The 54719-nt window shown below is 67.2% G+C and carries 68 protein-coding genes (1 of these 68 running past the window's edge); 8 read left to right on the top strand and 60 right to left on the bottom strand.

The window, feature by feature from the left end; genetic code table 11:
- From guaA to guaB, 7 genes are all read right to left on the bottom strand, one after another.
- Positions 1-958 carry the 5' portion of a glutamine-hydrolyzing GMP synthase gene (gene guaA, locus C5B96_RS02305; RefSeq protein WP_104242585.1) on the bottom strand. 644 nt of this gene lie to the left of the window's left edge, so 958 of the gene's 1602 nt are visible here — the first part of the coding sequence; its start codon is at positions 956-958; its stop codon lies off the left edge, out of view.
- A complete protein-coding gene (locus C5B96_RS02300; RefSeq protein ID WP_104242567.1) occupies positions 954-1430 on the bottom strand; it encodes a DUF3817 domain-containing protein in 477 nt (158 codons plus the stop codon). The genes guaA and C5B96_RS02300 overlap by 5 nt, the downstream gene beginning before the upstream one ends.
- The gene (locus tag C5B96_RS02295) at positions 1420-2268 is read right to left on the bottom strand and encodes an SURF1 family cytochrome oxidase biogenesis protein (RefSeq protein WP_104242565.1); all 849 of its coding nucleotides are present in this window, start codon (positions 2266-2268) and stop codon (positions 1420-1422) included. Before C5B96_RS02295 ends, C5B96_RS02300 begins: the two co-directional genes overlap by 11 nt.
- The gene (locus tag C5B96_RS02290) at positions 2265-3695 is read right to left on the bottom strand and encodes a cation:proton antiporter (protein WP_104242563.1); all 1431 of its coding nucleotides are present in this window, start codon (positions 3693-3695) and stop codon (positions 2265-2267) included. Before C5B96_RS02290 ends, C5B96_RS02295 begins: the two co-directional genes overlap by 4 nt.
- 3 nt (positions 3696-3698) lie before the next feature.
- On the bottom strand, positions 3699-4229 hold the full coding sequence (locus C5B96_RS02285) for a cation:proton antiporter regulatory subunit (RefSeq protein WP_104242561.1): 531 nt from the start codon (positions 4227-4229) through the stop codon (positions 3699-3701).
- A gap of 128 nt (positions 4230-4357) precedes the next feature.
- Positions 4358-5476, bottom strand: coding sequence for a GuaB3 family IMP dehydrogenase-related protein (locus C5B96_RS02280; RefSeq protein WP_104242559.1), 1119 nt, complete (start codon positions 5474-5476; stop codon positions 4358-4360).
- Positions 5477-5504: 28 nt separating this feature from the next.
- Positions 5505-7007 (bottom strand): IMP dehydrogenase, encoded by a 1503-nt coding sequence (gene guaB / locus C5B96_RS02275; RefSeq protein WP_104242557.1) that lies wholly within the window; start codon positions 7005-7007, stop codon positions 5505-5507.
- A gap of 249 nt (positions 7008-7256) precedes the next feature.
- Here guaB and C5B96_RS02270 point away from each other — a divergent pair, with 249 nt between their 5' ends.
- The 4 genes from C5B96_RS02270 to C5B96_RS02255 are packed head-to-tail and all read left to right on the top strand — an operon-like array spanning position 7257 to position 11349.
- A complete protein-coding gene (locus C5B96_RS02270; RefSeq protein WP_104242583.1) occupies positions 7257-8582 on the top strand; it encodes a branched-chain amino acid ABC transporter permease in 1326 nt (441 codons plus the stop codon).
- Between the two features lie 13 nt (positions 8583-8595).
- Complete coding sequence (locus tag C5B96_RS02265) at positions 8596-9585, top strand: branched-chain amino acid ABC transporter permease (protein ID WP_104242555.1); 990 nt, start codon at positions 8596-8598, stop codon at positions 9583-9585.
- A complete protein-coding gene (locus tag C5B96_RS02260; protein ID WP_104242553.1) occupies positions 9575-10564 on the top strand; it encodes an ABC transporter ATP-binding protein in 990 nt (329 codons plus the stop codon). Before C5B96_RS02265 ends, C5B96_RS02260 begins: the two co-directional genes overlap by 11 nt.
- A 2-nt stretch (positions 10565-10566) precedes the next feature.
- Positions 10567-11349, top strand: coding sequence for an ABC transporter ATP-binding protein (locus C5B96_RS02255; protein ID WP_104242551.1), 783 nt, complete (start codon positions 10567-10569; stop codon positions 11347-11349).
- Positions 11350-11468: 119 nt separating this feature from the next.
- Here the strand turns inward: C5B96_RS02255 and C5B96_RS17025 are convergent, their stop codons facing one another.
- From C5B96_RS17025 to groES, 4 genes are all read right to left on the bottom strand, one after another.
- A complete protein-coding gene (locus C5B96_RS17025) occupies positions 11469-11909 on the bottom strand; it encodes a hypothetical protein (RefSeq protein WP_146078063.1) in 441 nt (146 codons plus the stop codon).
- A 141-nt stretch (positions 11910-12050) separates the two neighbouring features.
- Positions 12051-13382, bottom strand: a complete 1332-nt coding sequence (locus C5B96_RS02250) for an ABC transporter substrate-binding protein (protein WP_104242549.1) — start codon at positions 13380-13382, stop codon at positions 12051-12053.
- A gap of 86 nt (positions 13383-13468) precedes the next feature.
- Complete coding sequence (gene rarD / locus C5B96_RS02245; protein WP_104242547.1) at positions 13469-14458, bottom strand: EamA family transporter RarD; 990 nt, start codon at positions 14456-14458, stop codon at positions 13469-13471.
- The gene (gene groES / locus C5B96_RS02240; protein ID WP_104242545.1) at positions 14458-14754 is read right to left on the bottom strand and encodes a co-chaperone GroES; all 297 of its coding nucleotides are present in this window, start codon (positions 14752-14754) and stop codon (positions 14458-14460) included. The genes rarD and groES overlap by 1 nt, the downstream gene beginning before the upstream one ends.
- A gap of 141 nt (positions 14755-14895) precedes the next feature.
- Here groES and C5B96_RS02235 point away from each other — a divergent pair, with 141 nt between their 5' ends.
- Entirely contained in the window at positions 14896-16086 is a 1191-nt protein-coding gene (locus C5B96_RS02235; protein WP_104242543.1) for a class I SAM-dependent methyltransferase, read from the top strand.
- Between the two features lie 153 nt (positions 16087-16239).
- Here C5B96_RS02235 and C5B96_RS02230 read toward each other — a convergent pair whose 3' ends face one another.
- The 9 genes from C5B96_RS02230 to glmS form a co-directional block, all read right to left on the bottom strand.
- On the bottom strand, positions 16240-16833 hold the full coding sequence (locus C5B96_RS02230; RefSeq protein WP_104242541.1) for a DUF4190 domain-containing protein: 594 nt from the start codon (positions 16831-16833) through the stop codon (positions 16240-16242).
- Positions 16834-16926: 93 nt separating this feature from the next.
- Positions 16927-17205 (bottom strand): DUF4190 domain-containing protein, encoded by a 279-nt coding sequence (locus C5B96_RS02225; RefSeq protein ID WP_104242539.1) that lies wholly within the window; start codon positions 17203-17205, stop codon positions 16927-16929.
- Between the two features lie 72 nt (positions 17206-17277).
- On the bottom strand, positions 17278-18315 hold the full coding sequence (gene tsaD, locus C5B96_RS02220; RefSeq protein WP_233188947.1) for a tRNA (adenosine(37)-N6)-threonylcarbamoyltransferase complex transferase subunit TsaD: 1038 nt from the start codon (positions 18313-18315) through the stop codon (positions 17278-17280).
- Positions 18316-18431: 116 nt separating this feature from the next.
- Entirely contained in the window at positions 18432-18983 is a 552-nt protein-coding gene (locus C5B96_RS02215) for a GNAT family N-acetyltransferase (RefSeq protein ID WP_233188943.1), read from the bottom strand.
- 44 nt (positions 18984-19027) lie between these two features.
- Complete coding sequence (gene tsaB / locus C5B96_RS02210) at positions 19028-19744, bottom strand: tRNA (adenosine(37)-N6)-threonylcarbamoyltransferase complex dimerization subunit type 1 TsaB (RefSeq protein ID WP_104242535.1); 717 nt, start codon at positions 19742-19744, stop codon at positions 19028-19030.
- Positions 19741-21585, bottom strand: coding sequence for an alanine racemase (gene alr, locus C5B96_RS02205; protein WP_233188942.1), 1845 nt, complete (start codon positions 21583-21585; stop codon positions 19741-19743). Before alr (C5B96_RS02205) ends, tsaB begins: the two co-directional genes overlap by 4 nt.
- Positions 21582-22742 (bottom strand): alanine racemase, encoded by a 1161-nt coding sequence (alr, locus tag C5B96_RS02200; protein WP_233188941.1) that lies wholly within the window; start codon positions 22740-22742, stop codon positions 21582-21584. Before alr (C5B96_RS02200) ends, alr (C5B96_RS02205) begins: the two co-directional genes overlap by 4 nt.
- Positions 22739-23098, bottom strand: coding sequence for a holo-ACP synthase (locus C5B96_RS02195; RefSeq protein WP_104242533.1), 360 nt, complete (start codon positions 23096-23098; stop codon positions 22739-22741). Before C5B96_RS02195 ends, alr (C5B96_RS02200) begins: the two co-directional genes overlap by 4 nt.
- Positions 23099-23117: 19 nt before the next feature.
- A complete protein-coding gene (glmS, locus tag C5B96_RS02190; RefSeq protein ID WP_104242531.1) occupies positions 23118-24965 on the bottom strand; it encodes a glutamine--fructose-6-phosphate transaminase (isomerizing) in 1848 nt (615 codons plus the stop codon).
- 50 nt (positions 24966-25015) lie between these two features.
- Between glmS and coaA the strand changes: the two genes are divergently transcribed.
- On the top strand, positions 25016-25969 hold the full coding sequence (coaA, locus tag C5B96_RS02185; protein WP_104242529.1) for a type I pantothenate kinase: 954 nt from the start codon (positions 25016-25018) through the stop codon (positions 25967-25969).
- A 62-nt stretch (positions 25970-26031) separates the two neighbouring features.
- On the opposite strand, the gene glmM is transcribed toward coaA, so the two are convergent.
- From glmM to C5B96_RS02100, 17 genes are all read right to left on the bottom strand, one after another.
- The gene (gene glmM, locus C5B96_RS02180; protein ID WP_104242527.1) at positions 26032-27378 is read right to left on the bottom strand and encodes a phosphoglucosamine mutase; all 1347 of its coding nucleotides are present in this window, start codon (positions 27376-27378) and stop codon (positions 26032-26034) included.
- A gap of 26 nt (positions 27379-27404) precedes the next feature.
- Complete coding sequence (rpsI, locus tag C5B96_RS02175) at positions 27405-27890, bottom strand: 30S ribosomal protein S9 (RefSeq protein WP_104242525.1); 486 nt, start codon at positions 27888-27890, stop codon at positions 27405-27407.
- Positions 27891-27935: 45 nt separating this feature from the next.
- Positions 27936-28382 (bottom strand): 50S ribosomal protein L13, encoded by a 447-nt coding sequence (gene rplM, locus C5B96_RS02170; RefSeq protein ID WP_104242523.1) that lies wholly within the window; start codon positions 28380-28382, stop codon positions 27936-27938.
- A 163-nt stretch (positions 28383-28545) separates the two neighbouring features.
- Complete coding sequence (gene truA, locus C5B96_RS02165) at positions 28546-29421, bottom strand: tRNA pseudouridine(38-40) synthase TruA (RefSeq protein ID WP_233188940.1); 876 nt, start codon at positions 29419-29421, stop codon at positions 28546-28548.
- Between the two features lie 12 nt (positions 29422-29433).
- Positions 29434-29994, bottom strand: a complete 561-nt coding sequence (locus C5B96_RS02160; RefSeq protein ID WP_104242521.1) for an Lrp/AsnC family transcriptional regulator — start codon at positions 29992-29994, stop codon at positions 29434-29436.
- A 117-nt stretch (positions 29995-30111) separates the two neighbouring features.
- Positions 30112-30696, bottom strand: coding sequence for a 50S ribosomal protein L17 (gene rplQ / locus C5B96_RS02155; RefSeq protein WP_104242519.1), 585 nt, complete (start codon positions 30694-30696; stop codon positions 30112-30114).
- Between the two features lie 66 nt (positions 30697-30762).
- On the bottom strand, positions 30763-31752 hold the full coding sequence (locus C5B96_RS02150) for a DNA-directed RNA polymerase subunit alpha (RefSeq protein WP_104242517.1): 990 nt from the start codon (positions 31750-31752) through the stop codon (positions 30763-30765).
- Between the two features lie 185 nt (positions 31753-31937).
- Positions 31938-32336, bottom strand: coding sequence for a 30S ribosomal protein S11 (gene rpsK, locus C5B96_RS02145; RefSeq protein WP_104242515.1), 399 nt, complete (start codon positions 32334-32336; stop codon positions 31938-31940).
- A gap of 62 nt (positions 32337-32398) precedes the next feature.
- Positions 32399-32773 (bottom strand): 30S ribosomal protein S13, encoded by a 375-nt coding sequence (rpsM, locus tag C5B96_RS02140; RefSeq protein WP_104242513.1) that lies wholly within the window; start codon positions 32771-32773, stop codon positions 32399-32401.
- A 131-nt stretch (positions 32774-32904) separates the two neighbouring features.
- A complete protein-coding gene (rpmJ, locus tag C5B96_RS02135; RefSeq protein WP_104242511.1) occupies positions 32905-33021 on the bottom strand; it encodes a 50S ribosomal protein L36 in 117 nt (38 codons plus the stop codon).
- A gap of 76 nt (positions 33022-33097) precedes the next feature.
- The gene (gene infA / locus C5B96_RS02130; protein WP_022883252.1) at positions 33098-33319 is read right to left on the bottom strand and encodes a translation initiation factor IF-1; all 222 of its coding nucleotides are present in this window, start codon (positions 33317-33319) and stop codon (positions 33098-33100) included.
- Between the two features lie 86 nt (positions 33320-33405).
- On the bottom strand, positions 33406-34554 hold the full coding sequence (locus C5B96_RS02125; protein WP_104242509.1) for a mannitol-1-phosphate 5-dehydrogenase: 1149 nt from the start codon (positions 34552-34554) through the stop codon (positions 33406-33408).
- The gene (locus C5B96_RS02120; protein WP_104242507.1) at positions 34554-34991 is read right to left on the bottom strand and encodes a PTS sugar transporter subunit IIA; all 438 of its coding nucleotides are present in this window, start codon (positions 34989-34991) and stop codon (positions 34554-34556) included. The genes C5B96_RS02125 and C5B96_RS02120 overlap by 1 nt, the downstream gene beginning before the upstream one ends.
- Before the next feature lie 42 nt (positions 34992-35033).
- On the bottom strand, positions 35034-36650 hold the full coding sequence (locus tag C5B96_RS02115) for a PTS mannitol transporter subunit IICB (protein ID WP_104242505.1): 1617 nt from the start codon (positions 36648-36650) through the stop codon (positions 35034-35036).
- Complete coding sequence (ptsP, locus tag C5B96_RS02110) at positions 36647-38338, bottom strand: phosphoenolpyruvate--protein phosphotransferase (RefSeq protein ID WP_233188946.1); 1692 nt, start codon at positions 38336-38338, stop codon at positions 36647-36649. Before ptsP ends, C5B96_RS02115 begins: the two co-directional genes overlap by 4 nt.
- Positions 38339-38435: 97 nt before the next feature.
- A complete protein-coding gene (locus tag C5B96_RS02105) occupies positions 38436-38705 on the bottom strand; it encodes an HPr family phosphocarrier protein (RefSeq protein WP_104242502.1) in 270 nt (89 codons plus the stop codon).
- Positions 38702-39076, bottom strand: coding sequence for a PTS sugar transporter subunit IIB (locus tag C5B96_RS02100; protein ID WP_104242500.1), 375 nt, complete (start codon positions 39074-39076; stop codon positions 38702-38704). The genes C5B96_RS02105 and C5B96_RS02100 overlap by 4 nt, the downstream gene beginning before the upstream one ends.
- A 207-nt stretch (positions 39077-39283) precedes the next feature.
- Here C5B96_RS02100 and C5B96_RS02095 point away from each other — a divergent pair, with 207 nt between their 5' ends.
- Positions 39284-41191 (top strand): transcription antiterminator, encoded by a 1908-nt coding sequence (locus C5B96_RS02095; RefSeq protein ID WP_199176522.1) that lies wholly within the window; start codon positions 39284-39286, stop codon positions 41189-41191.
- 73 nt (positions 41192-41264) lie between these two features.
- Here the strand turns inward: C5B96_RS02095 and map are convergent, their stop codons facing one another.
- The 23 genes from map to rpsJ form a co-directional block, all read right to left on the bottom strand.
- On the bottom strand, positions 41265-42095 hold the full coding sequence (gene map, locus C5B96_RS02090; protein ID WP_104242496.1) for a type I methionyl aminopeptidase: 831 nt from the start codon (positions 42093-42095) through the stop codon (positions 41265-41267).
- 17 nt (positions 42096-42112) lie between these two features.
- Positions 42113-42703: an adenylate kinase gene (locus C5B96_RS02085; RefSeq protein ID WP_104242494.1), complete on the bottom strand. Its 591-nt coding sequence runs from the start codon at positions 42701-42703 to the stop codon at positions 42113-42115.
- Entirely contained in the window at positions 42700-44022 is a 1323-nt protein-coding gene (gene secY, locus C5B96_RS02080; protein WP_104242492.1) for a preprotein translocase subunit SecY, read from the bottom strand. Before secY ends, C5B96_RS02085 begins: the two co-directional genes overlap by 4 nt.
- 159 nt (positions 44023-44181) lie before the next feature.
- Positions 44182-44766 (bottom strand): 50S ribosomal protein L15, encoded by a 585-nt coding sequence (rplO, locus tag C5B96_RS02075; protein ID WP_104242490.1) that lies wholly within the window; start codon positions 44764-44766, stop codon positions 44182-44184.
- Positions 44766-44951 (bottom strand): 50S ribosomal protein L30, encoded by a 186-nt coding sequence (gene rpmD, locus C5B96_RS02070; protein ID WP_104242488.1) that lies wholly within the window; start codon positions 44949-44951, stop codon positions 44766-44768. Before rpmD ends, rplO begins: the two co-directional genes overlap by 1 nt.
- A complete protein-coding gene (gene rpsE / locus C5B96_RS02065) occupies positions 44951-45640 on the bottom strand; it encodes a 30S ribosomal protein S5 (protein ID WP_104242486.1) in 690 nt (229 codons plus the stop codon). The genes rpmD and rpsE overlap by 1 nt, the downstream gene beginning before the upstream one ends.
- A gap of 26 nt (positions 45641-45666) precedes the next feature.
- A complete protein-coding gene (rplR, locus tag C5B96_RS02060) occupies positions 45667-46038 on the bottom strand; it encodes a 50S ribosomal protein L18 (protein WP_104242484.1) in 372 nt (123 codons plus the stop codon).
- Between the two features lie 2 nt (positions 46039-46040).
- The gene (rplF, locus tag C5B96_RS02055) at positions 46041-46577 is read right to left on the bottom strand and encodes a 50S ribosomal protein L6 (protein WP_104242482.1); all 537 of its coding nucleotides are present in this window, start codon (positions 46575-46577) and stop codon (positions 46041-46043) included.
- 6 nt (positions 46578-46583) lie between these two features.
- Positions 46584-46982 (bottom strand): 30S ribosomal protein S8, encoded by a 399-nt coding sequence (gene rpsH / locus C5B96_RS02050; RefSeq protein ID WP_104242480.1) that lies wholly within the window; start codon positions 46980-46982, stop codon positions 46584-46586.
- Between the two features lie 135 nt (positions 46983-47117).
- Positions 47118-47708 carry a 50S ribosomal protein L5 gene (gene rplE / locus C5B96_RS02045; protein WP_104242478.1) on the bottom strand — a complete coding sequence of 197 codons (591 nt, stop codon included), beginning with the start codon at positions 47706-47708 and terminating at the stop codon, positions 47118-47120.
- Entirely contained in the window at positions 47708-48067 is a 360-nt protein-coding gene (gene rplX / locus C5B96_RS02040; protein ID WP_104242476.1) for a 50S ribosomal protein L24, read from the bottom strand. Before rplX ends, rplE begins: the two co-directional genes overlap by 1 nt.
- A gap of 2 nt (positions 48068-48069) precedes the next feature.
- Positions 48070-48441, bottom strand: coding sequence for a 50S ribosomal protein L14 (gene rplN, locus C5B96_RS02035; protein ID WP_104242474.1), 372 nt, complete (start codon positions 48439-48441; stop codon positions 48070-48072).
- 32 nt (positions 48442-48473) lie between these two features.
- Positions 48474-48785 carry a 30S ribosomal protein S17 gene (gene rpsQ, locus C5B96_RS02030; protein WP_104242472.1) on the bottom strand — a complete coding sequence of 104 codons (312 nt, stop codon included), beginning with the start codon at positions 48783-48785 and terminating at the stop codon, positions 48474-48476.
- On the bottom strand, positions 48785-49123 hold the full coding sequence (gene rpmC, locus C5B96_RS02025; RefSeq protein ID WP_104242470.1) for a 50S ribosomal protein L29: 339 nt from the start codon (positions 49121-49123) through the stop codon (positions 48785-48787). The genes rpsQ and rpmC overlap by 1 nt, the downstream gene beginning before the upstream one ends.
- Positions 49123-49542 carry a 50S ribosomal protein L16 gene (gene rplP / locus C5B96_RS02020; protein WP_104242468.1) on the bottom strand — a complete coding sequence of 140 codons (420 nt, stop codon included), beginning with the start codon at positions 49540-49542 and terminating at the stop codon, positions 49123-49125. The genes rpmC and rplP overlap by 1 nt, the downstream gene beginning before the upstream one ends.
- Before the next feature lie 2 nt (positions 49543-49544).
- Complete coding sequence (gene rpsC / locus C5B96_RS02015; RefSeq protein ID WP_104242466.1) at positions 49545-50351, bottom strand: 30S ribosomal protein S3; 807 nt, start codon at positions 50349-50351, stop codon at positions 49545-49547.
- Complete coding sequence (rplV, locus tag C5B96_RS02010) at positions 50351-50749, bottom strand: 50S ribosomal protein L22 (RefSeq protein WP_104242464.1); 399 nt, start codon at positions 50747-50749, stop codon at positions 50351-50353. Before rplV ends, rpsC begins: the two co-directional genes overlap by 1 nt.
- 24 nt (positions 50750-50773) lie before the next feature.
- Positions 50774-51055 carry a 30S ribosomal protein S19 gene (gene rpsS / locus C5B96_RS02005; protein WP_104242462.1) on the bottom strand — a complete coding sequence of 94 codons (282 nt, stop codon included), beginning with the start codon at positions 51053-51055 and terminating at the stop codon, positions 50774-50776.
- 11 nt (positions 51056-51066) lie between these two features.
- Positions 51067-51906, bottom strand: a complete 840-nt coding sequence (rplB, locus tag C5B96_RS02000) for a 50S ribosomal protein L2 (protein ID WP_104242460.1) — start codon at positions 51904-51906, stop codon at positions 51067-51069.
- A gap of 23 nt (positions 51907-51929) precedes the next feature.
- The gene (gene rplW / locus C5B96_RS01995) at positions 51930-52229 is read right to left on the bottom strand and encodes a 50S ribosomal protein L23 (protein WP_104242458.1); all 300 of its coding nucleotides are present in this window, start codon (positions 52227-52229) and stop codon (positions 51930-51932) included.
- Complete coding sequence (rplD, locus tag C5B96_RS01990) at positions 52226-52900, bottom strand: 50S ribosomal protein L4 (RefSeq protein WP_104242456.1); 675 nt, start codon at positions 52898-52900, stop codon at positions 52226-52228. The genes rplW and rplD overlap by 4 nt, the downstream gene beginning before the upstream one ends.
- A gap of 3 nt (positions 52901-52903) precedes the next feature.
- On the bottom strand, positions 52904-53560 hold the full coding sequence (gene rplC, locus C5B96_RS01985) for a 50S ribosomal protein L3 (protein WP_104242454.1): 657 nt from the start codon (positions 53558-53560) through the stop codon (positions 52904-52906).
- Between the two features lie 10 nt (positions 53561-53570).
- Positions 53571-53879, bottom strand: a complete 309-nt coding sequence (gene rpsJ, locus C5B96_RS01980; protein WP_104242452.1) for a 30S ribosomal protein S10 — start codon at positions 53877-53879, stop codon at positions 53571-53573.
- Positions 53880-54247: 368 nt separating this feature from the next.
- On the opposite strand from rpsJ, the gene C5B96_RS01975 reads away from it, so the two are divergent.
- Positions 54248-54697 (top strand): helix-turn-helix domain-containing protein, encoded by a 450-nt coding sequence (locus tag C5B96_RS01975; protein WP_104242450.1) that lies wholly within the window; start codon positions 54248-54250, stop codon positions 54695-54697.
- The last annotated feature ends 22 nt before the right edge of the window (positions 54698-54719 follow it).

Below are 54719 nucleotides of genomic sequence, written 5' to 3'. Positions count from 1 at the left end.
CCTCGAAGCTCCGGATGAACTCCCGCCCGATGATCTTGCGCTTCTGCTCGGGGTCGGTGACCCCGGCGAGAGCGTCGAGGAACTGCTGCCGGGCATCCACCGTCACGAGGCGCACGCCGGTCGACGCCACATAGTCGACCTCGACCTGGCGGCGCTCGTCGGCGCGCAGCAGGCCGTGGTCGACGAAGACGCAGGTGAGCTGGTCGCCCACCGCTTCGTGCACCAGAGCTGCAGCAACGGCAGAGTCGACCCCGCCCGAGAGCCCGCAGATGACCTTGCCGCTCCCGACCTGCTCACGGATGATCGCGACCTGGTCGGCGATCACGTTGCCGCTGTTCCAGTCGGCCGGAATGCCCGCTGCATCGTGCAGGAAGTTCTCGAGAACATCCTGCCCGTACTGCGTGTGCTTCACCTCGGGGTGCCACTGCACCCCGTAGAGCCGGGAGTCGTCGTTCGCGAAGGCAGCGACGGGGGTGGATGCACTGCTCGCCACGACCGTGAAACCCTCCGGTGCCTTCGAGACCTGGTCTCCGTGGCTCATCCAGACGGTCTGGTCTTCGGGCTGGCCCTCGAGGAGCACGCCGCCGTCACCGGTGACCTGCATGTCGGTCGCGCCGTACTCGCGCAGGCCGCTGTGCGCGACCTCGCCCCCGAGCGCCTGCGCCATGACCTGGAAGCCGTAGCAGATGCCGAGAACCGGCACACCGAGGTCGAAGATGGCCGGGTCGAGCCCGGGCGCACCTTCTTCGTAGACGCTCGACGGCCCGCCGCTCAGCACGATGCCGACCGGGGACTTCGCAGCGACCTCTGCAGCGGTGATGTTGTGCGGCACGATCTCGGAGTACACGCTCGCCTCGCGCACCCTGCGCGCGATCAGCTGCGCGTACTGCGCGCCGAAGTCGACGACGAGAACGGGCCGGGAACGGCTGGCCTCAGCGGCCTCGACGGGGGTGCTAATGGGATGCCTCCACAGGTGGTTGGGTCGAAGCAGGGGGTGGGGTCGATGTCGGCGCACCGGCGGCCTCGCGGCCCGCCAGGTAGGCGAGAACCTCGCGGGCGATGCGGCCCTCGAGGAAGAAGGAGAGGAGCGGGATGATGCCACCGAGCGCGAGCACGACGAAGCGGCTGAACCCCCAGCGCATACGACTCCACAGCTGGAAGCAGGAGAAGAGGTACACGACATAGAACCAGCCGTGCACGATCAGGATGCCGGTGGAGATGTTCACGGCCTTCACCGTGCCCTCGGGCACGAACGCGAGAAAGCCGTGCGACCCGCCCAGTTCGAGCTCGACCGCCAGCGGCGTGTACTTCAGCAGCATCTCGGCGCAGAGCAGCAGCAGGAACGTTCCCGTGATCACGGAGCAGACCCGGTAGAAGGTCAGCGCCGAACGGATGCGCCCGAAGTCGGCGCGTTTGGGCTCAAGTGGCATGAGTCGATTCTACTTCTGCCTCTTCGGTCTCCCGCTCCCAGGCGTCGCGCACCAAGCGGTACCAGAAGAAGATCGCGAACCCGGCGAAGATGACCCATTCGACGGCGTAGAAGATGTTCAGCCAGTTGAGTTCGGTGGTGCGCTGTGGGATGGGAGAGTCGATCGCGGCGAGCCCGGCGGTGGGGGTGGATGCCACGACGTATCCGCCGTAGACCGTGGCCGTGTCGGGAAAATCCGTCCACTCGTTGATGAGCGACGCGATCGACATCGTCGACATCACGCGCTCGCTGGCCGGCTTGCCCTCGGAGTCCTTGATCTCCGGACCGTCGGAACCCACGTACCGCCCGAGTATCTGCTCGGTGGGGAAGACCGCGGTCTGGTTCAGCTGCCGTGCGGCGGCCTCGGCCTGCGAGCGGTCGGCCGACCATCCCAGGGCCACGGCCACCGAGGTCGACGTCCCTCCGGCCTGCGCCTCGGCCAGATCGAAGCGGCCGACGACCCAGTAGCCGAGCGTTCCGCCGTTCAGCCGGTCGGAGACGATGGTGAAGTCGGGTGCGACGAGGGTTCCCGTCGCCGTCACCATCTGCCCGTCCTGCGCCTCGAAGACGGCCGCGTTGGCCGTCGCCGCCTGCTCGAGGGGCTTCGCGATCTCGGTGGTCGCGTTCGGGTTGGGGCCGTTGGAGGTGACTGCTCGGCTCAGCTGCCACTGGCCGAGAGCTGCGAAGATGCCGGCGACGACGAGCGCGAGAACGAGGGACCACACCCACCGGGGTCGCCGCATGACGGTGAAGACCGTGGGCGGCGCCTCAGCGACGGGAGTCTCGCTCGTGCGGGTCAATACTCGCTGTCTCTCTCGGTGTCGGCGTTCGTCTGGCCGAAGCCCTGCGCGTCGGTCTGGCTCGATGCCTGCTCGGCAACCAGATCACCATACTCCGCGGCAGCTGGGTTCTCGCCGGGCGCCGTCGCAGCCTCGACCAGCGCGATGGTCTCCGCGATCATCGGGTCCCGCTCCCGCTTGCGCGCGGCTGCAGCGGCGGCGGCGACCGCGGCCTTGCGCCGGTTCGACGACCGCAGCAGCCGCCCGCCGATCTTCTCCGAGTTCGCCGCCAGGATGGGGCCCGCCACCGCCATCACCAGCACGTAGAGGCCTGCGAAGGCCTGCAGCCGATCATCCAGACCCGCAGCCAGCGCCAGCGTCGCGAGAATGAGCGCGAACTCGCCCCTGTTCTGCAGGATGACCGTGGTGTTGATGCCCGCCTGCACACCGAGCCCGTTCAGCCGTGCGACGAGCTGCCCGGCGACGATGTTCAGCAGCATCGTCATCACCACGGCGCCGAGCACCGGCCAGATCACCTCCGGGAACTGGGCGGGATCGAGCCCCAGCCCGAAGTTCAGGAAGAAGAAGGCACCGAACACATCGCGGAGCGGGATCGCGATCTGCTCGATCTTGTTGCGGTATCGGGTCGCGCCGAGCACGAGCCCGATCAGGAAGGCGCCGATCGCATCGGTCACGCCGAGCAGTTCGCCGATTCCGCCGAAGCCGATCGCCAGCCCGAAGAACAGGATCGTGAACAGTTCGTCGTCTTTCGTGCGGAACAGTTTCGACACCCAGCGCCCCCCGAAGCGGGCGATGGTGAACATCACGACCAGGAACAGGAACGAGATGCCGAGCTTCGCGATCACCGGCCAGACGGCCGTCTCGCCGCTCAGCACCACGGAGACGATGGCGAGGTAGATGGCGATGAAGATGTCCTCGACGACCGTGACGCCGAGGATCATCGGGGTCTCGGGGTTCGCCAGCCGGTTCAGTTCGATGAGCAGCTTCGTGACGATGGCGCTGGAGGATGTCGCGGTGATACCCGCGATGACCAGCGCCTCCCGCGTGCCCCAGCCGACCAGGAAGCCGAACGCGAAGCCCGCGACCATGTTGATCGCGATGTACGACCCGCCCGAGATGATGAGCTTGCCCGCATTGCCGAAGAACTCGTCCTGGTCGAACTCGAGACCGAGGTTGAACAGCAGCAGCACCAGGCCGAACACTGCGATCAGCGCGATGTAGTCGTGGTTGACGAAGTCGAGGGGGAAGAGGTGGAAGTTCGGGCTCGCCAGAAGCCCGACCACCATGTAGATCGGGATGGCCGGGAGGCCGATCGACTTGCCGAGCCGACCGAGGGCGTAGGCGATGACGAAGAGGATGCCGAGCACGAGCAGGTCGCCGCCGAGGTGCGTCGTGTCGCCCTCGGTGGCTGCGAGAACGAGCTGCATGCCCTAGCCTCCGGGCGGCGCGTCGACGGCGCTCTTGGCCCTGTACTGGCCGCTGCGGAAGAAGTTGAAGACCTTGGCCACCTTCTCGGGCGTGCCGGCCACCACCAGGGTGTCGCCGGGGAAGACCTTGAAGTCGCTGGCCGGCGCCGGGTTCGCCGATCCGTTCCGAACGACGGCGACGACCGTGACGCCCACGACGCCGCGGTCGGCCGGATCGCCGAGCTCCTGGCCGGCGATGTGGTCTTCGTAGTCGACGGTGAACCAGTCGATCGAGAGGCCGGGAATTTGGTCGAGTTGCGTCAGCGACTCGGTGATCTGTGTGCCGCCGAGCAGCTCGGCGAGGGTGTGCGCCTCGTCTTCACTGAGGCGCAGCGAGACCTTGTTCGACTCTGCGCCGTCTTCTTCGTCGGCGAAGGTGATGAGGTCGCTGTGGCCCGAACGGTGCGCGATGACGCCGACCTTGCCGCCGTCGTCGGTGATGAAGGTGTGCAGCACGCCCACCCCCGGGAGTTTGACCCGTCGTACGTCGACCATGGCTGATCTCCCTCGTGTGCCGTGCTGGTTTGCGAGCTTCCAGTCTACCCGCGGGCCGTCGGCCGACCGCCGCTCAGCGGGCGGCCGGGCCGCTCAGCGGGCGGCCGCCCCGGTCACGCAGCAGCCGCTCAACGCGCAGCGTAGGGTGCGACGACGACCTCGATGCGCTGGAACTCCTTCAGGTCGGAGTACCCCGTCGTCGCCATCGACCGGCGGAGCGCCCCTATCAGGTTCGCGGTGCCGTCGGCGACCGGAGACGGGCCGAAGAGAATCTGTTCGAGCGGCGCGACCGCCCCCACGTGCACGCGGTTGCCCCGCGGCAGCTGGGCGTGGTGCGCCTCGGCGCCCCAGTGGTAGCCGCCGCCCGGAGCATCCGTCGCCCGCGCCAGGGCGGTGCCGAGCATCACGGCGTCGGCCCCGACGGAGATCGCCTTGACGATGTCGCCCGAGGTGCCGAGGCCGCCGTCGGCGATGACGTGCACGTAGCGGCCGCCCGACTCGTCGAGGTAGTCGCGGCGGGCGCCGGCCACATCTGCCACCGCCGTCGCCATCGGCGCGTGGATGCCGAGGGTCGCCCGGGTGGTCGACGCGGCTCCCCCGCCGAACCCGACGAGCACGCCGGCAGCTCCGGTGCGCATGAGATGCAGGGCGGCCGTGTAGGTCGCGGCGCCGCCCACGATGACCGGAACGTCGAGCTCGTAGATGAACTTCTTGAGGTTGAGGGGTTCGACGGTCTTCGAGACGTGCTCGGCAGAGACGGTCGTTCCCCTGATGAAGAAGAGGTCGACGCCGGCCGCGACGACCGTCTCGTAGAGCTCCTGGGTGCGCTGCGGCGAGAGGCTGCCGGCGACGGTGACCTCGGATGCCCGGATCTCCGCCAGGCGGGCCGTCACCAGCTCAGGCTTGACGGGCTCCGCGTAGATCTCCTGCATGCGCACGGTGGAGGCGCCGACCGGCAGCTCCCGGATCTCGGCGAGCAGCGGCTCGGGGTCTTCGTACCTCGTCCACAGGCCCTCGAGATCGAGCACGCCGAGGCCACCGAGGCGGCCGATCGCGATGGCGGTCGCCGGTGAGACCACCGAGTCCATCGGGGCAGCGAGCACGGGGATGTCGAACTGGTACGCGTCGATGCTCCACGTCGTCGAGACGTCGTGCGGGTCGCGGGTGCGCCGCGAGGGAACGACCGCGATGTCATCGAATGCGTAGACCCTGCGGCCGCGCTTGGACCGGCCGATTTCTCTTTCCATACTCACCCGGCAAGCCTACCGGGCAGAGTCAGCGCCTGTAGTTCGGCGCCTCGACCACCATCTGGATGTCGTGCGGGTGGGACTCCTTCAGCCCGGCGGCCGTGATGCGCACGAACTTGCCGCGGGCCTTCAGTTCCTCGACCGACCGCGCACCGACGTAGAACATCGACTGGCGGAGGCCGCCGAGCAGCTGGTACGCCACGTTCGAGAGCGCACCGCGGTAGGGCACCTGGCCCTCGATGCCCTCGGGGATCAGCTTGTCGTCGGTCGGCACATCCGCCTGGAAGTAGCGGTCCTTCGAGTACGACGTCTTCTCGCCGCGCGTCTGCAGGGCGCCGAGCGAACCCATGCCCCGGTAGCTCTTGAACTGCTTGCCATTGACGAAGACGAGGTCGCCCGGGCTCTCGTCGCAGCCGGCCAGCAGAGAACCGAGCATCACGGTGTCGGCGCCGGCCACCAGCGCCTTCGCGATGTCGCCCGAGTACTGCAGCCCGCCGTCGGCGATCACCGGCACACCGGTCTCACGCGCCGCGAGAGACGCCTCGTAGACCGCGGTCACCTGGGGCACGCCCACACCGGCGACGACCCGCGTGGTGCAGATGGAGCCGGGCCCGACTCCGACCTTGATCGCGTCGACACCCGCGTCGATGAGGGCCTGCGCACCCGAGCGGGTGGCGACGTTACCGCCGATGATGTCGACTCCGGATGCCGCGGGGTCGCTCTTCAGGCGCTTCACGATCTCGAGCACGCCGGCGCTGTCGCCGTTGGCGGTGTCGACCACCAGAACGTCGACCCCGGCATCCACCAGCGTCATCGCACGCTCCCACGCGTCACCGAAGAAGCCGATCGCGGCGCCGACCCGCAGCCGGCCCGAGTCGTCTTTCGTGGCGTTCGGGTACTTCTCGCTCTTGTCGAAGTCCTTCACCGTGATGAGCCCGCGCAGGTGCCCCGCCGCATCCACGAGCGGCAGCTTCTCGATCTTGTGCTGGGCGAAGATGGCGATCGCGCCGTCGGGGTCGATGCCCTCGGGGGCGGTGACGAGCGGCGCCTTCGTCATGACGTCGCGCACGAGCGTCGTGCTCTTCTCCCAGGCGGAGACGAAACGCATGTCGCGGTTGGTGATGATGCCGACGAGGATTCCCGCGGCATCCACCACCGGAAGACCGGAGACCCGGAACTGGCCGCAGATCAGGTCGGCCTCGGCGACGGTCGCGTCGGGAGAGGTCGTGACGGGGTTGGTGATCATGCCCGACTCGCTGCGCTTCACCTGGTCGACGTTCGAGGCCTGATCGGCGATCGAGAGGTTGCGGTGGATGACGCCGAACCCGCCCTGGCGCGCCATCGCGATGGCCATGCGGGACTCGGTGACCGTGTCCATCGCAGACGAGAGAAGGGGAGCCGCGAGGGAGATGCGCTTGGTGAGGCGCGACGTGGTGTCGGCCTCGCTCGGGATCACGTCGGTGTGGCCGGGCAGCAGCATCACGTCGTCGTAGGTCAGGCCGATGAATCCGAACGGATCGTTCTGTTCCATAACTGCATTTCTCCCACGACTCGATACATCTCTACTGTTGTGCCAATTCTAACGAAGCGATAACCGCTGCTATTCCGTGCCCAGCCGAAACACGCATGACACAAACGCGCTATAACGTAAGCTCACTTGCAACTCACCCGCAGCGTCCAACGATGCGCGCTCTCTCGGAGGAATAAAAACTTGACGACACTGACCGTGCCGCAAAGGCCCGAGGGCCGCGTGAGAGTCTGGCGACTCATCGCGACGATCATGCTGATTCTCACCGGGGTGATCCTGGCGCTGAGTCTCGGCGCCTCCCCCGCCCAGGCCGCCACCGCGCCGCCGCTGACGGCCGCCCCGTGCGCCACCGACGACGCGACCGGCTGCCTGCAGGGAACGATCAAGCTCCCCAACGGCGACCCGGCCGTCGGCATCGAACTGGCCATCACAGGCGCCGACCTCGACACCGTCGCTGTCACGGGCGACGACGGCAAGTGGAGCCAGGCGATCACCGTCGCCGGCCCGTACACGATCGAGCTCGACACCTCGACGATCCCCGACGGAGCCGTTCTCGACTCGAACGCCAAGAACCCGGCCACCGTCACCGGTGCCCTGAACAAGAACACCGGATACATCTTCAAGATCGTGGGCGGAACCACCGCCGACGACGGCACCACCACGCAGACGCCGACGGCGGCCGCTGGCACGGGCATCACGTTCGACCGCTTCCTGCAGCAGCTGGTGTCGGGCATCCGCCTCGGCCTGCTGCTCGCCCTCGCGGCCGTCGGCCTCTCGCTGATCTTCGGAACCACGGGGCTGTCGAACTTCGCGCACGGCGAGCAGGTCACCCTCGGTGGTCTGCTGGCCTACCTCTTCGCGAACGTGCTGGGGCTGAACCTGATCCTCGCTGCGATCATCTCCGTCGTGATCTGTGCGGCGACCGGCTACTTCCAGGATGCGCTGATCTGGAAGCCCCTCCGGCGCCGGGGGCTGGGCACGACCCAGCTCATGATCGTGACCATCGGGCTCTCGATCGCGCTGCAGTACGCGTTCCAGTACTTCCTGGGGGCATCCACGGTGCGTATCGACCAGGCGAACCCGGTGACGGTGGCGCTCGGGCCGGTCACGCTCTCTGCACAGTCGCTCATCTCGATGGGTATCGCCGTGGTCATCATCGCGCTGGTCGGCTTCGTGCTGGTCAAGACGCGCATCGGCCGGGCCACCCGCGCCGTTTCAGACAACCCGTCGCTGGCGGCGGCATCCGGCATCGACGTCGACCGCATCATCCGCTTGGTGTGGACGTCGGCGGCAGCCCTCGCCGGCCTCTCGGGCGTGCTGCTCGGCCTCGTGCTGAACGGCGTCAACTGGCAGACCGGCCTGCAGCTGCTGCTGCTGATGTTCGCCGCGATCACCCTCGGCGGGCTCGGTACCGCCTTCGGCGCCCTCGCCGGCGCTATGATCATCGGCCTCGTCGTGGAGCTCACGAACCTCGTTCTGCCGGGCGACTTCAAGTACGCCACGGCACTCGTCATCTTGATCCTCGTGCTGCTCGTCAGGCCGCAGGGCATCTTCGGGCGCCGAGAGCGCATCGGTTAGAAGGGCTGTACTCATGGATCAATTTCTCACCACTCTGACCTCGATTCTCAACTCGGCGATCTCGCCGCAGACGGCAGCCCTCGCTATTGCGGCGATAGGCCTCAACATCCACTTCGGCTACACCGGCCTGCTGAACTTCGGCCAGGCCGGGTTCATGCTGATCGGCGCCTACGCGTTCGCCATCTCGATCATCGGCGGGCTGCCGATCGTCCTGGCCGTGCTGATCGCGCTCGTCGCAGCGACGATCTTCGCGCTCATCCTCGGCATTCCCACGCTGAAGCTGCGGGGCGACTACCTGGCGATCGTCACGCTGTCGGCGGCGGAGATCGTGCGGATGGTCGGCCGCTCCTCGCTGCTGACCAACGTCACCGGCGGCTCGAACGGCATCACAGGCAACGAGTACCGCGGCCCGTTCACCGACCTGTCATTCTTCGGTGACGGCCACATCGACTTCGGCCCGTGGAGCTACGACGCGACGGGCTCGAACGGCTGGTGGTTCATCGCCACCGCCTGGCTCGTCGTCGCGCTGCTCTGCCTCTTCGTCTGGGCGATCATGCGGAGCCCCTGGGGCCGCGTGCTCCGCGGCATCCGCGAAGACGAGGATGCCGTGCGCGCGCTCGGCAAGAACGTCTACAGCTACAAGATGCAGGCCCTCATCCTCGGTGGCGTGATCGGTGCGATCGCCGGAATCGTCTACATCCTGCCGGCGTCGCTCCAGGCCGACAGCATGGGCCGCTCGATGACCTACTTCATCTTCACCGCCCTACTGCTGGGTGGCGCTGCGACGGTGTTCGGCCCGGTGCTCGGGGCGATCGTCTTCTTCGCGATCCGCCTCTTCGTGCAGGGTGTCGCCGGCCAGTTCGTGCCCTCGAACATCATGAACGGCCAGCAGACCGAGCAGTTCGCCTGGATCGTCATCGGCATCACGCTGATGCTGGTCGTCATCTTCAGACCGCAGGGAATCCTCGGCAACAAGAAGGAGCTGAGCTTCGATGTCAAGTGACGTACCCACCACCACCAGCACCATCACCGCGGCGGGAGCGGCCGCCAAGGCGAGCGTCGCCGGCGTCTCCCCCACCCCCGGGGTGGCCAAGCCCGACCCGATCCTGACCGTCGACCATGTCACCCGCCGCTTCGGCGGCATGACGGCCGTCGACGTGCAGCACCTCGAGGTGCAGCGCGGCATCATCACGGCCCTCATCGGCCCGAACGGTGCCGGCAAGACCACGTTCTTCAACCTCATCACCGGCTTCGACAAGCCGAGCTCGGCGCCGAAGCTGATCGGCGGGCCGAAGGCGGGCGAGGCGGCCAAGTCGTCGTTCAACGGCAACGAGGTGGGCAACATCGGGGCGACCAAGGTCGCCAAGAAGGGCATGGTGCGCACCTTCCAGCTGACGAAGGCGCTCTCGAAGCTCACCGTTCTCGAGAACATGCGCCTCGGCGCGAAGGACCAGCCCGGCGAGAACCTGCTCGTCGCCATCGTCAAGCCGCTCTGGGCCAAGCGCGAGGCGGAGATCACGGCCAAGGCCGAGGAGCTGCTGGCACGCTTCAAACTGCTCGAGAAGAAGGACGACATGGCCGGCAGCCTGTCGGGCGGCCAGAAGAAGCTGCTCGAGATGGCCCGCGCCCTGATGAGCGACCCCGTGATGATCATGCTCGACGAGCCGATGGCCGGGGTGAACCCCGCGCTGACGCAGTCCCTGCTCGGCCACATCCAGGCGCTGAGAGACGACGGGATGACCGTGCTCTTCGTCGAGCACGACATGCACATGGTGCGCCACATCTCCGACTGGGTCGTGGTCATGGCCGAGGGCAAGGTCGTCGCGGAGGGCCCGTCGGGCACCGTGATGGACGACCCGGCCGTCATCGACGCCTACCTCGGAGCGCACCACAACACCGATCTCGGTGACGACTCGCTGCTCACCGACGAGGTCGCCGAAGAACTTGCCGCCGAAGTCACTGCAGAAGAGGGTAAAGCCTAGACATGGCCGATTCGACCGAGACCCGCGTTCCCGTGATGCAGGCGACCGACCTGGTCGCCGGCTACCTTCCGGGCATCAACATCCTGAACGGCTGCAACCTCGACGTCTACCCGGGCGAGCTGATCGGCATCATCGGCCCGAACGGCGCCGGCAAGTCGACCCTGCTGAAGGCGCTCTTCGGCCTCGTCAACGTGCGCTCGGGCTCCGTCACGCTGAAGGGCGAGGACATCACCGGCTACAAGGCCAACAAGCTCGTGCAGGCCGGCGTCGGCTTCGTGCCGCAGAACAACAACGTCTTCCCGTCGCTGACGATCGAGGAGAACCTTCAGATGGGGCTGTTCCTGCGACCCAAGCTGCTGAAGGAGCGCCTCGAGGCCATCTTCGACCTGTTCCCGGTGCTGGCCGATCGCCGGCAGCAGCGCGCAGGGTCGCTCTCCGGTGGTGAGCGCCAGTCGGTCGCGATGGCCCGTGCACTGATGATGGACCCGTCTGTGCTGCTGCTCGACGAGCCCTCCGCAGGCCTCTCCCCCGTGCGCCAGGATGAGACGTTCATCCGCACCCGCCGCATCAACAAGACGGGCGTGTCGATCATCATGGTGGAGCAGAACGCCCGCCGCTGCCTGCAGATCTGCGACCGCGGCTACGTGCTCGACCAGGGCCGGAACGCCTACACCGGCACCGGCCGAGAGCTCGCCGACGACCCGAAGGTGATCGAGCTCTACCTCGGCACCCTCGCGAAAGACGTCGAGGGCGAGACGGGCGCGAACGCCCCCGGCGTCATCTAGAACCACGCTGCCCGCTCTGCGCTGCGCCTCCGCACCCCGAAAGGCCCCGGCCCCGGTCATCCGGCGGCGGGGCCTTTCTGTGGTCGCCGTTCGACGTCGCCCCCGGCCAGGGTTGCGCGTCAGTGCGCGGACTTGCGAAGCTCGGCGTCGTATTGGGCGGCCGTGAAGTGAATCTCGGGCAACAGTGCGAACTCACCGCCGCCGCCCGGCGGAACAGGTTCGCAGTCGGTCTCCCAAGTGAAGTCCGACCAGACTATCTCGTCGCCACGCCTCGTGACCCGAACTGCGAATGCTCCACACCCGATATCCAGACACTCTGGGCAGCGGTAGAGCACAGCACGCCCAGAGGGCAACTCAGCACTGCTTCGGCGTCGCAACACTTCGACCATACGCTGTGCTAGAGGCTCGTAGTCCGGCAGGCCTACGATGTCCCACACATTCGTACGGCCGGTTCGGTTGTCGATCCAGGTGCGGAGCGACACCCCGTCGACTTGCCAGTCTTTGAAGTGAATCCCGCCTCGTCGTCGAATGTCGGAAACAACCGAAAATTCACTGAGCATATCTCGAGTATATAACACCGTCGTCTTGTGCATCCTCCCATCCGTCTGCCGAGAGCAGCAGACTCACGGGCGGCCGGGCGCACGAAGAAGCCCCCGACCGGCGAACCGGGCGGGGGCTTCTCGGTGTGAGAGTGCTACTCCTTAGTAGGAGGTCTGCCCCTCGATGGCCGACTGGAACGTGTACGTGTTGTCAGCGTTGAACTTGTAGATGCCGATGAACGCGCTGGAGGGCTCGTTCTTGTCGTTGAGCGGGCCGGTGCCGGCCTGGCCGGTGTACTGGATCTCCTTGCCGGCCGAGACGAGAGGCGCGCAGGCAGCGTAGCTGTCGCACTTCTCTCCGCCGTTCTTGCCGGAGACAGCGAGCAGTTCCTTGTTCAGGTCTGCCGACACGTTCGACTTGGCCTTCAGGGCCGCCAGGGCGGTCAGGATGGTCGCGTCGTACGACTCGGGGCCGTAGGCGAAGTCCTTCAGGTCAGCGCCCTCAGCACCCTTGTACCAGTCGACGAGCTGCGTGCGGAACTCATCGTTCGGCGTCGCGCCCGGGATGGTTCCCTGAACGTCGGTCAGCGTGCCGGACTGGAAGTCCTTGCTGTAGTCCGACGTGTTGCCGTCCGACAGGTAGGTCTTCGGCATCGTCCAGCCCTGGGCGACGAGCTCGGGGATGATCGACTTGGTCTCGTCGAATGCGAGGATGACGATCGCGTCGGGCTTGGAGGCCAGAGCCGCCGTCACCTCGGCCGAGAACGTGGTCTGGCCGGGAGGGAACTCCTGGCCAGAGCCCTTGCCGCCGTAGACGACGGTTCCACCCGAGGCTTCGATCGATGCCTGCGTGAAGTCGCGGAGACCGGTGCCGTAGGAGTCGTTGAAGACGAGGAAGGCGACGTTCGAGTTGCCGTCACCCGTGATCAGCGAACCGAGCGCCGAGCCCTGCACCGAGTCCGGCGGAGCCAGACGGAAGTAGTAGGGGCCGTAGCCGCTCAGCTTCGCCGACGTGTTGGCACCCGAGATCTGGGTGATCTGCGCCGAGGCGAATGCGTCGACGACGTTCAGCGAGACGCTGGAGGACGCGGCACCGATGGCGACCGAGACCTTCGCGGCGATCAGCTTCTGGGCGCTGGCGGTCGAGACGCTGAGGTCGGTCGAGTCGCCGGAGTCGGTTGCGACGACACAGGCCGGCTTGCCGTCGACGCCACCGGCGGCGTTGATGTCGGAGACGGCCAGACCGACGCCCGCCTGCTCTGGCGGGTTGAGGTAGGCGAGCGTTCCCGTGACGGGGAGGATCGTACCGACGACGAGGTTGCTGCTCGTGGTCGCGTCGCTCGCGCAGTCTGCCGACGTCGCCGCGGCTGACGCCGGTGCGGAGGAGGTCGAAGAAGTCGTGCTGCCACCGGAGGCACAGCCGGAGAGCATGATGGCAATGATGCCTGCTCCGGCCAGAACGGACGTCCGGAGGGCACTCTTGGATTTGATCATCCTGTTGAACCCTTTCATAGTGCTCGCGAATTCCGGGCCACCACAGCGACGGCCCCTCGCGTTCATTAGGGTCAAACCTAGGGTTCTTATGTTTCGAGGATGTTTTCTGAACGGTCTGATAAGAGATTGTTAGCATTTCGTGACCGGGCACGACCGGCGCGACCGGCGCGGCCCGCACGACCGGCGCGCACCAGGTCGACGCTGAGCACGATGAGCGCCAGCCACACGATCGCGAACCCCGCGAGGCGCTCGGGCGGCATCGGTTCGCCGAGCAGGAACACGCCGACGACGAACTGCAGGATGGGCGTCAGGTACTGCACGAAGCCGATGAAGACGAGCGGCAGCCGCTTCGAGGCCGACGCGAACAGCAGCAGCGGAACGGCCGTCACGACTCCCGCGCCGATCAACCCGGCGGCATGCCAGAAGCCGAGCGCCCCGAAGGAGATGCCGGTGGTGGCTCCGACCACGGCCAGCTGGACCACCATGAACGGGAACAGCCAGAGCGACTCCAGCGTCAACCCGTCGAGCGCGTCGATGCGCGGCCCGACCTGCTTCTTCACCAATCCGTACAGCCCGAACGACCCGGCGAGGATGAGCGAGATCCACGGGATGGCGCCGTACCCGATGGTCAACACCACCACGGCGACGAGGCTGATCGCGAGGCTGGCCCACTGCAGCATCCGCAGCCGCTCCCGCAGGATGAACACGCCGAGCAGAATCGTGACGATCGGGTTGATGAAGTAGCCGAGCGACGCTTCGAGGATCTGCCCGCCGGTGCTGGCGATGACATAGGTCTGCCAGTTGATGTAGATGAGAACGCCGGCCAGGCCCATCACCAGAACGAGCCGCGGCTGGCGGAAGACCGCGAAGAACCTCGACCAGCCGCGCAGCACGGTCAGCAGCAGCGCGCAGACGACGAGCGCCCAGACCACCCGCCAGGCGACGATCTCGAACGCACTCGCCGGCACCAGCAGAAGGAAGTAGAGCGGGAGAAGGCCCCAGACGAGATAGGCCCCGAGGGCATAGAAAAGCCCGGACCGACTCGGCCCGGGCTTTTCAGGAGAACTGGAACTCACTAACGAACGATAACAGCCAGAACGTCGCGGGCCGACAGCACGAGGTACTCTTCGCCGTCGTACTTGACCTCGGTTCCGCCGTACTTCGAGTAGAGAACCTTGTCGCCGACGCTCACGTCGAGCGGCACGCGGTTGCCGTTGTCGTCGATGCGGCCGGGGCCGACAGCCTCGACGACGCCCTCCTGCGGCTTCTCTTTGGCCGTGTCAGGAATGACGAGACCGGAAGCAGTGGTCGTCTCTGCTTCGACCTGCTTGATAACGATGCGATCCTCGAGCGGCTTGATGGAGACCGACACAGTTGACCTCTTCTTTCTTCGGTTCAAAGTCAATTTTTTGGCACACTCACACTGAGAGTGCTAACTCCACTTTAGGGGTGCTGCTGGCACTCGGTCAACCTGAGTGCCAGCCCGCAGCCCGGCCCCGCCTAAACTTGGCGCATGCAGAGATCCGAGCTCGACGTGCTGATGACAGCTGAGGGCCTGAACCTCCTCGACTCTCTCCCGCCCTACACGAACGGGGCCGACATCGTGCGGTCTGTCGCCGATCTGCGGAAGCAGGGCCACCCGGTCGACCTGGTCGGAGCGGTCATGACGCAGGCCCGCCTCCGGGCGCGCGCGACCGTCAAGTTCGGTGACTTCGCCGACCGGATGCTCTTCACCGCCGCCGGGCTGGAACAGGCCACCCGGCTGAACGTCGCCGCCCTGCACGCCGGGCGGTTCCGTGCAGCGGGCATCGAGCGGGTCGCCGACCTCGGCTGTGGCATCGGAGGCGACGCCCTCGCCTTCGCGGGCCTCGGCCTCGAAGTGGTCGCCGTCGACCGCGACGAGGTGACAGCAGCCCTGGCCTCCTACAATCTCGCCCCCTTCGACACGGCGACGGTCGAGCTCGGCGAGGCCGAGGCCTTCGACACCTCCCGGGTCGACGCGGTCTACTTCGACCCCGCGCGCCGAACGGCGGGCCACAGCAACACGGCGCGGCTGACCGATCCCGATGACTACACGCCGTCGCTCGGCCATGTCTTCGAGACGGCTGGGCGGATGCCCGTGGGCGTCAAGCTCGGCCCGGGCCTCGATCGCGAACTGCTGCCGCAGAACGCCGAGGCGCAGTGGGTGTCGGTCGACGGCAGTGTGGTCGAGACCGGGCTGTGGTTCGGAGCGCTGGCGCGGCCGGGCATCCACCGCTCGGCACTCGTGATCGCGAACGGGCGAACGAATGAGCTCACCGCCGCGGCGGACTCGCCCGATGTGGAGGCGGGGGCGCTCGGCGAGTACCTCTACGAGCCCGATGGCAGCGTCATCCGGGCCCGCCTGATCGGCGACCTCGCCCGCCGCATCGACGCACGCATGGTGACGGAGCAGATCGCCTACCTGACAGCCGACGCGCTCGTCGAGACGCCGTTCGCCTCCGCGTTCCGGGTTCGAGAGGTGCTGCCCTTCAGCGTCGGTGCGCTGAAGAAGCGGCTGCGCGCGCTCGGTATCGGGCGGCTCGAGATCAAGAAGCGCGGGGTCGACGTCGACCCGGCGGCGCTCCGGCCGAAGCTCGCGCTGCAGGGCGACGCCGAGGCGACGCTGTTCGTGACGCGGCTCGCGGGTCGGCACGCGGCGATTCTCGCCGACCGGCTGGGCTGAGCGGGCCGACCGGCTGGGCTGAGCGGGCCGACCGGCTGGGCTGAGCGGGCCGACCGGCTGGGCTGACCGGGCAGACCCAGCCCCGCACGCGGAGAGGGCGCCGAGCCGAAGCCCGACGCCCTCTCTGAGACGACTCTGTACGAGTAGTACGCCTCAGTACGAGTAGTACGACGAGTTGTTGTCGTTGATGCCCATCGCGATGAGCACGACGAAGCCGATGATCAGCACGATCGACAGCAGGATGCCGACGAAGCCCACGATGATCGCGGTCAGCCAGAACCCCTTCGCCGTCGGCTCCTTGCGGCGGCCGATGAAGCCGAGCACCACACCGCCGACGGAGAAGATGAACCCGCCGATACCGATGCTGAACGCCGAGATCAGAATGCCGAGGATGGCCGCGATCATGCCGATGAGGCTGAGCACGGGCGTCGGCTTGCTCGCGCCCGGCGCGCCGTAGGCGGCGGGAGCGCCGTACCCGGGGGCAGCGGGCGCCCCGGGTGCGCCGTACGAGGGGCCACCGGGTGCGCTCGGTGCGCCGTAGTTCGGGGTGCTCGGCGCTCCGTAGTTCGGCGCGCTCGGTGCACTGTAGCTCGGCGCGGCGGGCGGCGCGGTCGGCGGGGCCGGCGGTGCGGGCGGGCCCGGCACTTCGGCCGGGGTGGGCGCCGGAGGCGGCGTGTCGGAGCCCGAGACGGGCGGCACAGCCGGGTTCGCGGCGTTGTCGCCGCTCGGGTTCTGGGGATCGGTCATGGTGAGCGTTCCTTCCGCTTGTTCGGTCTTCGGTGCTGGAGGACTCTGTCGAGCCTAGCGGTCAGTCGTGGCCGGGCCGGGTCGACGAACCGGTCAGTAGCTGCTCGAGACCGACGAGGCACCCACCACGGCGATCACGAAGATGATGTAGATGATCAGCAGCGCCAGCTCGACGAAACCGATGATGATCGCCGCGATCGCCAGGCCACGCCCGCCCTCGCCGGTGCGCTTGATCTGGTTCAGGCCGACGAAGCCGAGCACGATGCCGATGATCGTGAAGCCGACGATCGACACCACGAGGGCCACGATCGAGAGCACGTTGGTGCGGCGGGCTGGCGCTCCACTGGCGGAGTATGAGGCAGGTGTGGTCATGGCGATGGGCTCCTTTGTCGGTGCCCATAGTGGCAGTCATCCCGAACGGGTGTCAACGCGCGTGACTCCGGGCTACGCCACCTGGATGTCGGTGACCGGCAGCGTGGAGTCCGCTCCGAAATCGAGACCCGACGGTGCGTGGCCGCGCATGACCAGCTGCGCCCCGAGCGCCGCGATCATCGCGCCGTTGTCGGTGCAGAGCGACAGCGGCGGAATGCGCAGCGCGACGCCCGCGGCATCCGCCCGCTCCTCGGCGAGTTCGCGCACCCGGGCGTTCGCCACGACGCCACCGCCGAGCAGCAGCCGCGGTACCCCGAGGTCGGCGCAGGCGGCCAGCGCCTTCGTCACGAGCACGTCGGCGACCGCTTCGCGGAAGCTCGCCGCGACATCCGCCACCGGAATCTCCTCACCCCGGTCGCCGCGCGCCTCGACCCAGCGCGCCACGGCAGTCTTCAACCCCGAGAACGAGAAGTCGTAGCGGTGCTTCTCGCGGTCTTTCGGCAGGCTGAGCCCGCGGGGGAACCGGATGGCCTTGGGGTTGCCACCGACGGCGACCCTGTCGATCTGCGGGCCGCCCGGGTAGGGCAGTCCGAGCACCCGCGCCACCTTGTCGAATGCCTCGCCGGCCGCATCGTCGATTGTCTCGCCGAGCAGTTCGACGTCGCCGACCAGGTCGCGCACGAGCAGCAGGGAGGTGTGCCCGCCCGACACCAGCAGCGCGACGGTCGGGTACTCGAGCGGCTCGGAATCCGGCGTCACCAGGTCGACGCCGACATGCCCCACGAGGTGGTTGACCGCGTACAGCGGCGTGCCGGTCGAGAGAGCGAGGGCCTTCGCGGCCGCCACTCCCACCATCAGAGCGCCAGAGAGCCCGGGCCCGCAGGTGACGGCGATGGCGTCGATGTCGTCGAAGGTCAGCTCCGCTTCGGCGAGGGCCGAGTGGATGGTCGGGGTCAGCGCCTCGAGATGAGCCCGTGCGGCGATCTCGGGGACGACACCGCCGTAGCGCGCATGCTCGTCCATCGACGAGGCGATCACGTTTGCCAGCAGGGTGGTACCGCGCACGATGCCGACGCCTGTCTCGTCACAGGATGTCTCGATGCCGAGCACGACGGGTTCGCGGGCGGCCGGGGCCGTGGCTTTGTCAGCAACCGCAGCGGCGGTTGCGGCCGGGGCCGTGTCGGCGGCCGCAGCGGCGGTTGCACCTGTCACTGCACCTGTGTCTGTCATGCGGCACCTCCGGCCGGCAGGTCGAGTCGCATCACCACGGCGTCGACGTCGTCGGGCTGGTAGTACCCGCGGCGCACTCCGATCGGCGAGAAGCCCAGCGCGTCGTAGAGCGTCTGCGCTCCCGGGTTGTCGGCCCGCACCTCGAGGAAGACCCGGCGCGCGCCCCGCGCCACCGCCTCGGCGATCAGTGCGGTCATGAGCGTTCGCCCAAGCCCGCGCCGCCGGGCATCCGGAGCCACGGCGATCGTCTGGATGTCGGCATCCGCCGCTCCCCGCGGGCTCATCAGCCCCGCGTACCCCGCGAGCGCCGGCGCGTCGCCCGGCGCAACGCCCGGCGCGTCGCCCGGCGCGCTGCCCGTCGCGGCGGTGGCGACCAGGTAGTAGCAGTACGGCTGCGACAGATCGCCGAGCATCATCGCCCGCGACCACGCGTCGTTCTCGAAGGTCGCCGTCTCGAGCGCCATGATCGCGTCGACATCGTTCGGCCCCGCCACCCGCAGCACGAACTCCTCCGCGCGCTCTGCCGCGCCACTCACGGCACCACTCACTGCGCCACTGTCTGCGCCGCCCACTGCGTCACTCTCTGCGCGGCTCACTGCGTCACCCGCTTCACGCCGGTCGACACCGTGACGTCGGGCGACCGCAGGTAGAGCGCCTGGTCGGAGGCGAACGCGCCACCCGTCTGCTTCAGCGCGAGCGCCACCAGCGCCAGCGCCCCGGCAGACACATGCGCCCCGTCGGTCGTTCGCGCGAGCGGATGCGGCAGTGCCTCGGGCTTCGCAAGCCCCGGCCCGCCGAGGCGTCGCGGCGGCACCGGCGTCGTTCCCGCGAGGGGCGCCGCTGCTGCGAGGGGCGCCGCACCCGCAGGGGGCACAGCCCCCGCGTCGCCGAGCTCGTAGAGCGACCAGTACACCTCGTGCCGCCGGGCATCCGTCACCACCAGCAGCTCGCCGACCCCGCCGGCCGCCGCCTCGGCGAGCGCGATCGCGTCGTGGCTCACCACCGGCAGCAGCTCGATTCCGGCGCCGAGCGCGAAGACGCGTGCCGCGGCGATGCCGACACGCAGCCCGGTGAACGGACCCGGCCCCATGCCCGCCACGACGCCGGTCAGCTCACCGACAGTCACCCCGGCCTCGGCGAGCGCCTGCTCGATCAGTCGGCCGATGACCTCCGCGTGCTTCATCGTGTCGAAACCGTCTGCCTGGCTGAGCACTTCAGGGCTCTGGATGCCCGCCCCACCCCGCACGACGGCCACACTGGTGCCCGCCGAGGTGTCGATCGCCAGCAGAAGCTCGGGCGTGCCGGTCATCGGCGCTCCCCCGCCGGCTCGGCTGTCTCGCCGGATGCCAGCGCACGCCCGGCCGCACCGCGGCGGTAGAGCGCCACCCGGCGCGGCTCGACCGGCTCGTCGACGTCGACCTCGCCGCCCGCGCCCTCGGCCGCGCCATCGTCTCCGGCCCTGACCGCACCGTCACCCGAGTCACCGCGTGGGCGCTCGATCACGAGTTCGCTGTACCCGTCGACGAGGTTCTCGATCATCCCCGCCCCCCACTCGACCACCACGATCGAGTGCGCGAAGTCGATGTCGAGGTCTTCGAGCTCGGCCGCGGCGCCCAAGCGGTACGCGTCGACGTGCACCAGCGGAACCCCGGTCGCTCCGTTCGGATGCGTGCGCGCGAGCACGAAAGTGGGGCTCGTCACGGCTCCCCGAACGCCCAGACCCTCGCCGAGCCCGCGGGTGAAGGTCGTCTTGCCTGCCCCGAGCTCCCCGGTCAGCACCAGCACGTCGCCGGCCGCCAGCCGCCCCGCGAACTGCACGCCGAGCGCGTGCATCGCTTCGGGATCGGCGACCACCCACGACTCGACAGCCCCTGCGTCTCCCTCTGCGTCTGCCTCTGCCTCAGCCTCGCCCGCGCGCTCCGCGCCGGCCGCCTTATCGCCGACGTACTGCCGCACCACCCTCGGACCCACCCGGGCCACGATCTCGTCGCCGATCGTGCGGGCCCAGCCGGCCCACTCCTCGGCCGTCGGCACCGCGCTCGCCCCCGCACCAGCTCCGGCATCCGCAGCCGCCCCGGCACCCGCGCCAGCGCCCGGCGCCTCGCCGAACACCACCACCTCGTCGCCGAGCGCCACCGGAGCATCGCCCACATCGACCACGATCTGGTCCATCGCCACCCGGCCGGCCACCCGGTACCGGGTGCCACCGATCCACACCTCGCCGCGCCCGCTCGCCGCGCGCGGAATGCCGTCCGCATACCCGAGCGGCACCAGCGCCAGCGTCGTCTCGCGCGTCGTGCGGTAGTCGAACCCGTACGACACACCGTGCCCCGCCGGCACCCGCTTCACCGACACTACCGGAGCCGTCAGCGTCATCACGGGCCGGAGCCCCAACTCTTCGGCGGTCTCATCGTCGAACGGCGAGACCCCGTAGGCGGCGATGCCGAAGCGCACCATGTCGAAGCGTGCCTCTGGCATGCGGATGCCCGCCGAGCTCGCCGCGAGATGCAGCTTCACGAATCGCGCGCCCAGCCCCTCTGCGACGGTCACCGCCGCCCGGAACGCGTCGAGCGCATCGCGGTCGTGCTCGGGCGAGGCATCGGCCAGGTGCGACCACGCCGCGTAGAGCCGCAGCGAACCGGCCGCATCGAGCTCCAGCGCCCGGGTCACCAGTCCGGGCCACTGCTCGACCGTTGCCCCGTTGCGGTGCAGCCCGGTGTCGATCTTCAGGTGCACGCACGCCGGTTCCGCATCCGTGAGGCGACCGTGCGCGTCCGCGATGCGTTCCAGCTGCCACAGGGCAGACACCCCGATGTCGATGCCGGCCGCGACCGCGCCGTCGAAGTCGGCGTCGGGTCCGTGCATCCACGCGAAGATCGGAACCGTGAACCCCGCCTCCCGCAGCGCGAGCGCCGCAGGGATGTCGAGCACGGCGAGCGCCGTCGCGCCGGCCTCGAGCGCCGCAGCGGCCAGCTCCACCATGCCGTGCCCATAGGCGTCGGCCTTCACGGCGACCATGGTCTCGGCCGGGGCGGCCAGGCCGGCGAGCACGCGCACGTTGTGCCGGAACGCGTCGAGGTTTATCCGCGCCACCCGCTCGGGCGCATCCCCGCTCCGCAGGAGGTCTTCCTTCACGATGTGCTCGCTCACGACACGTACCGCCGTTCGATGCGCTGCCCGACCCGGGTCACGATCTCGTAGTTGATCGTCTCGGCGGCTTCCGCCCACTCCTCGGCCGACGGATGCCCGTCCCGAGGGTCACCGAACAGCACGACCCGGTCCCCCACCGCCACGGACGCGTCGTGCACGTCGGCCACGAACTGGTCCATCGCGATACGCCCCGACACACGGAACCGCTCGCCGCCGATCGACACGGGCGCCCGGTTCGACCCCAGCCGCGGAATCCCGTCTGCATAGCCGAGCGCCACCAGCGCCAGGGTCGACTCCGCCGAGGTGCGGTAGGTGTAGCCGTACGAGACGGCGCTGCCCGTCGGCACGCGCTTCACCGAGATGACCCGCCCTTCGACGCGCATCGCGGGCCGCAGCCCCAGGTCGGCAGACGTTGCGTCGTCGAACGGCGACAGCCCGTACATCCCGATCCCGAGTCGCACCATCGACAGCCTCGTCTCCGGCAGTCGCAGCGCCCCCGCCGTCGACGCGAGGTGGATGATCGGCGGCACCACACCGGCCACCCGGGCCTGCTCGACCGCGCTGTGCAGCCGCGCGAGCTGGGCGCGGTCCTCCTCGTCGCTGGTGTTGGAGAGGTGACTGAACAGCCCCGTCACCACCACTTCGCCGCTCCGTTCGAGCTCCGCAGCCCGCCCGAAGAGTGCGCTCCACTCGGCCTCGCACGCGCCGTTCCGCCCGAGCCCCGTGTCGATCTTCAGCTGAACGCGCGCCACAGCGCCGACCTCCCGCCGCAGCTCCGCCACCGTCGCCGCGATCGCGTCGAGCTGGCGCACCGAACTCACGCCCACATCGATCGACCGCAGAACCGCCTGGGTGAACCCCGCCTGCGGCCCGTGCAACCACGCCAGCACCGGAACGTCGAGCCCGGCATCCCGTAGCGCCAGCGCCTCGTCGAGGTCGGCCACCCCTAACCACGTCGCACCGGCGTCGATCGCCGCGCGCGCGACCTGCACGGCACCGTGCCCGTACCCGTTCGCCTTGACCACGGCCATCACCTCGGCCGGCCCGACCAGCGCCCGCACCGCCTGCACATTGTGCCGCACCGCACCGAGGTCGATCACGGCCAACCGCAGCGGCGGCGCCTCGGCCACTCCGCCGACCTCATCCACCGCACTCACTGCGCCCCGCCTTCCGCCACCACGAACGCGCACGCAGAATCCCCGTCGTGGCTCATCGACAGGTGCAGCACTCCGATGCCGTGCGCCGCCACCGACTCGGCGGCGAACCCGGCGAGCCGGAAGGACGGCTTGCCGTGCGCATCCGACACGATCTCGACGTCGTGCCAGCGGAACCCGGTCGGGTCGCCCACCGCCTTCACCAACGCCTCTTTCGCCGCGAACCGAGCGGCCAGCGAACGAAGCGACAGGGCGCGTTCGCTCTCAGCGAACAGCCGCGTCACGAGGGCCGGAGTGCGCGACAATGACCGCTTGAACCGCGGTACGTCGACGATGTCGACACCCACGCCGATGATCACGAACCCGAACCCCGGGCCGCTACTCGACCGTGACCGATTTGGCGAGGTTGCGGGGCTGATCGACGTCGAGGCCCTTGGCGGTCGCCAACTCCATCGCGAAGATCTGCAGCGGAACAACGGCCAGCAGCGGCTCGAACAGCGCACCCGCCAACGGAATCGGAATCACTTCGTCGGCGAAGGGCAGCACCGCGGCATCGCCCTGCTCGGCGACCGCCAGAATGCGGGCACCGCGCGCACGGATCTCCTGGATGTTCGACACGACCTTCGCGTGCAGGGAGTTCGGGTCGCGCGGGCTCGGCACCACCACGAACACCGGCTGGCCCGGCTCGATCAGTGCGATCGGCCCGTGCTTCAGCTCGCCGGCGGCGAATCCCTCCGCGTGGATGTACGCCAGCTCCTTGAGCTTCAGCGCCCCTTCGAGTGCCACCGGGTATCCCACGTGCCGACCCAGGAAGAGCACGGCGCGGGAGTCCGACATCCACTTCGCCAGCTCCTGGATGCGGGTGGAGGTCAGCAGCACCTGCTCGAGCTTCCCGGGGATGCTCGACAGCTCGTCGAGAGCCCCGGCGATCTCGTCGCCCGACAGCGTTCCGCGCACCTCGGCGAGGTGCAGGCCGAAGAGGTAGAGCGCCGCGATCTGCGCGACGAACGCCTTCGTCGACGCCACCGCGACCTCGGGGCCCGCGTGCGTGTAGATCACCGCATCCGACTCGCGGGCGATCGTCGCCCCCTGCGTGTTGCAGATCGAGAGCGTCGCCGCACCTGCGTCGATCGCGTACTTGACGGCCATCAGCGTGTCCATCGTCTCGCCCGACTGGCTGATCGAGACCACCAGCGTGCGCGGCGTCAACACGGGCTCGCTGTACCGGAACTCGTGCGAGAGCTGCACCTCCACCGGGATGCGGGCCCACTTCTCGAGGGCGTACTTGCCGAGCATGCCCGCGTAGCTCGCGGTACCGCACGCGATGATGACGATGCGGTCGATGTCGGCGAGTTTCTCCCCGAGCCCCGCCAGGTCGGGTAGAACGACACGGTCGTCATGGATGCGCGTACGCAGCGTGTTCGCGACCGCCTCGGGCTGCTCGCTGATCTCCTTCGCCATGAAGCTCGACCAGCCGCCCTTCTCGGCGGCGGAGGCATCCCACGAGACCTGGAACTCCTGCGCCTCGACGTCGGTGCCGAAGAAGTCCGTCACCGTCACCGAATCGGGCGTGATCGTCACGATCTGGTCCTGGCCGATGGCCACCGCGCGCCGCGTGTGCTCGACGAAGGCCGCGACATCCGACCCCAGGAAGTTCTCGCCGTCACCCAGCCCGATGACCAGCGGGGAGTTGCGGCGGGCGCCGACCACGACGAGCGGCTCGTCCCGGTGCAGGGCGAGCAGCGTGAAGGCGCCCTCGAGGCGCACGACGACCCGGCCGAGTGCGGCAGCGAGCCCGCCCCCGGCCTCGTACTCGCGACCGAGCAACTTCGCGGCCACCTCCGTGTCGGTCTCGCTCTCGAAGGTGTAACCGTCGGCGAGCAGCTCGGCCTTCAGTTCGGCGAAGTTCTCGATGATGCCGTTGTGGATGAGCGCGAGCTTGCCGTCCCTGCTCAGATGCGGGTGCGCGTTGACGTCGGTCGGGCCGCCGTGGGTCGCCCACCGGGTGTGACCGATGCCCGTCGAACCGTCGGTCAGCGCCTCTGCGGCCAGATCATCCACCAGCACGGAGAGCTTGCCCGCACGCTTTCGCGTGACCAGGTCGCCCTCCTCGGTGATGATCGCCACCCCGGCGGAGTCGTATCCGCGGTACTCGAGTCGCCGCAGCCCCCCGAGGAGAACCTCCAGGCTTTTTGGTCGTCCGACGTAGCCCACGATTCCACACATGGATTCGATTTTACAGGGGGGTTCCCTGAGTTGAGGCACAATGGACTCCTATGGCTGATTCCGCGTCGATTCCCGCAGTGGGGCAGACGACTCCCTACGTCGAGATCGACAGGGCCGACTGGGCAGCGCTGGCCCCGGCCACGCCGCATCCGCTCCTCGAAACCGAGATCGTGCAGTTGCGGGGCCTCGGCGAGCCGCTCGACATGACAGAGGTCGGCGAGGTCTATCTGCCCCTCAGTCGGCTGCTGAACCTCTACGCGGGGGCGCGCCAGCACCTGCACCGCCAGACCGCAGACTTTCTCGGCGAGCGGGCGGAGCGCACGCCGTTCGTCGTCGGCGTCGCGGGCTCTGTGGCGGTCGGCAAGTCGACCATCGCGCGGCTGCTCCGCGAGCTGCTGGCGCGCTGGGATGACACGCCCCGCGTCGAGCTCGTCACCACCGACGGCTTCCTGCTGCCGAACCGCGAGCTGAACCGTCGCGGCATCATGGACCGCAAGGGCTTTCCCGAGAGCTACGACCGCCGCGCGCTGCTGCGCTTCGTGAGCGCCGTGAAGAGCGGGGCCGAAGAGGTGCGTGCCCCGTTCTACTCGCACCTCAGCTACGACATCGTGCCGAACGCGCAGATCGTCGTGCGCCAGCCCGACATCCTCATCGTCGAGGGTCTGAACGTGCTGCAGCCGCCGTCGCCCGCCCACCGTCTCGCGGTCAGCGACCTCTTCGACTTCACGATCTATGTGGATGCCCGCACGACCGACATCGCGCACTGGTACGAAGAGCGCTTCCTGAAACTGCAGCGCGGCGCCTTCGCGAACCCGAGCTCGTACTTCCACCGGTACTCGAGCCTCACCGAGGAGGAGGCGCGACGCACCGCGCGCACCATCTGGGAGTCGATCAACGAGCCGAACCTGCTGCAGAACGTGCTGCCCACCCGCTCGCGCGCGACCCTCGTGCTGCAGAAGGGCGCCAACCACGCGGTCTCCCGCGTGCTCCTCCGCAAGCTCTAGCGACCGGCGGCCCCCGCCCAGCGCGGGGCAGACTGCGCAGGAGCCCAGCGGGGCAGCCTGCGCTAGAGCGCGAGCTGGGCGCGCACGACGGCGGCGAGGCCCTCGGCCACGCGGTCGGCGGTCGCCTGGTCGGCGGCCTCCACCATCACGCGCACCAGCGGCTCGGTTCCCGAAGGCCGCAGCAGCACACGGCCCGAATCCCCGAGCTCCTCGCCTGCGGCCCGCACGGCGGCGGCCAGCACCTCGTCGGTCGTCGACCGCGAACGGTCGACCCCGGCCACGTTGATGAGCGTCTGCGGGTAGACCGTCATCACCGACGCCAGCTCGGCCAGCGTCTTGCCCGTGCCGGCCATGTGGCTCGCCAGCTGCAGCCCGGTCAGGATGCCGTCACCCGTCGTCGCGTAGTCGCCGAAGATGATGTGACCCGACTGCTCACCGCCGAGGTTGTACCCGTTGGCGTTGATCGCCTCGAGCACGTAGCGGTCGCCCACCTTCGTCTCGAGCATCCGGATGCCCTGCTCCGCCATCGCCCTGCGGAGCCCGAGGTTCGACATGACGGTGGCGACGAGAGTGCTCTCGACGAGCGCCCCGCGCTGGTTCAGGGCGGTCGCGAGGATGGCCATGATCTGGTCGCCGTCGACGACCGCGCCCGTGGCGTCGATCGCGAGGCAGCGGTCGGCGTCGCCGTCGTGCGCGATGCCGAGGTCGGCGCCGTGCTCGACGACGGCGGCGGCGAGACCGGCGAGGTGGGTCGAGCCCACACCGTCGTTGATGTTCTCGCCGTTGGGGTCGTTGCCCATCACGGTGACGCGGGCGCCGGCATCGGTGAAGACGTCGGGCGAGACCCCCGCCGCTGCGCCGTGCGCGCAGTCGAGCACGACGTGGATGCCGTCGAGCCGGTGTGGAAGCGTGCCGAGGAGGTGCACCACGTAGCGGTCTTCGGCGTCGGCGAAGCGCCGGATGCGACCGACGTCGCCACCGAGCGGAACCAGGAACGGTTCACCGAGGGCGGCCTCGATGGCCTCCTCGATCTCGTCGTCGAGCTTCTTGCCGCCGCGCGCGAAGAACTTGATGCCGTTGTCGGGCGCAGGGTTGTGCGAAGCGGAGATCATGCAGCCGAAGTCGGCGCCGAGGTCGGCGACGAGATAGGCGGCGGCCGGCGTGGGGATCACACCGGCGTCGAACACGTCGACGCCCGAACTGGCAAAGCCGGCCGCGACCGCTGCGGCGATGAAATCACCGGAGGTACGCGGGTCTCGTGCGAGAACCGCGATCGGTCGTCGGCCGGCTGAACGTGCCGGGGCGCCGAGCACCACGGAGGCGGCTTGAGCTACGCGAAGAGCCAGATCTGCCGTGACATCTCTGTTCGCGAGCCCACGCACACCATCGGTGCCGAACAGGCCAGCCACAACGAAGAACTAAACGCCGGGGGCGATCAGCGCTTGGAGAACTGAGGAGCCTTACGGGCCTTCTTGAGACCAGCCTTCTTGCGCTCCTTGACTCGGGCGTCGCGGCTCAGGAAGCCGGCCTTCTTCAGGGTCGCGCGGTTGTTCTCTTCGTCGATCTCGTTGAGCGCGCGGGCGATGCCGAGGCGCAGTGCACCGGCTTGGCCGGAGGGGCCGCCGCCGGAGATCTTCGCGATGACGTCGTAGCTGCCGAGCAGGTCGAGGAGCTTGAACGGGTCGTTGATCAGCTGCTGGTGCAGCTTGTTCGGGAAGAAGTCCTCGAACTCACGGCCGTTGACGACGATGGTGCCGGAGCCGGGGGTGAGACGCACGCGGGCGATGGCCTGCTTGCGACGACCGACGGCCGCGCCGCCGACGCTCAGCACGGGGCGAGCAGCCTTCGGGGTCTCGACGGTGGGGGTTTCAGTCGAGTAGCTCTCGGGAGCTACGTCGATCTGGTCTGCGATTTTCGCCACTTTGGTTACGAATCCTTTGTCTGAAGTCTGAAAGACCGGCGGGCGCTACTGCGCGACCTGGTCGAAGGTGTAGGGAACGGGCTGCTGGGCAGCGTGAGGGTGCTCAGAGCCGGTGTAGACCTTCAGCTTCGTCAGCTGGGCACGACCGATCGAGTTCTTCGGGAGCATGCCGCGGATGGCCTTCTCGACCGCGCGGGTGGGGTTCGTCTCGAGGAGCTGCGTGTAGTTCATCGACGAGAGACCGCCCGGGTAACCCGAGTGGCGGTAGGCGATCTTCTGGGCGGCCTTCGAGCCGGTCAGGGCGACCTTCTCCGCGTTGATGATGATGACGAAGTCGCCACCGTCGAGGTGCGGGCTGAAGGTCGGCTTGTTCTTGCCGCGCAGGATGATCGCGGCGTGGCTGGCCAGGCGGCCGAGCACGACGTCGGTCGCGTCGATGATGACCCAGTTGCGAACGATCTCGCTCACTTTGGGAGAATAGGTACGAGTCACAGTGATAGTGCTTTCTTGGTCGAAATGAGGTGTCCGTGAATCCCACTCCGTGGCCGATTCACTTCGCGCACACCGAGAGGATCGGTTTCGCGAGCGAGGAACGGGCCTGTGGAGGGCTCAACTTCGGGCGGCACAGAGAACTGTTGCACACCAAGGGTCGACTCTAGTCGATCTGGAGCCCGATAGCCAGTCGGTGCTCGGCGAGCAACTCCCGTGAACGGCGGGCGCGGGTCTCCTCCGCGCGCTGCGCCAGGCCCGCGGCATCCGGATACCCGACTTCTGTGAGAGTGAGGCCGCGGGCGGGCATCACCTTGAACGCACTCGTTCGCTCGAGCGCATCGCGGAGCCGCACGATGTCGTCGAGGGCGAGCCGGCCCTCCCCCACCGCCACAGAGGCACCGACGACCGCGCGCACCATGCTGTGGCAGAACGCGTCGGCCTGCAGTGTCGCGGAGACGATGCCGTCATCGCCCCGTGACCAGCGGAAGTCCTGCAGGGTGCGGATGGTGGTGGCGAACGCCCGCGGCTTGCAGAACGAGGCCCAGTCGTGAAGGCCCAGCAGTTCGTTCGCGACCTCCTGCATGGCGTCGACGTCGAGCACCTTCGTCGTCCACGCCGTGATGCGCCGGGTGAGCGGGCTCCGCGCCGGCAGGGTGTCGGCGATGCGGTACTCGTACCGGCGCCAGAGCGCCGAGAACCGGGCGTCGAAGCCTTCGGGGGCGACGCTCGTGCGCCGCACGACGATGTCGGCCACGCGGCCGAGCACCCCGTTCACGCTCAGGGCGATGCGGCTGATCCGGATGTTCGCCGCCTGCTCCGGCGTCAGGTCGAGGTGCACGACCTGGCCCTGGGCGTGCACCCCGGCATCCGTGCGCCCGGCGACGACCACCGACGGCAGCACACCGAGGCCGGAGTACAACCGGGCCAGCGCGCCCTCGAGCTCGCCCTGCACCGTACGGAGCCCGGGCTGCTTGGCCCAGCCCGCGAAGTCGGTTCCCTCGTAGGCCAGGTCGAATCGCACCCGCACCAGCTCGGCCACGCCCGCCGCCTCTCAGATCGCGGGCGCTGCCCCCAGCTCGGCACCCTCGGGGTACGTCTCGAACATTCTCGACGCGAAGTCGTCGGTGTCGACAGTACCAAGGCCGAGCAGGGTCTCTGTGCGCAGGATGCCCGGCATGCCCGGCACGCGCTCGAGAATGAGTTCGCGCAGGTGCGGCTGGTCGCTGATGCGGAAGCGGGCCGTGAGGTCGTACCGGCCGGTGACGACGGTGAGCTGCTCGAGTTCGGGCAGTTCGGCCAGGGCGTCGATGGTCGCTGACCGGTCTTCCTCGGGTTTCAGCGTGATGTTCACCACGGCGACGACACCGAGGCCCAGCCGCGCCCAGTCGATCGCGACGGAGTACTGCTTGACGACACCTGTTCGCTCGAACCGGGCAAGCCGCTCGGCGACGGCAGGCGGCGACATTCCGACCTTCCGGCTGAGGGCCCGCTGCGACTGGCGTGAATCACGGGCCAGCTCCCTCAGCAGGGCCACGTCTTTGCCGTCGAGACTCACCTCGGGGCCGGCGAACCCGGCGGCGATCTTCGACGAGAACAGGCTGCGCTTCTTCATTTACTCTCCACACGTTCATCCCCTATGACAAGCGAATCTGAGTATAACTTACCTTTTGGCGCAAAAAAGAACCCCGGCAGCCGCGCTCGGGTGCCGGGGTTCTCGCGTGGTGCGGAACTACTTGGTGTCGGCCTTCTCGGCAGCGTCTTCCTCGACCTCGGCGGCAGCCTCGGTGGGCTCCTCGTCGGCGATGGGCTCGCTCGTCTCGACAGCCTCGGTCTCCTCGGCGGGAACGTCGGAGTCGGTGGCCTCGTCGGAGACGACGGTGTCGTCGTTCGCAGGGGTCTCGTCGGCGACGGGCGCGGCGGCCGCGCTGCTGCGGGTCGAACGCACCTTCGGCGTCACGGGCTCGAGAACGAGCTCGATCTGCACCATCGAGGCGTTGTCGCCCTTACGGAAGCCGAGCTTCGTGATGCGGGTGTAGCCACCGTCACGCTCGGCGACCAGCGGAGCGATCTCGGTGAACAGCTCGTGCACGACGCTCTTGTCACCGATGGTCGCGAGAACGCGACGACGGGCGTGCAGGTCGCCCTTCTTGGCGAACGTGATGAGACGCTCGGCTACCGGGCGGAGGCGCTTGGCCTTCGTCTCGGTGGTCTTGATGCTCTTGTGCGTGAACAGCTGAGCGGCCAGGTTCGCGAGCAGCAGGCGCTCGTGCGCCGGCCCGCCGCCGAGGCGGGGCCCTTTAGTGGGGGTAGGCATGTCGTTTTCTCCAGTGAGTGGTTCGTGAAATCAGTCCGGCCGGGCCGGAGCGAAGACAAGTGGGGGTTAGATGTTCTCGTCGTCGTAGCCGCCGTAGAAGTGGGCGCCGTCGAAGCCGGGCACCGTGTCCTTCAGCGACAGGCCAAGCTCAACGAGCTTGTCCTTGACTTCATCCACTGACTTCTGGCCGAAGTTGCGAATGTTCATGAGCTGGGTCTCGCTCAGCGCAACGAGCTCGCTGACCGTGTTGATTCCCTCGCGCTTGAGGCAGTTGTACGAGCGCACAGACAGGTCGAGGTCTTCGATCGGCACGGCGAGCTCGGAGCTCAGAACGGCGTCGACGGGAGCCGGGCCGATCTCGATGCCCTCTGCGGCGGTGTTCAGCTCGCGAGCGAGACCGAACAGCTCGGTGAGCGTGCGCCCGGCCGAAGCGATTGCGTCGCGCGGCGTGATGGCCGGCTTCGTCTCGACGTCGACCACGAGGCGGTCGAAGTCGGTGCGCTCACCGGCACGGGTGGCCTCGACGCGGTAGGTGACCTTGAGCACGGGCGAGTAGATCGAGTCGACCGGGATCTGGCCCGCTTCGCTGAACTCGCTGCGGTTCTGGGTCGACGAGACGTAGCCGCGGCCACGCTCGATGATCAGCTCGAGCTCGAACTTCGCCTTGTCGTTCAGGGTGGCGATCACGAGGTCGGGGTTGTGGATCTCCACACCGGCCGGAGCCGAGATGTCGGCAGCCGTGACCTGGCCCGACGCGTGCTTGCGCAGGTAGGCCGTGATCGGCTCGTCGTGCTCGCTCGAGACGACCAGCCCCTTGATGTTCAGGATGATCTCGGTGACGTCTTCTTTCACACCCGGGATGGTGCTGAACTCGTGCAGCACGCCGTCGAGACGGATGCTGGTGACCGCTGCGCCGGGAATCGACGAGAGCAGGGTGCGGCGGAGGGAGTTACCGAGGGTGTAACCGAAACCGGGCTCCAGGGGTTCGATGACGAACCGCGAACGGAACTCGGAGATGTTCTCTTCGGTGAGCGTTGGACGCTGTGCAATGAGCACTGTTGATTCCTTTCGGCTAAGTGTCCGCTATATGACACTTGCGTTTGCATACCGGGTGGCGAGCCCGACGTTATTGAGTTATCAAACTGAGAAAGTTCAGCACGCACCAAGACCATCTCCGAAGAGATGGCCTTGGCACGCGAACTTTTCAGAAGCGCGTGTCGCTTCTGAAAACAGGAATCAGGTCAGACGCGACGACGCTTGGGCGGGCGGCACCCGTTGTGCGCCTGCGGGGTGACGTCGTTGATCGTTCCGACCTCGAGGCCGGCGGCCTGGAGCGAACGGATCGCGGTCTCGCGACCCGAACCCGGGCCCTTGACGAAGACGTCGACCTTCTTGACGCCCTGCTCCTGCGCCTGGCGGGCGGCCGACTCGGCCGACAGCTGCGCGGCGAACGGGGTCGACTTGCGTGAACCCTTGAAGCCGACGGTTCCCGACGAGGCCCAGCTCAGCACGGCACCGGAGGGATCGGTGATCGTGACGATCGTGTTGTTGAACGTCGACTTGATGTGAGCCTGGCCGACGGGGATGTTCTTCTTCTCTTTGCGCCGCGGCTTACGAGCGGCCGATTTTGGTGCTGCCATGATGTTCTCCTAAAACGTTTATGGCGATGCCGTGCTTCGGGGCGTGAGCCCGGAAGTGTTGGCTATCGGGCCTTCTTCTTGCCTGCAACGGTGCGCTTCGGGCCCTTGCGGGTACGAGCGTTGGTCTTGGTGCGCTGGCCGTGCACGGGCAGGCCGCGGCGGTGACGGATGCCCTGGTAGCTGCCGATCTCGACCTTGCGGCGGATGTCGGCGGCGACCTCGCGGCGGAGGTCACCCTCTACCTTGTAGGCGCCTTCGATGTGGTCGCGCAGGGCGACCAGCTGCTCGTCGGTGAGATCTTTGACGCGAACGTCACCCGAGATCTCGGTGTCGGCGAGGGTCTGAAGCGCCCTCGTGCGGCCGACGCCGTAGATGTAAGTCAGTGCGACCTCCACGCGCTTGTCGCGCGGAATGTCTACTCCTGCAATACGTGCCATGGTGGCATGCTCCTGTTGTGAGTGGAGGTCTGTAGCAGCTCCGGTGCCGCGGCCTCCAACCGCGGGTGTCCCCCGGGCCCCTCCGAAGAGGAGCCCGGGTTTCTGGCTCTGCTATGAAACTGGGGGTGCTGCTAGCCCTGGCGCTGCTTGTGGCGCGGGTTCGACTTGCAGATGACCATGACGTTTCCGTTGCGGCGAATGACTCGGCAGTGCTCGCAGATCGGCTTGACGCTGGGGTTGACCTTCATTGTTCTGTTTTCCTTTTTCGCTGTCTTCGTACCCACCGAGTGCGGCGGGCCGTTACTTTCCAGCGATCAACGACTGCTACTTGTAGCGGTAGACGATACGACCACGGGTGAGGTCGTAGGGGCTGAGCTCCACGATCACGCGGTCCTCAGGGAGGATGCGGATGTAGTGCTGTCGCATCTTGCCCGAAATGTGGGCAAGCACTTTGTGTCCGTTGGTCAACTCAACGCGGAACATCGCGTTGGGAAGAGCCTCGACCACTGCGCCCTCGATCTCGATGACACCGTCTTTTTTGGCCATAACTCACTGTCTGTAGAAGTATTGATAACTGGTCGTGCGTGTATTGTCTCGGTGCCTAGACACCAAAGATCGAGCCTACCATAGGCTCAGCTACCCGAGGCGACCGATCTGAAGGTCTGCACCAGTGAAGTGAACAGCGGGTGACCCTCTGTTATGCCCGTGACCTCGGCCACGGCATCCTCAGCCGACCGTGACGCGAGAATCTGCTGCAGCTGCACCGACTCGGGATCCGCCGGCACGTCGAATTCGAGGGCGGCCCGAATGGCGACCAGGAGCGCCGTGGGCTCGATGCCCCGCTCGGCGAGCTGCGCGGCCGGCCCGATGAAGCGCTCCTTGCGGCTGAGCTTCCGGAGCGGCGCTCGGCCCACCCGGTCGACGGTGTCGGGGAGGTACGGGTTGGCGAACCGCTGCAGGTTCTTCTCGAGGTAGGCCTCCTGCACGGCCGGCTCGAACTCGTGCTTGGCGACGAGCAGTGTCTTCGTCTCCTCGAGAACGGCCTTCACCTTCTGGAAGATGTCGGGCACGGCGATCGCCTCGGCGACCGGTGCGATGCCCTCCGCGGCCCCGAAGTACGCTGTCGCCGCGTGCCCGGTGTTCACCGTGAACAGCTTCCGCTCGATGTAGGGAGCGAGGTCGGGTACGAAGTGGGCTTCGGGGATGTTCGGCAGAGCGTCGCCGAACGGGCCGGCCTCGATGGCCCACTCGAAGAAGTCCTCGACGGTCACGTTCAGGCCGGCATCCGGAGCCTGGCCGGGAACGATGCGGTCGACGGCCGTGTTCGCGAACACGGCACGCCCCGAGACGGCAGCGAAGTCGTCGCCGAGGGAGGCTTCGATGTGGCCCCGCAGGGCATCCGTCGCATTGATCGCGTTCTCGCAGGCCATGACCTGCAGCGGTGCGTCTGAATCGGAGCGCGCGAGCAGCGCCCGCCCGATCAGCGGAGCGACGAAGCGCAGGATGGTGGGGCCGACCGCCGTCGTGACGATGTCGGCAGACGCGATCTCGGCGATGACGCCGGCCTCGTCTGCCGCACTGTTCAGCGCCCGGAAGTTGTCGACCGTCCACGTGCGGGGCGAGAGCCCGACTTCGTGTACGTCGTAGGTCGGCGCGGCGGCGAGGGCGTCGATGAGATCGGAGTTGACGTCGGCGAAGACGACCTCGTAGCCCGCGTTGTGCAGAATGAGCCCGACGAAACCGCGCCCGATGTTCCCTGCCCCGAAGTGAACGGCCTTCATCAGTCTTCGTTCACCTCGGAGAGGAGCGCGAAGACGGCTTCGTCGCTCGGCGCCTTCAGCAGTTTCTCGACCTCGTCTTCGTCGCTGAAGATGATGGCGATCTTCGACAGGATGTCGAGGTGGCCGCCCTCCTTGCCGGCGATGCCGACCACGAAGCGAACCTCCTCGCCGTTCCAGTCGATGGGCTTCGCGTAGCGCACGAACGAGAGTGCGGAGGCGAGGATCGCATCCTTGCCCTCGTTCGTGCCGTGCGGGATCGCGAGGTAGTTGCCCATGTAGGTGGAGACGGAATTCTCACGCTCGAGCATCGACGCCAGGTAGTCGTTCGTCACCGCTCCGACCGCGAGCAGCAGTTCGTTCGCCTCGGCGATCGCCTCCTCCTTCGTCTCGGCCGTTCCGTGGATCTTGATCGAGTTCTGCGTCAATACGTCGCTCATGAGAATTCCGTCTCCTTGTCGTGCGGCTGGCGGGGCTGTCGCCTACGCCTTTTCGGTGTCGTGCTGGCGCTCGAGCAGACCGACGATCTCGTCGTATTTCGGGCTCGACATGAAGTTGTCGACCGAAACGTGCTCGGCACTCGGCGACTGCTGCCTCGCCCGAGCGGTCAGGTCCTGGTGGGTGATGACCAGATCGATGTCGTCGGTGAGGTTCGAGATCGCCTTGTTCACCACAGTAACGTCCGTGATGCCGGCTTTCTTGATCTTGTTGCGCAGAACGGATGCTCCCATGGCGCTCGAGCCCATGCCGGCGTCGCAGGCGAACACGATGTTGTGCACCGCGGTCATCGACTGTGCCTCCTGGGCACGCGACACTTCTTCGGCTGCGTCACGGTCGCGGGTCGACAGGTCGGCCAGGCCGCCCGCCTCGTTCGCCAGGCCGTCGGCCTGCAGGTGACCGAGAACCGAGCTCTCCTTGCCCTTGTTGGCCTGGGTCTGCGCAATGGCAGCGCTCAGGTCGCCCGCGTTCTCGGCAGCGAGGTCACGCTTGCGCGAGGCGCGCAGGATGACCGCGGTGACGAGGAACGACACGGCCGCAGAGGCGATGACCGACAGGATGACGCCGACGTAGGAGTCGGGCGCCGTCTGGATCAGGATCGCGATGATCGACCCGGGCGAAGCCGGTGCGCGCAGCCCCGTCTGGAAGAGCACGTTCACGAACACGCCGGTCATGCCACCGAGGATCGCGGCGATGATCGTCATCGGCTTCATCAGAACGTACGGGAAGTAGATCTCGTGGATTCCGCCGAAGAACTGGATGATGATCGCACCGGGAGCGCTGGCCTTGGCCAGACCCACACCGAAGATCGCGAAGGCGATCAGAATGCCGACACCGGGGCCGGGGTTCGATTCGATCAGGAACAGGATGCTCTTGCCCGACTCCGACACCTGCTGCACACCCAGCGGCGTGAACACGCCGTGGTTGATCGCGTTGTTCAGGAACAGCACCTTGCCGGGCTCGACCAGGATCGAGGCCAGCGGCAGCAGACCGAGGTTGACCAGCCCGTTGACCGCCGACTCGAGGGCCGCGCTCAGCCCGGTGATCACCGGGGCGATCAGGTAGAAGCCGATGACGGCGAGGATCGCGCCGAGAATGCCGCCCGAGAAGTTGTCGACGAGCATCTCGAAGCCGGGCTTGATCTTGCCGGCCCAGATCTTGTCGATCTGCTTCATCAGGTAGGCGGCGAGCGGGCCCATGATCATGGCCCCGATGAACATCGGAACCGGGCTGCCGACGATGACACCCATGGTCGCGATGACGGCGATGACGCCGCCTCGGGTGTTGTAGATCATCCGGCCGCCGGTGTTCGCGATGAGCAGCGGCAGCAGGTAGGTGATCATGGGGGCGACGAGACCGACGTTCGCGGTTCCGTCAGCGCTCGGGAAACCGCCGATCGCCGGCACCAGAATGCCGAACTGGGCGAGCCAGCCCGTCTGGATGAAGAGGGCCGTGATGAGGCCCCAGGCGATGAACGCGGCGATGTTGGGCATCACCATTCCCGAAAGGAAGGTTCCGAATCGCTGTACGGCGACGCGGGCTCCCCCCTTCGTCTGGGTGCCGGCGGGCCCGCCGGTCTGGGTGGTTGACGTCGTCGTCATGGCCTGTCTCCTTCGTGTGCGTGGGAACTGCGGGGATGGGTATTGCGGGGGTGGGTACTGCTGGGGTCGGTACTGCTGGGATCGGTACTGCTGGGGTGGGTCTGGGCCTCGAGCACCGCGGCGCGCGCCTCGAACGCCGAGTTGGCGGCCAGCGCCAGCGTGGCGTAGTGCTGTGCCTGCTCGAGCGTGTACAGCGCCAGTTCGGCACGCACGTCGGCGAGCGCAGCGGGCGACATCGAGAGGGATGTCACCCCCAGGCCGACGAGCACCACGGCGAGCAACGGATCTGCCGCTGCCTCACCGCAGACACCGACCGGCTTGTCGAGGGCCTGGCCCGCGCGCCCGACGTCACCGACGAGTCGGAGAACGGCCGGATGCCACGGGTCCTGGAATGCGGCGACCGACCCGAGAAGGCGGTCGGCAGCGAGGGTGTACTGGGTCAGGTCGTTGGTGCCGATGCTGGCGAAGTCCGCGTCGGCGAGGATGCGGTCGGCCAGCAGCGCGGCAGAGGGAACCTCCACCATCACGCCCAGCGTCTTCAGCCCGAGCTCCCGGCCGAGGGCCGTGAAGTAGCGGGTCTCCTCGACGGTCGACACCATCGGCGCCATGACCCAGAGGTCGGCGTCGGTGACGGCGTCAGCGTTCGCGAGGGCGGTGAGCTGGTCGCGCAGGATCTGTTCGTTGGCGCGCAGCGCCCTCAGACCACGGAGGCCGAGGGCCGGGTTCTCCTCGTCGGCGTCGTTGAGGAAGCTGAGCGGCTTGTCGGCTCCGGCATCGAGCGCCCGCACGACGACCTTCTTGCCCGGGAACGCGGCGAGGAGTTTCGTGTACTGCTCCTGCTGCGCCTCTACCGTGGGCGCGGCGGTGGAGTCGAGGAAGAGGAACTCGGTGCGGAACAGCCCGACGCCCTCGGCGCCCTTGCCCACGGCGTCGGCCGCGGCATCCGCAGAGCCGAGGTTCGCGAGGAGGGGTACGGCGGTTCCGTCGGCGAGGCGGCCGGCGCCGGTCGGGGCGGAGGGGCGCGCCTTCCGCTCGGCGAGCGTCTGCTGCGCAGCCGCGATGTCGTCTGCGCTCGGTGACGCGGTGACCGAGCCGGCCGCGGCATCCACGATCACCGTCTCGCCGTCGGCCAGCTCCAGGGCGCCGGCGGCACCCACCACGGCGACGATCGCCTTGTCGCGCGCCAGAATCGCCGTGTGCGAGGTCGGGCCGCCCTCGCTCGTGATGAGGGCGAGCACCTTGTCGAGGTCGAGAAGCGCCGTGTCGGCGGGCGCGAGGTCACGGGCGACGAGCACGAACGCGAAGTCGGGGTCGGGGATGCCGGGGGCCGGCACACCCTGCAGGTTCGCCACCACGCGCTGCGACACGTCGTTCAGGTCGGTTGCGCGCTCGGCCATGTAGCCGCCCATGCTCACCAGCAGGTCGCGAAAGCCGGCGAACGCCTCGAAGACGGCCCGCTCGGCGGTCAGACCGCCCTGCACACGGGCCTCGACATCGTCGGCGAGGGTCGGGTCTTCGGCCATGAAGGCCTGCGCCTCGAGCACGTCGTGCGCGGTTCCGCCGGCCCGTTCGCCGCGGGCGCGGATGTCTGCTGCGGTCGCGGCGAGCGCCGCGGTCGCGCGGTCGAGCTCGGCGGCCGGAGTGAGGGTCGAGGGCGTCTCGGCCGGCTCGGGCAGGGGTGCGGGCATCCGCAGCACCGGCCCGACGGCGAGGCCGCGGCCGATACCGGCTCCGCGGAGCAGCGTCGTCACGCCGGAGCCGCTACCCGCTGCCGGAAGCGTCGCGTCACTCGGCATCGAGGTCGCGCTCCAGCATCGCGGCGAGGTCGTCGAGCACGGTCTCGGAGTTCTCCCCCTCGGCCGACAGGGTCACGGTGTCGCCCGACTCGATGCCCAGCGAGATGATGCCGAGGATGCTCGCAGCGTTCACCGCCTTGCCGTCGCCCTTCGCCAGGTGCACCTTCACACCCGACTTGGCGACCGCCTGCGTGAAGAGCGAGGCAGGGCGGGCGTGCAGGCCGTGGGACGAGGCGATGGTCGCAGTGCGTTCGGTCATGAGAGGTCCTCCGTGGTTGTCGTTGCGGGCAAGGGGTCGAGGTCGGGCTCGTTCGGGTTCTGGATGTCGCGCAGGGCGTCGATCGCAATGCTCAGTGCCTCGTGCTCGCCACCGCTGCCGAAGATCGACTCGGGCAGCAGCGCCACCGGCACGCCGTAGCCCCCGGCGATCTCGGCCAGCACGGGCAGCTCGGCAGCGAGATGCGGACCGACGAGCAGTACGTCGACCCCGGGCATCCGGGAATCCAACGCCGACTGGCTCGCGGCCTTCACGGTCGCTTCGTAGCCGCGCGCCCTGGCCGCGGTGCGCATGCGGTGCGCGAGGAAGGTGCTCGACGCACCGGCGCCGCAGACCACGAGGATGTTCGTCACGGTTCTCGCCTCCTTGCGCGATCGTGCAGGCCGCTCGGGAACGGCCGGAATTCAGGTACCCGACAAGTCTGCTGAGAATGGGCCGTGCGTTCCAGCAGGGAATCTTCCGCCCCTGCGGAAATGCCCTGCGGAAAGGCCTGCCGAAAGGCCCTGCGGAAGGCACCGCGGAAGCTCGCTGCGGGGCACGGACCTGTAGAGTGTCACGCCATGAGCGACAGACGCCAGCGGCTGCTCGACTATCTGGCCGAGAACGACGGCTGGATGACGTCGGGTCAGCTCGCCGACCGTCTGGGCGTCACAACCCGCAGCGTTCGCAGCTACGTCACGGCGGCCAAGGCGGCGGCAGAACCGCACGACATCATCGCCTCCTCCCCCGAGGGCTATCGCCTGAACCGAGACGCGTATGCGAGCTGGATCGGGCAGCGCGACCCCGAAGGGCCGCGCGACCGGCTCTACAGCGTCGTGCGCCAGCTGAACGAGTCACCCGGCGGCGTCGACATCTACGACCTCGCGGCGAGCCTGTTCGTCAGTGAGTCGACGATGGAGGCCGACCTCCGGAAGGTCAGGCCGCTGCTCGAGGAGTCGGGGCTCAGCCTGCACCGTTCGGGCAGCCGTGTCACCGCCCAGGGCACGGAGGAGAACAGGCGCCGACTCGTCAGCCGCATGTTCCGCGCCGAGAGTGCTCGCGGCTTCGTCGAGGTCGAGCGCATCCAGAGCGAGTTCGGCTCGGCCAACCTCACCGCATTCAAGACCGACCTGCTCGAACTGCTCGACGCCGGCGGCTACTTCGTGAACGAGTACGGGCTCGACAGCGTTCTGCTGCACGTCGCGATCGCGGTCGACCGCACCCAGAAAGACCTCGTGCTCGACGGCGGGTCCGCACCCGAGCAGGCGCCCGCACAGAGCGAGCTGGCAGGCGGCATCCTGAACCTGATGCACCGCCACTTCGATGTCGCCCTCTCGGTCGCCGACCTCGACCACCTCGTGCTGCTGCTGACGACGCGGGTGATCACCCCCGGTCACGACCTGCCGCTCGACGAGCAGACCGAGCAGCTCGGCCTCACCGACGACGTCGAGTTCATTCGACAGATCGCGCGGAAGGCCGGCGAGCAGTACCTGATCGACCTGAACGGCGACGAATTCGCCGTGCGGCTGGCCCTGCACGTGCGCAACCTCATCGCCCGGGCGCGCGTGCGTTCGTACTCGCGCAACCCGATGACCCGCTCGATCAAGACGTCGTACCCGATGACCTACGAACTCGCGGTGTTCATCGCCAGCGAGATCCAGCGCACCGAGTCGATCACCATCAACGACGACGAGATCGCCTACATCGCCCTGCACGTCGGGTCGCACCTCGAACGCCAGGCGCGACGCGAGGAGATGGTCACCTGCACGCTCGTGTTCCCGAACTACTACGACATCCACCTGATGATGCTGCGCCGGCTCGAGCAGGCGCTCGGCGACGACGTGCAGGTCGAGAAGATCATCACCCGCACCGACATCGACCTCGCGGAGATCAGCACCGACCTCATCATCACCACGGTTCCCGCGCTGGCCCTCGGCGAGCGGGCGGTGCTCGTGCAGACCTTCCTCACCGACGACGACATCGACACGATTCGCCGGGCGGTGCGGCGCGTGCGCCGGCTGCAGCGCCGCCGCCAGTTGCGCGACGACCTGATGCTGTACTTCAGCGAAGAACTGTTCGTGCGGAACCTCGCGGCCGTCGACGAGGTCGACATGATCACGCTGTTGGGCGAACGGATGCTCGTGGCTGGCGTCATCGACAGGCCGTACATCGACGGGGCGATCGAACGCGAACGCATGTCGTCGACCGCCTTCACCGACTCGGTCGCCGTGCCCCATTCGATGCTCATGACGGCGGAGCGTACCGCGATCGCCATCGCGGTGAACGACACCCCGATGGACTGGGGTGAGAACCGCGTGAACGTCGTCGCGATGATCGCCTTCTCCTCGAACGGCCGCAATTCGTTCCAGACGATCTTCGACCAGTTCGTCGAAGTGTTCTCAGAGCGCGACGACGTGCTGCAGCTCATCCGGGGCTCGAACGACTTCGCGAGCTTCATCGAGGCACTCGTGCACCTCATGGACAAGTGAGTGCGTGATCGGGTCGCCAGGCCCTGACCCTGCGGGCGCGACCCGGCAGACGCCCGGCCAGCAGATCCGCCTGTCAGGCGATGGGTACGGGCATGACGCCGAGCTTCGCGAGCTCGGCCGCGCCGCCGTCGGCCGCCGTCAGCACCCAGATGCCGCCGGCGTGCACGGCCACGGAGTGCTCCCAGTGTGACGACATGCTGCCGTCGGCGGTCGCCACCGTCCAGTCGTCGTCGCGGGTGAAGGTGTCGATCGACCCGGCGGTCACCATCGGCTCGATCGCCACCACGAGACCGGGCCTCACGTCGGGCCCCTTCGCCCGGACCCGGTAGTTGAACACCGGCGGCTCCTCGTGCATGCTCCGGCCGATGCCGTGGCCGATGTAGTCGGTGAGGATGCCGTAGCTGCCCTGGGACTCGATGAAGTCCTCGATCGCCTCGCCGATCTCGTTGAGATGCCGGGCGACGGCGAGGCGGGCGATGCCGTGCCACATCGACGCCTCGGTGACGTCGGAGAGCCTCTGACGCTCGGCTACGATCTCGGGTCGCGCCGGGTCGGGCAGAACGATGGTGATGGCGGAATCGCCGTTCCACCCGCCGATGTCGGCGCCGGAGTCGATGGAGACGATGTCGCCGGCCTCGAGCACGCGCTCCCCCGGTATGCCGTGCACGACGTCGTCGTTCACCGAGGAGCAGATGGTGTGCCGGTACCCGGGCACGAGCTGGAAGTTCGACCGCCCACCGAGCTGCTTGATCGCGCGGTCGGCCGCGGCATCCAGCTCACCCGTCGTCACACCGGGGCGGATGATCGACCGCACCGCCTCGAGGGAGGCCAGAGTGGCGAGACCGGGCTCGACCATCGACCGGAGTTCGGCCGGCGTCTTGTAGAGCGACTTGCGGAACGCCACGGTACGGGTCGGCCGGCTCAGTTGAGCGTCAGCACGATGTCGCGGGCCAGCAGCGCATCGGTGATGCGCTTCGTGACCTCGTCGACGGAACCGAGACCGTCGACCGTGACGACGAGGTCGCGGGCGGAGTAGATGTCGATGAGCGGTGCGGTCTGCTCTTCGTACACCTCGAGCCGGTGCCGGATCACCTCTTCGGTGTCGTCACTCCGACCCTGCTCCTCGGCCCGCTTCGACAGCCGGGTCACGATCTCGTCGGCATCGGCCACGAGCAGCACCACGACGTCGAGCGCGTGGCCTCCGTCGGCCAGGATGCCGTCGAGCTCGTCGACCTGTGCGGTCGTTCGCGGGTAGCCGTCGAGCAGAAAGCCGCCGGCGACGTCGGCATCGTGGAGACGCGAACGCACGAGGTCGTTGGTCAGGCTGTCGGGAACGTACTTCCCGGCATCCATGAACTCCTTGGCCTTCAGCCCGAGCTCGGTCTCGTCTGCCACGTTCGCGCGGAAGATGTCACCCGTCGAGATGGCGGGAACACCACAGGCCTCGGAGAGTCGCACGGCCTGCGTGCCCTTTCCTGCGCCGGGCGGACCGATCAGCAGGAGGCGGGTCAACGCAGCAGCCCTTCGTAGTGACGCTGCTGCAGCTGCGAGTCGATCTGCTTGACCGTCTCGAGGCCGACACCCACGATGATCAGGATCGAGGCGCCACCGAACGGGAAGTTCTGGTTGGCTCCGATCAGCGAGAACGCCGCGAGCGGGATCAGCGCGATCAGACCCAGGTAGATCGACCCGGGCAAGGTGATGCGGGTGAGCACGTAGTCGAGGTACTCGGCGGTGGGGCGACCGGCCCTGATGCCCGGGATGAAGCCGCCGTACTTCTTCATGTTGTCGGCGACCTCTTCGGGGTTGAAGGTGATCGCGACGTAGAAGTACGTGAAGCCGACGATGAGCAGGAAGTACAGCAGCATGTAGAGCGGGTGATCGCCCTTCGTCAGGTAGTTCGTGACCCAGGTGACCCACGCGGCAGGCTCCTGCCCGGCCTGCGGCTGGTTGAACTGGGCGATGAGCGCCGGCAGGTACAGCAGCGACGAGGCGAAGATCACGGGCACGACGCCGGCCATGTTGACCTTGATCGGGATGTACGTGTTGTTGCCGCCGTACGTTCGCCTGCCGACCATGCGTTTGGCGTACTGCACCGGAACACGGCGTTGCGACTGTTCGACGAACACCACCCCCGCCATGGTCAGGATGCCGATGACCAGCACCACCGCCAGGATCTCGATGCCCTGCTGCTGCCAGATCGACTGCAGCGAACCCGGGAAGCGGGCGGCGATCGATGTGAAGATGAGGAGGGACATGCCGTTGCCGATGCCGCGCTCGGTGACGAGCTCGCCCATCCACATGATGAGGCCGGTACCGGCGGTCATCGTGACGACCATCAGCATGATGGCGTACCAGGAGTCGTTCGAGATCAGCTGCGTGCACTCGGTCGTCGTGCTGGTGCCGAACAGGGCGCCGCTTCGCGCCACGGTGATCAGCGTCGTCGACTGCAGAACGCCCAGGGCGATCGTCAGGTACCGCGTGTACTGGGTCAGCTTGCTCTGGCCGGCCTGGCCCTCCTTGTAGAGGGTCTCGAAGTGTGGGATGACCACGCGCAGCAGCTGCACGATGATCGAGGCCGTGATGTACGGCATGATGCCGAGCGCGAAGATCGACAGCTGCAGGAGGGCGCCACCACTGAAGAGGTTCACCAGCTCATACAGGCCCGACGTGTTCTGGTTGGCGGCGAGACACGCCTGCACATTCCCGAAGTCGACGAAGGGAGCCGGGATGAACGACCCCAGCCTGAACAGCGCGATGATGCCGAGCGTGAACAGAATTTTCCGGCGGAGATCCGGAGTACGGAAGATCCTGCCGACGGCTCTAAACAAGAAAAAGGCCTCCTGCTAGGTGGATACGAGACTTCTGCGAACAGAACCCCCGACAGGAATGAATTCCCACGGAGAACTCTACTCGATACTCCCCGGGCCGAGAGGCCAAAGGGGCGGCTGCCCGAAGGTAGCCGCCCCCGCGACGAGCGTGTTGCAGTGTTACCTGACGGAACCGCCCGCGGCAACGATCTTCTGCTCGGCCGAGCTCGAGACCTTGTCGACGGTCACGTTCAGCGTGACGGCGATGTCCCCGTTGCCGAGAACCTTCACCTTCTCGTTGTCGCGAACCGCGCCCTTGGCGACGAGGTCGGCGATCGTGACGTCTCCACCCGAGGGGTAGAGCTCAGCGAGGCGGTCGAGGTTGACGACCTGGTAGTACACCTTGAACGGGTTCTTGAACCCGCGCAGCTTCGGCGTACGCATGTGCTGCGGCATCTGGCCACCCTCGAACCCGAGACGCACGTTGTAGCGCGCCTTCGTGCCCTTGGTACCACGGCCCGCGGTCTTACCCTTGGAGCCTTCACCGCGGCCGACGCGCTGGCGCGCCTTCTTCGCACCCGCAGCGGGGCGGAGGTGGTGTACCTTCAGCACCTGCTCACGGGGGTCGGCCGGCTCAGCCGTGACCGACGTGGTCGCGACGACCGCTTCTGCCGCGGCGGGAGCCTTCTTCGCGGGCGCCTTCTTGGGGGCGGCCGCCTTCTTGGGAGCCGCTGCTGCAGCGGGCTCGGTTGCTTCTTCAGCCATTAGTCAATCTCCTCGACTTTCACCAGGTGAGCGACGTGGCGAACGTAGCCGCGGTTCTGCGAGTTGTCTTCACGCACGACGAACTGGCCGATGCGGTGAAGACCGAGGCTACGCAGAGTGTCGCGCTGGTCTTGCTTTTCGCTGATCTTGGATTTGATCTGCGTGATCTTCAGGCTCGTGGCCATCAGGCACCTGCCTTTGCGAGAGCGGCGGCCGAGTCGGCGTCAGCCTGCGCGCGGAGAAGGCGTGCGGGCACGACCTGCTCGAGCGTCAGGCCACGACGTGCTGCCACGGCGCGGGGCTCTTCGAGCTGCTTGAGCGCTTCGACGGTCGCGTGAACGATGTTGATGGTGTTCGACGAACCGAGCGACTTGCTCAGAACATCGTGGATGCCGGCGCACTCGAGTACGGCGCGCACCGGGCCACCGGCGATGACGCCGGTACCGGCAGCGGCCGGACGGAGCAGAACGACACCGGCGGCCGCCTCACCCTGCACGGGGTGCGGGATGGTGTTCGCGACACGGGGGACGCGGAAGAAGTTCTTCTTGGCTTCTTCGACACCCTTCGAGATCGCGGTCGGCACCTCGCGGGCCTTGCCGTAGCCGACGCCCACCAGACCGTTGCCGTCACCGACGACGACGAGAGCGGTGAAGCTGAAGCGACGACCACCCTTCACCACCTTGGAGACGCGGTTGATGGTGACGACGCGCTCGAGGAACTGGCTCTTGTCAGAGTCGCGTGCTCCACGATCCTTGTTCGGGTTGCGCTCACGGCCTCCACGACGGGCCTCGCGGGGCTCGTTCTGTGCAGCAGCCGTGGTCTCGGTTGCGGGCGCCTCAGTAGCTGAGGCTTCAGTGCTCGTAGCGTCTGCCACGGTAGCTTCCTTTGCTTTTTCGTCAGTCACAGGTCCAGGCCACCCTCTCGGGCGCCGTCGGCCACAGCCGCGACGCGTCCGGCGTAACGGTTGCCGCCGCGGTCGAATACGACTGCTTCGATGCCAGCAGCCTTGGCGCGCTCGGCGACGAGTTCGCCGACTTTGTGTGCCTTGGCCGACTTGTCACCGTCGAAGGTGCGCATGTCTGCCTCGAGCGTCGAAGCCGATGCAAGGGTGAAGCCCTTGCTGTCGTCGACGACCTGCACGAACACGTGGCGGGCCGAACGGGTGACGACCAGGCGCGGGCGCGCCTCGGTGCCCTCGATCTTCTTGCGCAGGCGGTCGTGGCGACGGCCGCGTGCTGCAGCCTTGCTCTTGCCTCTGGTTCCAGTAGCCATGATTACTTACCGCTCTTTCCGGCCTTGCGACGAACGACTTCGCCGGCGTAGCGCACACCCTTGCCCTTGTAGGGCTCGGGCTTCCGCAACTTACGAATGTTGGCGGCTACTTCGCCCACAGCCTGCTTGTCGATACCGCTGACAGTGAGCTTGTTGACGCCCTCGACCGTGAAGCTGATGCCCGCGGGCGGCTCGACGGTGATGGGGTGGGAGTAGCCGAGAGCGAACTCGACGTTCGCGCCCTTTGCTGCGACGCGGTAACCGGTTCCGACGACCTCGAGGCCCTTGGAGTAGCCATCGGTGACACCGATGATCTGGTTGGCGATCAGCGTGCGGGTCAGTCCGTGCAGCGAACGCGACTCACGCTCGTCGTCGGGACGGGTGACCAGGATCTGGCCGTCTTCGACCTTGGCCTCGATGGGAGCCTTGACGGAGAGCGTCAGCTCACCCTTCGGGCCCTTGACCGAGACGAGCTGGCCGTCGATGGTGATGTCGACCCCTGCAGGGATCGGGATGGGGAGTCTGCCGATACGTGACATCAGTGATCACCACACGTAGGCGAGGACTTCCCCACCCACGCCCTTCTTGGAAGCCTGTCGATCGGTCAGCAGACCGGACGACGTCGAGAGGATTGCGACGCCGAGACCACCGAGAACCGTGGGGATCTCAGTCGACTTGGCGTAGACCCGGAGACCCGGCTTCGATACGCGCTTGATGCCCGCGATCGAACGCTCACGGTTCGGGCCGAACTTGAGGGAGAGGGTCAGCGTCTGGCCGACCTCTGCGTCTGCGACATCCCACGAGGCGATGTAACCCTCGCTCTTCAGGATGTCGGCGATGTGCGACTTGAGCTTGCTGTGCGGCATCGACACGGTGTCGTGGAATGCCGAGTTCGCATTGCGCAGTCTGGTCAGCATGTCTGCGACCGGATCTGTCATTGTCATGGAGGTGTTGCCCTTCTGGCCTGGTTTCGACACCCTGTGCAAGGATGCCGACCTGTGGTCTCGACCGGCTCAGCCGAATTGCTGAGCCGGGGTGGTGCGGGGTGCTGCGGGTGGTGCTGGGTGTTACGGGTGGTGCTACGCGCTCTCTGCGGCGCGGAACGGGAAGCCGAGCGCCTTCAACAGCGCGCGACCCTCGTCGTCGTTCTTCGCGGTGGTGACGACAGTGATGTCGAAACCACGCACGCGGTCGATCTTGTCCTGGTCGATCTCGTGGAACATCGACTGCTCGGTCAGACCGAAGGTGTAGTTGCCCGATCCGTCGAACTGGCGGTCGGAGAGACCACGGAAGTCGCGGATGCGGGGAAGCGCCAGCGAGAGCAGGCGGTCGAGGAACTCCCATGCGCGGTCACCACGGAGCGTGACGTGTGCACCGATGGGCTGGCCCTCGCGCAGCTTGAACTGGGCGATCGACTTGCGGGCCTTGGTGACCTGCGGCTTCTGGCCGGTGATCGCGGTGAGGTCCTTGACGGCCCCATCGATGATCTTGCCGTCGCGGGCTGCCTCGCCGACACCGGTGTTCACGACGACCTTCACGAGGCCGGGAACCTGGTGCACGTTGCTGAAGCCGAAGTCGCTCTTCATCTGTGCGACGATCTCGTTCTGGTACTTCTGCTTCAGGCGCGGCTGCACCTTGACAGCCGGCGCAGCAGTTGTTGTGTCAGTCATTAGATGTCCTTGCCGCTCTTCTTGGCATAACGAACGCGAACGTTCTTGGTGACGCCGTCTTTGGTGACCTGCTCGACGCGGAAACCGACACGGGTCGGCTTCTTCGAGTCGGGGTCGATCAGAGCGACGTTCGACACGTGGATCGGGGCCTCGACGGTCTCGATGCCACCGGTCTTGGTGCCGCGCTGGGTCTGGCCGACGCGAACGTGCTTCTTGACGAAGTTGATGCCCTCGACGATCACACGGTTCTTCTCGACCTGCACCTCGATGACGCGACCCTGCTTGCCACGGTCTCCGCCGCGGGCCTGGCTCTTGCCGGTGATGACCTGAACGACATCACCCTTCTTGATATTCGCCATGATTAAATGACCTCCGGTGCCAGCGAGATGATCTTCATGAAGCTCTTGTCGCGAAGCTCGCGGCCGACCGGGCCGAAGACACGGGAGCCGCGAGGCTCCTTGTCGTTGGCGCGGAGGATGACCGCTGCGTTCTCGTCGAACTTGATGTAGGAACCGTCGACGCGACGGGTCTCTTTCTTGGTGCGCACGATGACGGCCTTGACGACGTCTCCACGCTTGACGGTGCCGCCGGGGATGGCGTCTTTGACGGTGGCGACGATGACGTCACCGAGGCCGGCGTAACGGCGTCCTGAGCCACCGAGTACACGGATGGTCAGCAGCTCTTTGGCGCCGGTGTTGTCGGCGACCTTGAGCCGGGATTCCTGCTGAATCACTTCTACTCCTTACGTAAGTAAGCGCGGGGCGCTTACTTGGCCTTTTCGAGGATCTCGACCAGGCGCCAGCGCTTGGTGGCGCTCAGCGGTCGGGTCTCGGAGATGAGCACCAGGTCGCCGATGCCGGCGCTGTTGGCCTCGTCGTGCACCTTCACCTTGGAGGTACGGCGGATGACCTTGCCGTACAGGGGGTGCTTCACGCGGTCTTCGACCTCGACGACGATGGTCTTCTCCATCTTGTCGCTCGTGACATAGCCACGACGGGTCTTGCGGTAGCCGCGCTCCTGCTCGGGCGCGGCAACAGTCTCGACGGTTGCAGCGGTCGCTGCCTCAGTCTTGGCCATTACTTGGCCTCCTCAGTTGTCTCGGCGACGGGTGCCTCTTCAGCAGGGGCGGCCTTAGCCTTGCGGGTCTTCTTGGGCGCCGGCTCGGCTGCCGGGGCAACCTCGACCGGAGCGGGCGTGGCACGGATGCCGAGCTCGCGCTCACGCACGATCGTGTAGATGCGTGCGATGTCGCGCTTCACGGCGCGCAGGCGGCCGTGGCTCTCGAGCTGGCCGGTGGCCGACTGGAAGCGCAGGTTGAACAGCTCTTCCTTGGCCTTCCGCAGCTCCTCGGCGAGGCGTGAATCTTCGAATGTGTCGAGCTCGACGGGGGTGAGCTCCTTGGAACCGATCGCCATTATGCGTCGCCCTCCTCGCGCTTGATGATGCGTGCCTTCAGGGGCAGCTTGTGAATTGCACGGGTGAGCGCCTCGCGAGCGACGATGTCACTGACACCGCTGAGCTCGAAGAGCACGCGGCCCGGCTTGACGTTCGCGATCCACCACTCGGGGCTACCCTTACCGGAACCCATGCGGGTCTCGGCCGGCTTCTTCGTGAGCGGGCGGTCGGGGTAGATGTTGATCCACACCTTCCCACCACGCTTGATGTGACGGGTCATCGCGATACGAGCGGACTCGATCTGGCGGTTCGTCACGTAGGCGGGGGTCAGGGCCTGGATGCCCCACTCGCCGAACGACACCTCGGTGCCACCGGTGGCGTGACCGCTTCGGGTGGGGTGGTGCTGCTTGCGGTGCTTGACTCTGCGTGGAATCAACATGGTTATGCCTCAACTCCTGCTGCTGCCACGGGGGCAGCGTCTGCCTTCGGCGCGTCGGAACGCGGGGCGGCCGAGCGCGGCGGACGACGGTCGTCGCCACCGCGGCGGTCGTCACGACGCTCGGGGCGCGACGACTTCTGGTTGGCCTGCTCGCGGGCGAGCTCCTTGTTGGTGATGTCGCCCTTGTAGATCCAGACCTTCACACCGATGCGACCGAACGTCGTACGGGCCTCGTAGAAGCCGTAGTCGATGTTGGCGCGGAGCGTGTGCAGCGGCACACGACCCTCACGGTAGAACTCCGAACGGCTCATCTCCGCGCCGCCGAGGCGACCGGAGACCTGGATGCGAACACCCTTGACGCTCGGCATGCGCTGGGCACCCTGCAGGCCCTTCCGCATTGCGCGGCGGAAGGCCACACGTGCGGAGAGCTGCTCGGCGATGCCCTGGGCGACCAGCTGCGCTTCGGCCTCGGGGTTCTTCACCTCGAGGATGTTCAGCTGGATCTGCTTCTTGGTCAGCTTCTCGAGGTCGGCACGGATGCGCTCGGCCTCGGCTCCGCGGCGACCGATCACGATGCCCGGACGGGCGGTGTGGATGTCGACGCGAACGCGGTCACGGGTGCGCTCGATCTCGATGCGGGCGACGCCGGCACGGTCGAGGCTCTTCGTGAGCAGGTTGCGGATCTTCACGTCTTCGGCGACGAAGTCGCTGTAACGCTGTCCTACTTTGGTGCTGTCAGAGAACCAACGCGACACGTGGTCGGTCGTGATGCCCAGACGGAAACCGTAGGGGTTTACTTTCTGGCCCATTACTTCTTCCCTGCCTTCTTGGAACCCTGAGCGGATGCTGCGACCTCATCGGGCGTCGAGAGGACGACCGTGATGTGGCTCGAGCGCTTCAGGATCTGGAATGCGCGTCCCTGTGCACGGGGCTGGAAACGCTTGAGGGTCGTGCCCTCGTCGACGTAGGCCGCCGAGACGAACAGATCCTGCTCGTCGAGGTAGCTGTTGCTTGCATCGGCCTTGACCTTCGCGTTCGCGATCGCAGAGGCGACGAGCTTGTAGACAGGCTCGCTTGCGCCCTGCGGGGCGAACTTCAGGATTGCCAGGGCCTCCATGGCCTGCTTGCCGCGGATCAGGTTGACGACGCGACGAGCTTTCATGGGGGTGACGCGGATGTGACGCACGCGTGCGATCGACTCCACCATTTCTCTCCTCCTTCCGTCACCGCGTTAGCGGCGACGACCCTTCTTGTCGTCTTTCACGTGCCCACGGAAGGTACGCGTCGGCGAGAACTCGCCGAGCTTGTGACCGACCATGGTCTCCGTGATGAACACGGGGATGTGCTTGCGACCGTCGTGGACGGCGATCGTGTGACCCAGCATTGCGGGGATGATCATCGACCGGCGTGACCAGGTCTTGATGACGTTCTTCGAACCGGCTTCGTTCTGTACGACGACCTTGCGGAGCAGGTGGTCATCAACGAAGGGGCCCTTCTTGAGACTGCGTGGCATCTTCTCGACTCCTACTTACGCTTCTTGCCGACGTTGCGGCGACGAACGATGAGCTTGTCGCTCTCTTTGTTGATGTGGCGGGTGCGGCCCTCTTTCTGGCCCCACGGGCTGACCGGGTGGCGACCACCGGAGGTCTTGCCCTCACCACCACCGTGCGGGTGGTCGACCGGGTTCATCGCGACACCGCGGACGGTGGGACGAACGCCGAGCCAGCGCTTGCGGCCGGCCTTGCCCCAGTTGATGTTCGACTGCTCGGCGTTGCCGACCTCGCCGATCGTCGCGCGGCAGCGCGCATCCACATTGCGGATCTCACCGCTGGGCAGACGGAGCTGAGCGTAGGGGCCGTCTTTCGCGACGAGACGAACCGAGGCACCGGCGGAACGGGCCATCTTGGCACCGCCGCCCGGCTTCAGCTCGATCGCGTGGATGACCGTACCGACGGGGATGTTCTTCAGCGGCAGGTTGTTGCCCGGCTTGATGTCCGCGCCCGCACCCGACTCGATGATGTCGCCCTGGTTCAGCTTGTTCGGGGCGATGATGTAGCGCTTGGTGCCGTCGACGAAGTGCAGGAGCGCGATGCGCGCCGTGCGGTTCGGGTCGTACTCGATCTCGGCGACCTTGGCGTTCACGCCGTCTTTGTCATTGCGCTTGAAGTCGATGACGCGGTACTGGCGCTTGTGGCCACCACCGATGTGACGGGTCGTGATGCGGCCGGCGTTGTTACGGCCACCGGTCTTGGGAAGGGGACGGAGCAGCGACTTCTCGGGCGTGGTGCGCGTGATCTCTGCGAAGTCGGAGACCGACGAGCCACGACGACCGGGAGTGGTCGGCTTGTACTTGCGAATAGCCATGTTTTTATCCTCTGGATTCCGACTCAGCCAACAGCCGTGAAGATGTCGATGGTTCCGGACTTCAGGGTGACAATGGCACGCTTGGTGTCTTTGCGCTTGCCCAGGCCGAACTTGGTGCGACGGGTCTTGCCGATCTTGTTCATCGTGTTCACCGAAGCGACCTGGACGTTGAAGATCTTCTCGATCGCGAGCTTGATCTCGGTCTTGTTCGACGTCGGCGCCACGATGAACGTGTACTTGCCCTCGTCGATCAGGCCGTAGCTCTTCTCGGAGACGACCGGCGAGATGATGATGTCGCGGGGGTCTTTGTTGTTGCCGCTCACGCTGCAACCTCCTCAGTGGTCGAGACGTTCTTGCGCTTCGAGGCGATGAAGCCGTCGATCGCGCCCTTGGTGAAGACGATGTCGTCGCTCACCAGAACGTCGTACGCGTTCAGCTGGTCGTAGGTCAGCACGTGCACTTCGGGCACGTTGCGAACGCTCTTCACAGCGATGTCGTCGCCGCGCTCGACAACCACGAGAACGTGCTTGCTGGTCGCGATCTTGGTCAGGAGCTCGAGGGCCGTCTTGGTCGACGGAACCGGGCCGAGCGTCAGGGAGTCGACGACGTGCACGCGGCTGCCGCGGGCACGGTCGGAGAGAGAACCGAGCAGGGCTGCCGCGATCATCTTCTTCGGGGTGCGCTGGTCGTAGCTGCGCGGGGTCGGCCCGTGCACGATGCCACCACCGGTCATCTGGGGGGCGCGGATCGAGCCCTGGCGGGCGCGACCGGTTCCCTTCTGCTTGAACGGCTTGCGGCCGGCACCGGAGACCTCGCCGCGGCCCTTGACCTTGTGCGTGCCCTGGCGTGCGGCAGCGAGCTGCGCGACGACGACCTGGTGGATGAGCGGAACGTTGGTTGCCACGTCGAAGAGCTCGGCGGGGAGCTCCACGGTGCCGGCCTTCTGGCCCTTGGCGTCGATGATGTCGACAGTGGTGATGTTCGCGTCAGTCATGGACTACGCCCCCTTCACTGCGGTGCGGACGAATACGAGACGGCCACGGCCACCGGGAACGGCGCCCTTGACGAGGATGAGGTTCTTCTCGGCGTCGACCGAGTGAACGACGAGGTTCAGAACGGTCACACGCTCGCCACCCATGCGGCCCGCCATGCGCATGCCCTTGAAGACACGGCTGGGGGTCGACGAAGCACCGATGGAACCGGGCTTGCGGTGGTTGCGGTGCGAACCGTGCGACGAGGAGACACCCTTGAAGTTGTGACGCTTCATGACACCGGCGAAACCCTTGCCCTTGCTGGTGCCGACGACGTCGACCTTCTTGCCGGCCTCGAACACGCCGTCGACAGTGAGTTCCTGCCCGATCGTGTACTCGGCGGCGTCAGCGGTGCGGATCTCGGTGACGTGACGGCGAGGCGTGACGCCCGCCTTGTCGAAGTGACCGGTCTCGGGCTTGTTCACCTTGCGGGGGTCGATCTGGCCGGCCGCGATCTGAACGGCCTGGTAGCCGTCGACCTCGGGGGTACGGATCTGGGTCACGACGTTCGGTGTGACCTGAACGACGGTGACGGGGATGAGGCGGTTGTTCTCATCCCACACCTGGGTCATGCCGAGCTTGATGCCGAGCAGGCCCTTGGAAGTCTTGGTTGAAGTTGCCATCAGTCGCTCCCTACAGCTTGATCTCGATGTTGACATCGGCAGGGAGGTCGAGGCGCATCAGCGAGTCGACGGCCTTGGGCGTCGGGTCGATGATGTCGATGAGACGCTTGTGGGTGCGCTTCTCGAAGTGCTCGAAGCTGTCTTTGTACTTGTGGGGCGAACGGATGACCGCGATGACGTTCTTCTCGGTCGGCAGCGGCACGGGGCCCACCACGGTTGCACCTGCACGAGTGACTGTGTCGACGATCTTGCGCGCCGAGCTGTCGATGACCTCGTGGTCATACGACTTAAGTCGAATGCGGATCTTCTGTCCCGCCATGTTTGACTCATCTCTCTTGTCTTGCGTCTTACGCTCGGGAACTCGTCCCTCGTCGCATTGGACGCGCTTATCACTCTTGTTCTGTCAAGACCCGCTCGGACGCACAGCGATGCGCTGGGTTCTGAGGGGGTGTTTCAAGCCTGTTCTGCTACCCGCGGCCTAGCCCTACAAGATCGAGGATCTATAGCTATGCACTGCCTGGTAGTGATGCGGGCACACTTCCACCCGAATTACTGAACTATGAGAGTCTGCCACACCGGGAGGCTCCGTGCAACCCGGGCGTGTCGCGACGGCGTGTCGGCCGCCGACCGCTCGTGTGCCGCGCCACTGCTGGGCAGGAGCCGCCTCGCCCGATCTATTCTTACGGGGTGAGCACCTCTGCGAAGACGACGGATCGGCCACCGACGGAGCACGCCTGCGCGATCCACCGCAGCCTCGATCTGCTCGGTGAGAAGTGGTCGCTGCTGATCATCCGCGACGCCTTCCGGGGCACCACGAGGTTCTCGGGGTTCCGCGACTCGCTCGGCGTGCCGAGCGACATCCTCACGGCCCGCCTGGCGACCCTCGTCGGCGCGGGCGTACTCGAACGCCGGGCGTACCGGGAGCCCGGCGCGCGCGAGCGGTCCAGCTACCACCTGACCGCTCGTGGCCTCGCGCTGAAGACGGTCCTCGTCGCCCTGCAGGAGTGGGGCGACGAGTTCGTGCCGAACCCGGGCGGCCCCGTCACGCTGGTGCGGCGGGCGGGCACCCACGAGCACGTCGCCCTGGTCTTCGTCGACGACGCCGGCACCCCCGTCCCGCCCGCCGCACCAGCGTGACGGGGCCGCCCGGGTTCGGCAC

This window comes from Subtercola sp. Z020, from assembly GCF_002931235.1.
Classification (GTDB): Bacteria; Actinomycetota; Actinomycetes; order Actinomycetales; family Microbacteriaceae; genus Subtercola.
The sequence above is the reverse complement of the archived record's forward strand: the minus strand, read 5'-3'. Positions and strand labels throughout refer to the sequence as shown.

Coding starts and splice junctions, on each gene's coding strand:
- C5B96_RS02160 (WP_104242521.1), bottom strand. CDS start 29,994: ATGAAGAAGCGCAGCCTGTTCTCGTCGAAGATCGCCGCCGGGTTCGCC.
- rplP (WP_104242468.1), bottom strand. CDS start 49,542: ATGTTGATTCCACGCAGAGTCAAGCACCGCAAGCAGCACCACCCCACC.
- C5B96_RS02125 (WP_104242509.1), bottom strand. CDS start 34,554: ATGAAGGCCGTTCACTTCGGGGCAGGGAACATCGGGCGCGGTTTCGTC.
- tsaB (WP_104242535.1), bottom strand. CDS start 19,744: ATGACCGGCACGCCCGAGCTTCTGCTGGCGATCGACACCTCGGCGGGC.
- C5B96_RS02105 (WP_104242502.1), bottom strand. CDS start 38,705: ATGACCGAACGCACTGCGACCATCGCCTCGTCCCACGGCCTGCACGCC.
- C5B96_RS02225 (WP_104242539.1), bottom strand. CDS start 17,205: ATGACCACACCTGCCTCATACTCCGCCAGTGGAGCGCCAGCCCGCCGC.
- rplX (WP_104242476.1), bottom strand. CDS start 48,067: ATGGCGAATATCAAGAAGGGTGATGTCGTTCAGGTCATCACCGGCAAG.
- rplB (WP_104242460.1), bottom strand. CDS start 51,906: ATGGCTATTCGCAAGTACAAGCCGACCACTCCCGGTCGTCGTGGCTCG.
- rpsQ (WP_104242472.1), bottom strand. CDS start 48,785: ATGGCCAAGACTGAGGCAGCGACCGCTGCAACCGTCGAGACTGTTGCC.
- rplO (WP_104242490.1), bottom strand. CDS start 44,766: ATGGCTGAAGAAGCAACCGAGCCCGCTGCAGCAGCGGCTCCCAAGAAG.
- C5B96_RS02115 (WP_104242505.1), bottom strand. CDS start 36,650: ATGACGACGACGTCAACCACCCAGACCGGCGGGCCCGCCGGCACCCAG.
- rplD (WP_104242456.1), bottom strand. CDS start 52,900: ATGACTGACGCGAACATCACCACTGTCGACATCATCGACGCCAAGGGC.
- C5B96_RS02250 (WP_104242549.1), bottom strand. CDS start 13,382: ATGATCAAATCCAAGAGTGCCCTCCGGACGTCCGTTCTGGCCGGAGCA.
- rplR (WP_104242484.1), bottom strand. CDS start 46,038: ATGGCTACTGGAACCAGAGGCAAGAGCAAGGCTGCAGCACGCGGCCGT.
- rplQ (WP_104242519.1), bottom strand. CDS start 30,696: ATGCCTACCCCCACTAAAGGGCCCCGCCTCGGCGGCGGGCCGGCGCAC.
- rpsH (WP_104242480.1), bottom strand. CDS start 46,982: ATGACAATGACAGATCCGGTCGCAGACATGCTGACCAGACTGCGCAAT.
- C5B96_RS02285 (WP_104242561.1), bottom strand. CDS start 4,229: ATGGTCGACGTACGACGGGTCAAACTCCCGGGGGTGGGCGTGCTGCAC.
- C5B96_RS02095 (WP_199176522.1), top strand. CDS start 39,284: ATGAGCGACAGACGCCAGCGGCTGCTCGACTATCTGGCCGAGAACGAC.
- rpsM (WP_104242513.1), bottom strand. CDS start 32,773: ATGGCACGTATTGCAGGAGTAGACATTCCGCGCGACAAGCGCGTGGAG.
- C5B96_RS02255 (WP_104242551.1), top strand. CDS start 10,567: ATGGCCGATTCGACCGAGACCCGCGTTCCCGTGATGCAGGCGACCGAC.
- C5B96_RS02270 (WP_104242583.1), top strand. CDS start 7,257: ATGCTGATTCTCACCGGGGTGATCCTGGCGCTGAGTCTCGGCGCCTCC.
- rplC (WP_104242454.1), bottom strand. CDS start 53,560: ATGGCAACTTCAACCAAGACTTCCAAGGGCCTGCTCGGCATCAAGCTC.
- guaB (WP_104242557.1), bottom strand. CDS start 7,007: ATGGAACAGAACGATCCGTTCGGATTCATCGGCCTGACCTACGACGAC.
- C5B96_RS02265 (WP_104242555.1), top strand. CDS start 8,596: ATGGATCAATTTCTCACCACTCTGACCTCGATTCTCAACTCGGCGATC.
- rplF (WP_104242482.1), bottom strand. CDS start 46,577: ATGTCACGTATCGGCAGACTCCCCATCCCGATCCCTGCAGGGGTCGAC.
- C5B96_RS02290 (WP_104242563.1), bottom strand. CDS start 3,695: ATGCAGCTCGTTCTCGCAGCCACCGAGGGCGACACGACGCACCTCGGC.
- rpsS (WP_104242462.1), bottom strand. CDS start 51,055: ATGCCACGCAGTCTCAAGAAGGGCCCCTTCGTTGATGACCACCTGCTC.
- C5B96_RS02235 (WP_104242543.1), top strand. CDS start 14,896: ATGCAGAGATCCGAGCTCGACGTGCTGATGACAGCTGAGGGCCTGAAC.
- glmS (WP_104242531.1), bottom strand. CDS start 24,965: ATGTGTGGAATCGTGGGCTACGTCGGACGACCAAAAAGCCTGGAGGTT.
- rpsC (WP_104242466.1), bottom strand. CDS start 50,351: ATGGGCCAGAAAGTAAACCCCTACGGTTTCCGTCTGGGCATCACGACC.
- C5B96_RS02300 (WP_104242567.1), bottom strand. CDS start 1,430: ATGCCACTTGAGCCCAAACGCGCCGACTTCGGGCGCATCCGTTCGGCG.
- C5B96_RS02120 (WP_104242507.1), bottom strand. CDS start 34,991: ATGAGCGACGTATTGACGCAGAACTCGATCAAGATCCACGGAACGGCC.
- ptsP (WP_233188946.1), bottom strand. CDS start 38,338: ATGCCCGCACCCCTGCCCGAGCCGGCCGAGACGCCCTCGACCCTCACT.
- C5B96_RS02230 (WP_104242541.1), bottom strand. CDS start 16,833: ATGACCGATCCCCAGAACCCGAGCGGCGACAACGCCGCGAACCCGGCT.
- rplE (WP_104242478.1), bottom strand. CDS start 47,708: ATGACTGACACAACAACTGCTGCGCCGGCTGTCAAGGTGCAGCCGCGC.
- rpsJ (WP_104242452.1), bottom strand. CDS start 53,879: ATGGCGGGACAGAAGATCCGCATTCGACTTAAGTCGTATGACCACGAG.
- C5B96_RS17025 (WP_146078063.1), bottom strand. CDS start 11,909: ATGCTCAGTGAATTTTCGGTTGTTTCCGACATTCGACGACGAGGCGGG.
- rpmJ (WP_104242511.1), bottom strand. CDS start 33,021: ATGAAGGTCAACCCCAGCGTCAAGCCGATCTGCGAGCACTGCCGAGTC.
- rpsK (WP_104242515.1), bottom strand. CDS start 32,336: ATGGCAGCACCAAAATCGGCCGCTCGTAAGCCGCGGCGCAAAGAGAAG.
- rpmD (WP_104242488.1), bottom strand. CDS start 44,951: ATGGCCACGAGCCTGAAGATCACGCAGATCAAATCCAAGATCAGCGAA.
- infA (WP_022883252.1), bottom strand. CDS start 33,319: ATGGCCAAAAAAGACGGTGTCATCGAGATCGAGGGCGCAGTGGTCGAG.
- rpmC (WP_104242470.1), bottom strand. CDS start 49,123: ATGGCGATCGGTTCCAAGGAGCTCACCCCCGTCGAGCTCGACACATTC.
- C5B96_RS02280 (WP_104242559.1), bottom strand. CDS start 5,476: ATGGAAAGAGAAATCGGCCGGTCCAAGCGCGGCCGCAGGGTCTACGCA.
- coaA (WP_104242529.1), top strand. CDS start 25,016: ATGGCTGATTCCGCGTCGATTCCCGCAGTGGGGCAGACGACTCCCTAC.
- C5B96_RS02260 (WP_104242553.1), top strand. CDS start 9,575: ATGTCAAGTGACGTACCCACCACCACCAGCACCATCACCGCGGCGGGA.
- rplV (WP_104242464.1), bottom strand. CDS start 50,749: ATGGTGGAGTCGATCGCACGCGTGCGTCACATCCGCGTCACCCCCATG.